Here is a 56,585-nt window from a genome sequence, read left to right as displayed (position 1 = left end):
ATGCCGCAACTGGCCACGACGCAGGGCAGGACAAGAAGGGCGCTAGCGCGTCCCACCGGCATGGGATGCCGCCTGGAGGACGAGCGGCGCGGACAGGGTGCGCTGGCCGGTGGCCGCGTCCAGCGTCAGCTTCTCTCCGCCGCGCACCGGCCGTTGCATGTCGAACAGGAAGCTGCGTGTCGCGCCGGGGAGGATGTAGATCGATTCCTGCCTCGTCGCCAATGGCGTGCCGTCGGCCCGCTTCAGGTCGAGGCGATTGAGGTGGACATGTGCGCTGCCTTCATTGCGTGCGGTCAGCATGAGCTGCCTGTCATTGGTGGCGGTCAGTTGCCACGCCAGGGATGCCTGCGCACCGGGCGCGGTCACGAAGATCGGGATGCTGACACGGAGCAATGTGCGGATCTCGCCCGCGGCGGTCGGGCGATCGGTCGGGATTTCCTCCAGGAAGACGCGATAGCTTTTTTCGGTCGGCGCGGGGGCCGTGCGCAGGCCGAAGCGCGCAATCTGCTGCCCGCCTGGGGCTATTTCGAACAGTGGGGGATTGGCCAGGATGTCGCGTGTTTCCTCGAACAGATCCTGCCCGTTGTCCTGCCGCCATGCCACGACCCGCACCTGCATGCGGGCCGGTGCATCGCCGCTATTTTCGATCGTCATCGTCTCGACCGGGGTCTTGTCGTCAAGCGCGACCAATACCGGATAGATTTTCAGCGTCGCGGCCCAGCCGGAGGCGGGTGGCGTCAGGGCGAGCAGGGCCGCCGCTGCGCATCGTGCGAACATCTTGGGCATGGTCGCCTCGCTCCGGACCGATCAATAGACGACGTTGACGGTGATGGTGTCGCTATAGGAACCGATCGGGACATTCTGGCCGGCCGTGATCCGGCCATAGACGGTCAGGGCATTGGTGCCGACCGGCGCCGTCGCGGCGGCGGTGTCGGTTGCAGGTGTGTTGCCCCAGTTCGTCGTGTGCGCCGAATCCTGGTACAGCGCATAGCTCAACAGATTGCTTCCGCTCGACATCTTGCGCGTGGTCACGGTCGCCCCCGATGCCGTGCCCGCGGTCAGGCCGACCGTATAGGTGGTGCCGACCGTGCAGAGAACCGACAGGGTGGACGTGGCGTCGGTCGGCCCGCTTGCGGTCGGGTCATAATTGCCGAACGCCAGCGCCGTGGCCGACACGACGCAGGCCTTGATCACGGTTGCGGTAACCGGGAAGGTCGTGGTGGTGGTGGCTGCCTGGGCTGTGCCTGCCAGGCCGGAGAGCAGGGTAGCGGCCGCGAAGGATGCGGCCAGTTTGAAACGAAACATGTGTCCTCCAACGCCTCACGCTTTGATGGAGGGAGTATCGTCAATATCGGTTAATAACGCGCTTTTGGGCAAAAGACGGCTTTACCAATATTTTGCGTAAATAGCGTTCGCTGCAAGACAAGGGGGAAAGCCTGTCAGAACTCGTAGGACAGGATGTCGCCATGTCGGCCATCATCCATGTTGCTATTGCGAGGGGAAAGGGTTGCTCTGCTATCGACGGATGATTTCGTCACTCGGTAAGGATCTTGTCTGCAATTTCTAACGGCTTCGTCAGTGGAAATGCGGCAGGGCTGCACGACAACCGCGCCGACCAGCAGGGAGCCATGCGCGGCCTGTTGCGCAGGCGCAGCGGTGCCGATGAGCATCGATCCTGCCATCAGGAAGGTGCGGCCGGAATAGCGCAACATGCAAATCACCCTGCTTCGTTGCGCCCTCCTACCGGATCGAAGCGGCGGCAGATAGCGATTCCTGAACGACGGTGAAGGAGAAGCCTGGTCATTAAATATGGAATCTACGCACAGTCTTGAAAGCTGCAGTGTGACGGCTGGTCATGGCGGATTTCTCTGTTCGTCTGGAAGAGGAGAAACGGAGGGGTAACTGTACTGGAACGGACTGGAACGGCCCCCGCCAATTTGGCCTGGCGGGCCGGATCGCACTGTGGAGTGCGCGCTTTCGATCAGTCGTGATCGATTGCGCGCCAGTGCGATCCATGAAGCACTCGATCAGATTGCATCATGCTGTTCCCGTGATAGCCCCGCCTGATCGCGGCGCGCTGCCATCGCCTGCAAGGGGCCAGGACGATCAGAGGAAGAGGTAGATCGTGATGCAGACGCAAAGGATTGCCACGACGAACCAGGCGATCGGCCAGCTTTCGTTCTGACCCTCATGGGCGGAGACGGAGTCGATCGGCGCAGGCGTGGTTTCTGTTCCGTGATGTTTCTCCTCCGTCTGCTTGAGCGCAGGATTGAGGGAGGGGTCGGACCTGTCGTTCTGGGACATATCGCTCTCATTTTCCTGGGGGCGTCAGAAATGTGAACCGCAATCGGATGCGGCGAGACGCCAGTGGATCATCGCGTGCAGGCAAGTCTGTCCGGGATCGCCGCTATCCCGCAGTGCGGACATCAGTGTGGCCCAATCTTCCTCCGACGCCGCGCGGGAGAAATCGGCGACAGCCATGCGGACGAAGCCGGTAGCCGTCAGGCCGGCCGCCGCTGCGGTGGCGCGCACCTGCCCGTGCATTTCAGGGCTTGAGGATTCGAGCCACTTGGCCATGCCGGGCGCGGAGGCTTTTGCCAGCGCCAGAATATCGCCCAGCATCATGCTCAAGTCTCAATCCCACCCACGATGATGCCTTCGACCTGTCCCTGGGAAGCGAGCGTGGCAACATAGCGGGTCGCAGCCATCGACCAGCTGCGGGCTTCGAGCATGTCGGCGATTTTTTCGCGCACGATGTCGAAAGGCAAGTTTTGGCCGGCCAGTCTGCGGTTCAGGCGGACCACATGCCAGCCGAAGCGCGACCGTATCGGCTCCCGCCCGGTTTCGCCGTCCCCCAGCGCTTCGATCGCCCGTTGCACTTCAGGGACGAGTTCGCCCCTGCGAATTTGCCCCAATGATCCATCCTGCTGGGCGGAGGCGCAGGCAGAATGGTGACGGGCGGCCTTGGAAAATGCCTGATGATCATCGTTCACGTCTGCTGCGAGCGACCGGGCGAAGACTTCCGCGGCAGCCCATTGCCCCGGTTCGTCACCTTCCGGCTCGATCAGGATATGGGCCGCATCGAAAAGATCGGGCGTCCGGAACCGCTCGCGATTGCCGTCATAGTAGCGGCGGCATGTCGTTTCGCTAGGCGCCTCAGGAACGATTTCATGCTCCAGCAGCAGCCGGATGAGGGCTTCGTCGTCGGTCTCGTGACGCCCGGCTTCGTCGCAGTCATTTTCCGCCGCGATGCCGAGACGGGTGGCTTCCTGCAGGAGAAGCGCGCGCACCGCGAGCGCGCGCGCGGCCTCGGTCCACGCCGTCTGGGCATCCGCCGCGGGATGATGCTGTATCTCCTGCGCGATCGCTTCGGCGGTGATCTCCACGCCGTTCACGAAGACTTCGCCAAAAGCGGGCGGCGGCGGCGTTCCGGCATCGGAACAGCCGCATCCGCCGCTCTGGCAAGCGCTGGGCATCGACACCTGTTGAAAGGTGGCGACGTCGATGATGTCCGGGCTTCTGTTCATGCGCCCTCCTGTCCGCTTTCGGCCATCTGTCGAAGCACCGTGGGGCCACCATAGCTCGGCGCGCCGCCGGCTTGCCCCTGAGTGCGGGAATAGTCCTGCGCTGCCCTGCGGCCGCGTCTCCGCACGATCTGGAAACCTGGGCGGAAGATATACCAGATCGGCGCACTGAAGACATGGACGAGGCGGGTAAAGGGTGTGATCACGAACAGCGTCAGCCCCAGGACGATGTGCAGCTTGTAAACCAATGGCACGTCGATGAGCAGGTCTGCGGCACCGGGATTGAGCGTTTCGAGCCCCTGCGCCCATCCCATGAACTTCAGCATCTCGTCACCTTCCAGATGCTGGACGGTCCAGAATGTGGTCGAGATTCCGAGCAGAAACTGGCACCAGATCATGACCAGAACGAGGATGTCGCCCCATGAGGAACTGCGGCGGATGCGCGGATCGAACAGACGCCGATGCAGCAGGAGCGAACAACCGATGAAACCCATGATGCCGGCAACACCGCCGACCGACATGGCTGCGATCTGCTTGAAGCTGTGGCTGATGCCGAGCCGATCGATCACGGTCACGGGCGTCAGCAGCCCGACGAAGTGGCCGCCGAGCAGGATCAGCACCCCCATGTGGAAGAGGTTGGAGCCGAGCACCATCTGTTTGCGGCGCAGGAACTGGCTCGATTGCGAGCGCCAACTGAACTGGTCCGCATCGAACCGCAGGATACTGCCCACGACGAGCACCGTTACGGCGAAATAGGGATACCAGCCGAAGGCGAGTTGGTGAATCATCTCCTGCATCACGCTTGCTCCCTGCCAACCGGGCGGTTGGCGGCGCGAATTTTCGCGGTCACGCCGTTTGGTCCGCCCATTTCATGCGCGCCGCCGAAGGTGACGGGCGCTTCTTCCCATTCCTCATCGAGGCGACCGGGATCATCGTCGGGCGCGTTGCGCTGGAGTTCCTCAAGCGCATTGCGGTCGAGGCGCTGGCCGCCCAGTTCGACAAGCGCGGCGAAGATCGCGGCATAGGGGGATGCGCGCTTTTCCAGCCGTTCGGACAGGGCCGCAAAGACATGCCCGGGCTGCGCCAGCCATTCGCGCGCCTCGTGCGGGGGGAGGCATGAGGCAAATTCGAGGAAGACGGGAATGAAGTCGGGCAATTCCCCGCTGTCGAGATAGAAGCCGGCGGCAAGATACTGGCTGCCCAGATCGATCATCGCCTGCCCCCGTTCGCGATTGTCGCCATGGACATGCTCGAACAGATGCAGCGAGAGCGAGCGGGAGCGATCGAAATGCTCGCTATATTCCGCCTGCAAATCCAGCAGATCGCCCGCGCCCAGGCGCAGCAGCAGGCGCTCCATGGCGGCGCGCCGGGGGCTGGAAAGAGCTGCTTCCCCCCGCAGGGCAAAGGCCAGCGCACGTGCCTCCTCCTGCAATTCCTGCGATGGATAGCCCAGCAGCATCGCGGCGATCCGGAGCGTGTTCTGCATGGTGCCAGCCTCCTTCTTCCGGTTCATGTCGGCACATCCATCATCGGCTTGCGCGGGGTGCGTTTTGCCCCCCCGAACAGGTTGAGCTTCGTGGCGCCATTGCTGTCCTCGCGGAAGCCGAAGCCGGATGATCCACGCAGGACATAGGCGTCCTCCTCGAACTCGCGGTGCGCGGTGGGAATGACATAGCGGTCTTCATAGGCAGCAAGCGCCATGATCCGGTACATCTCCTCGACCTGAGCCCGCGACAGGCCGACACGGGCCGGGATCGCCTCGTCGATGCGTCGCTCTATGCTCTTGGCCCGCATGAAGGCGCGCATGGCCAGCATCCGCTCCAGCGCGGCGGCGATTGGCGCCTCGTCGCCGGCGGTGAGCAGATTGGCGAGGTAGCGCAGGGGAATGCGCAGCGACCGGACATCGGGCATGCCGTCCTTCGATGAAATCTTGCCCGCTTCGGCTGCCGACTGGATCGGTGAGAGCGGGGGCACATACCAGACCATCGGCAAGGTGCGATATTCGGGATGCAGCGGGAAGGCGACCTTCCACTCGACCGCCATCTTGTAGACGGGCGACCGGATGGCTGCCTCCAGCCATTGTTCCGGCACGCCCTCGCGCCGGGCGGCCTCCTGCACCGCGACATCGTGAGGATCGAGGAACAGGCCGAGCTGCGCCTGGTAGAGATGGGCAGGATCCTCGACCGAGGCGGCTTCCTCGATCCGGTCGGCATCGTAGAGCACGACACCAAGGTAGCGGATGCGCCCGACGCAGGTTTCCGAACAGACGGTCGGCTGGCCGGTCTCGATCCGGGGATAGCAGAAGATGCACTTCTCCGACTTCCCGGTAGACCAGTTATAGTAGATCTTCTTGTAGGGGCAGCCCGACACGCACATGCGCCAGCCGCGGCATTTTTCCTGATCGATCAGGACGATCCCGTCCTCCGCCCGCTTGTAGATCGCACCCGACGGGCAGGATGCGAGGCAGGCGGGGTTCAGGCAATGCTCGCACAGGCGCGGCAGATACATCATGAAGGTCTTTTCGAACTGGCCGTAGATCTCCTTCTCGACCCCTTCGAAATTATAGTCATGGCTGCGCTTCTCGAATTCGCCGCCCAGCATGTCTTCCCAGTTGCCGCTATTCTCGATCTTGTTGAGCTTTTCGCCGGTCAGCAGGGAGCGCGGCCGGGCGGTGGGTTGTGCCTGCAGTTCGGGGGCGGATTGCAACCACTCATATTCGAACGTGTAGGGTTCGTAGAAATCGTCGATCTCGGGCAGGTGCGGATTGGCGAAAATCTTCGAGAGGATGCGCCATTTGCCGCCTTGCTTGGGCTGGATCGAGCCGTTCTTGCCGCGAACCCATCCCCCCTTCCAGCGTTCCTGATTTTCCCAATCCTTGGGATAGCCGATGCCGGGCTTGGTCTCGACATTGTTGAACCAGGCGTATTCCACGCCCTCGCGGTTGGTCCAGACATTCTTGCAGGTGATCGAACAGGTATGGCAGCCGATGCACTTGTCCAGATTGAGCACCATGGCGATCTGCGCGCGGACCTTCATCGTGCGGACTCCTTCGTTTGCGTTCCCCATCCGGCGTCGTCGGCGCTGGCGACATCGTCGGCCGCCTTGTCGAACCAGTTGATCTCGCTCATCTTGCGCACGATCACGAACTCGTCGCGGTTGGCACCCACGGTGCCATAATAGTTGAAGCCATAGGCAAGCTGCGCATAGCCGCCGATCATGTGGGTGGGCTTCATGTTGATGCGGGTGATCGAATTGTGGACGCCGCCGCGTTGGCCGGTGATCTCGGAGCCGACCGTGTTCACCAGCTTTTCCTGGGCATGATACATCAGCGCGGAGCCGGGCATGATGCGCTGAGAAACGATGGCGCGGGCCGTGACCGCGCCATTGAGGTTGAACAGTTCGATCCAGTCATTGTCGACGATGCCGGCGGCCTTGGCGTCATCCTCGCTGATCCACACCGTCGGCCCGCCGCGATTGAGGCTGAGCAGCAGCAGATTCTCGGTATAGGTCGAGTGGATGCCCCATTTCTGGTGCGGCGTCAGGATGTTGAGCATGATCTCCTTCTGGCCGTTGGGCAGCTTGCCGGAGACTTCACGGACGGTGCGGGTATCGATGGGCGGGCGCCAGGTGACGAAGCCTTCGCCGAAGGCACGCATCCAGTGATGATCCTGGTAGAGCGACTGTCGTCCGGTCAGCGTGCGCCAGGGGATGAGTTCGTGCACGTTGGTGTAGCCGGCATTGTAGCAGACATGTTCGCTCTCCAGTCCCGACCAGATCGGCGAGGAGATGATCTTGCGCGGTTGGGCGACCACGTCGCGGAATCGGATCTTCTCCTCCTCCTTGCCCTCGGCCAGATGCGCATGCTCGCGACCGGTGAAGACGCCGAGCGATTGCCAGGCCTTGATAGCGACTTCGCCGTTGGTTTCCGGCGCGAGCATGAGGATCGTCTCGCAGGCATCGATATCGCTGTCGATCCGGGGACGTCCGGCCGTGGGGCCGTCGGGCACGCGACCATTGAGGTCGCCGAGCATCGAGACTTCCCGTTCGGCATTCCAGATCATGCCCTTCGCGCCATTGCCAAGCTGTTCGAGCAACGGCCCCATCGAGGTGAAGCGGGCGAACGTTTCGGGATAGTTGCGCTCAACCAATGTTACCAGGGGCATCGTCTTGCCGGGCACGGGATCGCACTCGCCCTTCATCCAGTCCTTGGGTTCATAGGGCTGTGCCAGTTCGCCCGGCGTGTCGTGCTGGATCGGTGTGAGGACCACATCATGTTCGACGCCGAGCACCTCGGGGCACACATCCGAGAATTTCTTGGCGATCTCGCGGAAGATGTTCCAGTCGCTCTTGGCTTCCCATGCCGGATCCACCGCCGCGGAGAGCGGATGGATGAAGGGATGCATGTCCGACGTGTTGAGGTCGTGCTTTTCATACCAGGTGGCGGTGGGCAGCACGATGTCGGAATAGATGCTGGTCGTCGACATGCGGAAATCGATATTGACCATCAGGTCCAGCTTGCCGACCGGAGCCTCGTCATACCAGATCACGTCCTTGGGGCGCTGGATGTCGGGATTCTGGTCAGTGCCGACGACGCCGTGCATCGATCCCACCAGATGCTTGAGGAAATATTCATGCCCCTTGCCGCTGGCGCCCAGCACGTTGGATCGCCAGAAGAACATGTTGCGCGGCCAGTTGCGCGGGTTGTCGGGGTCGCGCCCGGCCGGCCGGATCGCCCCGCTGCGCATTCCATCCGCGATCACTCTGCCAGCGTCGGCCTCGGTCTCGTGGAAATGCCGGCCAAGTTCCAGAGGATTGGCTTCGAATTGCGGAGCGGACGGAAGCCAGCCCATTCGTTCGGCCTTTGCATTGAAGTCGATCATCGCGCCCGACCAATCCCCGTCCGGGGCCAGCGGGGACAGTAGTTCCGACACTTTCAGCGTCTCGTACCGCCACTGGTCGGAATGGGCGTAGAAGAAGCTCGTCCCGTTCATCTGGCGCGGTGGGCGCGACCAGTCGAGCCCGAAGGCGAGGGGGAGCCAGCCGGTTTGCGGCCGCAACTTTTCCTGCCCGACATAATGCGACCAGCCCCCGCCGGACTTGCCGATGCATCCGCACATCACCAGCAGGGCAATGATGCCGCGATAGCTCATATCCATATGATACCAATGGTTCAGGCCGGCGCCGAGGATCACCATTGAACGCCCTTCGGTCTGCTCCGCGTTGGCGGCGAACTCGCGTGCCACCTGGATGATCGCCTGGCGTGGGACGCCGGTCACCTTTTCCGCCCAGGCGGGGGAGAAAGGCACGTCGGCATCATAATCGGCGGCGACATTGTCTCCGCCAAAGCCGCGATCCACGCCATAGTTCGCGCAGAACAGGTCGAAGACCATGGCGACCGGGCCTGACGTGCCATCCGCGAATGCAAGGGTCTTGACCGGGACATGGCGCAGCAGGATCTGGTCATGGTCGGTCGCGACGAAGCCGTTGGCCGCTTCCGATCCGAAATAGGGGAAGGCGACCGGGACGACGGAATCCTCGATCCCGGCCAGGCTGGTGCGCAGCTTGACCGGATCGCCGGAGGCTTCCTTCTCCTCCAGGTTCCACTTGCCCTCTTCGCCCCAGCGGAAACCAACCGATCCCAGCGGGGCGACCAGCCGGCCGCTCGCCTCGTCGATCGCCACGACCTTCCACTCGGGATTGTTGGTTTCGCCCAGCGCGCCGGGCAGGTCGGCGGCCCGCAGCATATGGCCGGGCACCAGCTTTCCGTCCCGTTCCTCCAGTCGCACCAGCAACGGGAAGTCCGAATATTTGCGCGTATAATCGTCGAAATAGGGGACTTTGCGGTCGATATGGAATTCGCGCAGCACGACATGGCCGAGCGCCAGGGCGAGGGCGGCATCGGTGCCCTGCTTGGGATGGAGCCACAGGTCGGAGAATTTGGCCGCCTCATTATAGTCCGGCGCGATCACCACGCTCTTGGCACCGCGATAGCGGACCTCGGAATAGAAATGCGCGTCCGGAGCGCGGGTCATGGGAATGTTCGAGCCCCAGACCAGCAGGAAACCCGAATTATACCAATCCGCGCTTTCGGGCACGTCGGTCTGCTCGCCCCAAGTCTGCGGGCTGGATGGCGGCAGGTCGCAATACCAGTCGTAGAAGCTCAGGAGATTGGCGCCGATCAGCGAAAGATAGCGCGATCCGGCCGCATAGGAGATCATCGACATGGCCGGGATCGGCGAAAAGCCGGCGATCCGGTCCGGGCCATATTCCTTGATGGTATAGGCATTGGCGGCCGCGATGATCTCACTCGCCTCGTCCCAGCCGACGCGCACGAAACCGCCCCGTCCACGCCGGGTGACCCAGTCGCTGCGCTTGGCCTCATCCGCCACGATCGCGCGCCAGGCCGCTACCGGGGGCAGACTGCGCCGCGCCTCGCGCCAGTGACGGACCAGCCGTTCACGCACCAGCGGATATTTCACCCGGGTGCCGGAATAGAGATACCAGCTGTAGCTGGCGCCGCGTGGACATCCCCGCGGTTCATGATTGGGCAGGTCGGGACGCGTGCGCGGATAATCCGTCTGCTGGGTTTCCCAGGTTACGATCCCGCCCTTGACGTAGATTTTCCAGGAACAGGAACCGGTGCAGTTCACGCCATGCGTCGACCGCACGATCTTGTCCGCTGCCCAGCGCTTGCGATAGGCGTCCTCCCAGGCCCGCGTCTCGTCGGTGGTAATGCCGTGGCCGTCCGCGAACTTGTCCTGCTGGCGGCGAAAAAAGGTGAGACGGTCGAGGAGGTGGCTCATGCGGTTTGTCCCTGCCTTGCAATGGGGGATCGACCGCGCAGGGCGCGATCACGAAGGATGCCATGGGGACCGGAATAGGCGATCCAGGTCACGGCGGCACAACTGAGGAAAAACAGCAGGAAGGCGACCAGGGCCGGTCCCGCGCCGCCGGTGGCGGCGATCGACGATCCATAGGCCTTGGGGATGTAGAAGGCGCCAAAGGCCGCAATGGCGGAAATGAAGCCGGTGACGGCGGCGGATTCGCGCTCGGCCTGGTGGAGACGCGCCTGCTCATCGACGTTCGGCATGGCGCGCGCCACTTCCCAGCGCATGATCGCAGGCACCATCTGAAAGGTCGATGCGTTGCCGATCCCGCTGATCAGGAACAGCAGCAGCACGGTTGCGAAGAAGCCCCAGAAATTGTGGGCATTGAGGAACCAGATCATGCCGGCGGTGGCGAAGGCCTGGCAGATGAAGACCCAGAATGTCACCCGCGCGCCGCCGACACGGTCTGCGACCCAACCGCTGCCAGCGCGCGCCAAAGCACCGATGAGCGGGCCGAGAAAGGCCAACCGCAGGGCGTCAACTTCGGGGAATACGAGTTTCGCCAGCAGCGGAAAGCCGGCGGACATGCCGATGAAGGTGCCGAATGTGCCGGTGTAGAGCCAGCACATCACCCAGGTATGGCGGCGTCCGAAGATCGTCGCCTGATCGGCGAAGGAGGCCCTGGCGCTGGCGATGTCGTTCATCCCGAACCAGGCTGCGGCCATGCCGATCAGGACAGGTGGTACCCAGACGAAGCCGGCATTCTGCATCCAGATCGCCGTACCATCCGATGCGGTTTGCGGACCGCCGCCCAGCGTGCCGAACAGGCCCATGGTGACGACCAGCGGCACCAGCGCCTGCATCACGCTGACCCCCAGATTTCCGAGCCCGGAATTGATGGCCAGCGCGTTGCCCTTTTCCGCCTTGGGGAAAAAGTAGCTGATGTTCGCGACCGATGAGGCGAAATTGCCGCCGCCAAAACCGCAGAGCAGCGCCAGGGTGAGGAAGATGAGGAAGGGTGTCTGCGGATCCTGCACGGCGTAGCCGATGCCGAAGGCCGGGATCAGGAGCGTCGCGGTCGACAGGGTGGTCCATAGCCGTCCGCCGAAGATCGGCACGAGAAAGGCATAGAAAATGCGAAAGATCGCACCTGAAATGCCCGGGATCGCCGCCAGCCAGAATAATTGCGAGGTGGTGAAGGCAAAGCCGATTGCCGGCAGGCGCGAAACCACCACGCTCCATACCATCCACACCGCGAAGGATAGCAGCAGGCAGTAGGTCGATATCCACAGGTTCCGGCGCGCAATCGGCCTGCCCGTCGCCTGCCAGAAGGCCGGGTCTTCCGGTCGCCAGTCGACGAGGGTGGCGGTGCGGGCCGGCGCGGGGGGCAGGCCAGGTTCGCCAAAACCCTGAAGTTCGGGCAGTTCGGGCACTGCCGTTGCATTCGTCGCCCCTCGTTCCATCGCCCTTATGGCGAAATGCATCCATATGAGTGCGGTGCTTGCCAGCAGGAAGAGCAGGGCGAAGCAACTTGTCCAGATGCCGGTAAGGTCGGCGAGCAGGCCGAAGGCGAAGGGCAGCAGGAAGCCACCCAGTCCGCCGACCATGCCCACGATGCCGCTGACCACGCCCACATGATTGGGATAATAAAGGGGGATATGCTTGAAGACCGCGGCCTTGCCGAGGCTCATCACGAAGCCCAGCACGAATAGGGTCACGACAAAGGGGACCAGTGCCATCTCGGTATGGAAGCGGATGAGGCCGCGGGTGCCGGTGATCGCATAGTCGGTGGGTGGATAGGAAAGCAGGAAGGTGCAGGCCACCGAAATGCCGAAGGTGGCATAGAGCACCGCGCGCGCGCCTATCCGGTCCGACAGATAGCCGCCATAGATGCGGAACAGGCTGGCGGGGATCGAATAGCAGGCGGCCAGAATGCCAGCGGTGACAAGGTCGAGCCCATAGACGTCCATCAGATAATGGGGCAGCCACAATGTCAGGGCGACGAAGGCGCCGAACACGAAAAAATAATAGAGCGAGAAACGCCATATCTGCGGGTTTAGAAAGAGTGCGAGGTCGACGGCTTTCGCACCTCGATCCGCCCGCCGATCGCGCGATTTCGGATCCTCGCGGGTGAACAGCAGGAAGAGAAGGGCGGCTGCCAGCAGAACGGCTGCCCAGACCTGGGCGACGCCCTTCCAGCCCAGGGCGATCATGACCATGGGCGCGAGCAATTTGGTCACCGCCGCCCCGACATTGCCGGCGCCGAAGATGCCGAGCGCCATGCCCTGTCGTTCCGGCGGATAAAAGGCCGAAACGAACGAAACCCCGACCGAGAAGGCGCCACCGGCCAGGCCGACGCCCAGCGCGCCGAGCAGGAGAAGGACATAATTGTTGGCAAGCGACATGAGGAAGGTCGCGCATGCTGCGCAGATCATGACGCCGGCAAATATCCTTCGGCCGCCGAACCGATCGGCCCAGGCGCCGAGAAATACCCGCGAAATCGATCCGCTGAGTATCGGCGTGCCCGCCAGCAGCCCGAATTGGGTGTCGCTCAGTTGCAGGTCCTGCTGAATACCCAGGCCGATGATCGAGAAGATGGTCCAGACCGCGAAGCATATGGTGAACGCGCCAGTGCTGAGCGCCAGGATGCCATGTGCGCCGGTTTCGGAGGCGGTTCTCGGGCTCACGTAAGGACGGTCCTTGCGGTAACTCCGTGTCGTGCCAGTTCGAAAAAATATGTCGCTAAAAGAGAATCCATACGGCTTCGACCTCGCGAAGATGCGTATAATCGGGCGCGACATTCATAAGAATGCGCGAAGATTTTCTTTAATTTCCATAGTTTGCGGCAATGTGCCGATGCGATCCGGATTTTTGCAGCAAATCGAATCGCGATCAAGTAGGGGTTAACCCGATGCTTCTATTGTTTCTGTGCGGATGGCTGTAGCGGATCGGCGGCCTGGCATCTGAACGATAGGGGTGCTGACCTTTTTACAGGTGGCTGCTCGTCTCTGAAAAAAAAACCTGCTATTGCGCCGCCTGCGCGGACGCTGTCGCTGGCCGGGCCGGGGTTACACCTGGCCGGGACGCAGATCGGCCATCAACCGCTGCGCATTGCCCGACGGGGAGCGCGATCGCCCGATCCCTTGCTTGCTGCAATTCTGCCTGCGCTTTTTCCATGTCGGCCGGCCATTGGTCAGCACCGCGTTGCGCAACGCCGGATAACAGCCCTGCACATCATCGCGTCGGATCAGATTCGCGGGCGGCAGGATCGAGCGGATCGCCGCGTCCATGGCTTGGGATGCGCGCTGGATTCGTCGCACCTGGTGCGGGCGTTGAGTAGCGTGACCATGGGCAGATGACGAGGACCATGGCCTTCTGCTTGTCGTTTTAGGCGTGGTTCCACTTCCAAAGCTTCGACCGGCTGGGCTTCATCAAAAAGGAGAGTCCATGGCTGTCGGTCAACTCGAATGCCTTGTGGCGCGGCTTGATTGTGCGGATTTTCGGGTGCTCAACATCGTCATCTCCGAGACCACGAATCAGAACGACGCCATGAGTGCAGGCGTGCGGACGACTGTGGCCAGTCCGACCCGCCAAGTGTCAGTTTTCTGAAGAAAATGGTCACTCGGAGTAGATGTTTGTCGCCCTCTGTGGAGGGGTAATGGCGGGCCACGCCCGATGAAGATGGGCATTATTCCTACGCTGTAGTGCTACGATAGCCAACGACCAGCTCACGCCGTTCGCCTATCGTGTTTTGAACGGCTGTTCCCGCCAAAACCGGCCATTCGCCCAGCGCGGAGCCGTCAGGCAGAAATGCAAAGGGCGGCGGGCCTGGCCTAAGACTCCGCGAAAGCCGCGATCGGCGTCAGAGCCTCGCTGGGGACGCACGGATCAGCAGCTATTCGAAACTCTGCTCGTCTTCCCGATCGCGCTTGCTCTCATATTCGATCCAGCGTTCGAGTTCGGGCAGCATGTCGGTGACCCATTGCCGAACCTCGCCTCCAACATTGTCACCCAGCGTTGTGATAGCCGCGCGACGCCGAACCAGGATATCGGCGAGCGAGCCACTCCAGCTGCGCGGATGCAGCCGCGACCAGATATCACCGAGGAACGCCCGCTTGTCTGGCGCGTGGCCCAATATTTCCAGGAAAAGCGTGGAGACACCATTCTCCTCTTCGCCCTGCTGCCGCTTGAACATGGGGATGCTTTTGCCAAGCAGCGGATAGCGCCGATCCGGATCGATATTCGCCCACTGAACAAGGGTCTCGGCGCCGACATCTTCTACCGGTGTGCCAGACCCGAAGTCCCCCTCAAACAGCCCCCGATTTCTCGGCCTGAGTTCGGGGAGCAGGAATTCGTCGAGTGCGATCAGGGGATGGGTCTCGAAGAGCGCCTTCAGGACATAACCAAGATCGTAGGACGAGAGATAGACGGTCTCCAGTCCGGCCCGGACGCGAGCGCAGATTTCCCGCAATGTCGCCTCTCCATCGGGTCCGGCGCAGCAGACCCGAATAACGGTATGCAGCCCAAAATCGCGCAACGACTGCTTCTTTCCGAAGTCAGCGCGCAGTAGCAGCTCACGGCCAACAGCGATCAAGGATGGCGCACGTTGGCGGCCTTCTTCCCGATCGCGGTAGAAGTGCATGTGCAATATATCGAGCGCGATCTCGACGCCGTCGGCCAGATCGCCGATGTCGGTGAGCAGCGGGCCAAGCGCGTCGGGTGGAGACTCCCCGACACTGCCATTGGCGATGCTTTGAAAATTCCGCGCCGAAAGGACGCCACGTTCGATCGCACGCCGAAGTCGCGCTATGCCTTGGGCATCGATAGCAACACGCGCCTGAAGATACGGCAGACTCGCGGCGAGATCGGGATTCTGGATCACATCCTCTAGCGTAGCGTTGGCAAAGGCCGAATCCTTGGCGTGCGCGCCATGGATAAACCCGCCCAGCACCGTCGCATTCCGGCTGTCCGCCTCGGCGGCGGAGAAGAGGTCCAGCAGTTCCCGCCACATCGCATCAAGATCGGCGGCACCATCCGACAGGCCAATGCCGCATTCATAGGCGCGCTGCGGATTTTGTTCGACGAGCAGTTCGGCGATGAAGGCAGCGCGCGTCTCCGGGTCATGCGCGAGTGCGGTGCCGATCTCTTTCGCCAGCTGGGAGGCGCGCTCATAGGGTTTCATGACGTCGCCGTCATCCGCGTCGCCATCAGCCACATCCCAACCGAAACTGCTGCGCCCCAGTACGACCGCACGGGCCTGATGGAGAAGATCGGTGGGTTTCAGGCGTTCGATGAGCGCGACGAGACGGGCGCGCACCTCATCCGGCATCGCGTCGCCCTCGAAGCGCAGCGCTGTGCGGAAGCCGATCCACCCCTCGATCCAAGGTCGCTCGGAAGAAAAGTGGGCCGCCGCCCGTTCGAGCGCATCGTGGCAGGCGCCGAAGTGCCACAGCTCTCTTACGCTGTGGGCAAGGTGGTCCCTGGCGTTTTCGATGATTGGCGAGAGCTCGACCGCCAGGTCGACCGCGCCGTTGTACCAGGCCCAGATGTCACCATAGGTCGGCGGGTGCCAGCCATAGTCCCGTGACCGGGCGCCGAAGTCGAAGTCGCTGGATGAACTGAAATGGTGCGCCTTCAGCAGCGCATCGAGGGCGACGCCGGCGCAGCGCACCAATGCCGGATCACCCGATTGCGCGAACCGGCGTACGAGCGCTCGCCGCTGATCTGGTAAAGCCTTGGTGCCGGACAGGTGCAGGTGAAACAGCTCGGCGAACATGTCCGATGCCGAGTTGTTGTGGTGGTCGGGCGATTCAGCGGAAAGGAACCGCGCAAGCAAGGTTGCCGCGCGGTCAAACAGCGGCGGATCGTACGCGAGGAGCTTGATCAACCGTATCCATTGCCACCGGTTGCTCGACTGCGGATCGAGTATCTCGCCGCCATTTGGACCGGCAATATCTCGCTCGATCTTCGCGAGCACGGCATCGGGCGCGACCGGGGCGATGTTGGCGATGATCTGAAGGCCGTCTTCTCCCAATGCCGCAAGATCGCCGAGAGGCCCGTCGGCACGGAGCCAGCGCTCGACCGCGGCCCGCGCCTCGGCGCTGTCGTGCAGATAGCCGAGGCGGCGCGAAAGGGACTTCTGCATCCGCGTTGTAAGCGACGCGCAGAAGCGATCGAAATCGGCGGACGGCATGCGTTCAAGGGCGAAGCCGGCGAGCGGGTTGGCGATCGCATGCGGCAGGATAGCGCGCCACCGTCCCCGCAGCTGCGCGATCCCCCGCTGTCGAAGCGTGTTCAGCGCCGCATATATCGTCGCCACGGGAACACCGCGAATAGCCGCGACCCGCGCAAGTTCACCGCCTTCCGAAGTGTCCTCGCCATCGATCGAATAGAGCAGGGCAAGGTCTTCGGCAGCGGAAAGCAGATCCCGGTCAGGCTCGTTGCGCTGATGAAAAATCCGCTCGAAGAGGTCGCGGCTCTTGAGCTTTCCCAAGGTTTCGCCTTTTCCGAGCGTGTCGGCGAGAGCGCGCGCCACGCGGAAGTTGCCGTCGCTGAACTCCGATATGGTTCGCCGGTCGACCTGCGTCACATTGGGGAAGGTCTTTTCCAGCCACAGCTCCACCATTTCGGGCGATGCTGATTGCAGGCGAAAGACCTCGGTACGCTCGGGCTCGTCGTCGCGAACATCATATTCGACAGTTAAGAGACTGACTTGGCTCCCCGCTTCCGAACAGATGCGGGCCAGTTCGCTGTGCGTCGCCGGGTTGCAGTTGTCGACGATCAGGATCGCGCGTTGCCGTGCGATCACCAGCTGGCGCGCCATGTCCCGTGCGGTCGGGTCAGTCTCCGCCGAATAGTCGGTATAGACGGCGAGCCCGGGATCGAGCGGCACCTCGCCCACACCATCCTCGAACAGTGCCTGCACGAGACGAGTCTTTCCGAGACCGGACAAGCCGATCAACCGGATACATTGGCGAGCTTTGGTCAGAGAGACGCGAAGCCGGGCGATACCCTCGCCGATGGTGAGTTGCTCGCGGTCGCTCGTTCGCTCATCGGTTAGGCAGGCCTTGTCGTTGAAGAGATAGGGCGTCTCCTCGCTCACGCCGACGCCGCACCAATCGCCGATGCTGCTCCAGCCCGACATACCGATGCCGAGCCGCGTGCGGACCCAGGCGACAATTCCGGGATAGTGATTGACCCATGTCGCCAGCCGGTCGCGATCGTAGAAGTCGCTATGCAACTGCCCGGCCTCAGGCAGATCGTCGAGCTGCGCCCGGATCGCATCGCGACGATCGCTCAGCGGCTTGTCTGCGACCGACCCTTGCGCGCTGACGATGATGTAGGCGCCCGAGCGAGCGGCGAGTTCGGCGATGACCGGCCGTAGTACGCCGCCAGGACGCATCTCATCGCGGATTGCGCTCGCCGGCATGTCGGGCTTTTTCACCTGAAACCCTGTGTGCTGGCGCGGCACGAAATCCGGCATCGGCAGTGCGGACGGGCACTCGACCCGGACATCAAGCCCGCCATCGGCCGCATCCTGATTGCCGCCAGCGGTTACCGACGAACTGGGGCAACCCTGCGCCCGCAATTCTGCCAAGGCGAGACGTGCGACGAGTGTCCGCAGATCGGCGTCATTGAGGTCGGCGACTTGTGCGCCAGTAATTTCGAACATCGTCCCCCAACCCCCTTTCATCAAATATAGGAGAGCATGCGGGAGAACAAAGAGCGGTCAAGCGATAGTTGGTCCGCCACGGCCGCGACCGAATTGCCAGTTGATCCGTCGCCACGCATGATGCCGGCGGCTAGCTTGCCGAGCTGGCGCTCCAGCGCCGGTCGCCACGGCACGAGCGTGAACTCGCGCGATCCGGCGGAGAGGCTGTTGGGCCGCCATCCGCGCGATTTCTGCTAGGTGCGGAGCACCTGAATCGTCTCGAGATGCTTGAGCGCCGCGCTATCCAGGCCGTTCGTGAAGAAAAAGCGTTTGCCCTTCACGTCGCCGAAGAACTTCTTGAACCGATTGACGGTGGCGTCGGCATCGGCGCCGCCGGTTATCACGGTTATATCGGGTCGCTCGCCCTCGGTGAGCTGAACGCGCTTCAGGAGATGTTTGAACTCAAAGTCGGCCGCGGGCATCGAATAGCCGATGAACACCCAGTCGGCGGTTCCTTTGAGATACTGCTCCGCTGTCCGCCAGCTTGCAGAGTGCATCGGAAAATCGAGCGCCTTGCGATAGCTGAAGGTCGCGAAGCGCGTGCCGAGGCTTTTGGTCTTGCAATGGGGGCAGCCGGGACTTCGGATTGCAGGCATCTTGGCGGTTTTGGGCGCAGGCAGGGCCGCCCAGTCCTGTCGGCGAAAGAGGGTCTGTGCCACCATTTCGGTATCGCTCGGTGGAACCCAGAACGTCTCGCGGCAGGCGTCGCAATAGAGCCAGTTCACGGAGCCGTGCGGCTTCAGGATATGGAGCGTTTCGCCGCTGAGCGGGCGATTGACGAGACCTTTGTCATCAAACGTCACTGCCCGCGCATGACAGCCGTAATCAACGCGGCGGATCGTCTGCGCACGCGCCATGCCGCGCTCGAACACCGTGTCCCAGTTCATGCTGAGAACCGCGCTGATGTCGGCGCGAAATCCACCAAAGAAGCTCTCCAGTGCTCGCCATCCGGCGTCGGGCTTGCGCTGCTTGCGAGCATAGGCTTGCGACAACATGCGGATCATCCGGACGATGATCGCGCGGCGCACAATGCGAAGGTCGGCAGCAGAGAAATGCGGGCCTAGATGGTGGCCGGTGTTCGCCGAAAGGTCGACAAGCGTGAAGATGTCCTCCAAGTCGGGCCACTCATCGGCCGTGCGCGGCGCGCCTTCGCCGAAGACCCGATCGGCAAAACTCTTGATGTAGGAAATCTGTCGGGCGCTCGGGCCATCGACCGCCACCCGCCCGAGGTTGAGGAGTTGCTTGGTAAAGCTGCCCGCAAGGGGAAGGCCGGCATTCAGCGAGAAGCCTGCGCCGACGATAACGAGATTTCCGGGATTGAATTCCTTAGCCACGTCGCTCCCCCAAGCCGTATCGTATCACCAATCGCGATAAGACGATGGTTCAGTCGCGCGGTGGCGCCCTTGCCCCGCCGCTATGCTTCCTTACATCAGGCACGGGTTTGGTTCGGCGTCAAAGTCGTTTTCCAAGTTCCTGGTAGCCGTCACGGTGTGGATCGCGTCGCTGCTGAGCATCACTCTGTTTCAAGTCGACCTCGGCTTCGGCCTTCAACTCGCAATGGAGATCAGCATGGACAAACTCTTCGACCTTTCGGGCGTGGTGAAGCATACGGTGTTGTGGTGCCTTGGCGGCGCGCCGATCCATGCAGTGACAGACCGGGAATAGCGGAGCGCGATCAGCCGTTTTCACCGTAGGGGAGGTTCAACTCCTCCCCACCACACCATCGCACCGAGCCCGCTGAGGCGTCGAATGCGTCGTCAGACCAACTAGATCGAAGGGCTTTCATCAGCACCCGTTTGACCGCCAGTCGTATCCTCCGCTGGAGCGACCCGCGAGCGTGCGGCACCCGACTGCAGCGCTTCGATCAGGTGCTGGGCGAAGTAGCCGCGCGAGAACAGCACCATGTCGGGCACGATCGGCGGCGGGAAGCCGATCTGCTGGCTCAGCGTCACGCAGAAATCATCGCAGATCGTGATCGTTCGATAGACGAGCATTTGCAGCGCCGGGAGCAGTGGTACGAGATCGTTCGGCTGGCGCTCTTCGTCTGCCCACAGATCCATGTTGGGGAAGGGTCTGAAGCGTGACGAGATCAGGAATGCGCCGTCACCCTCGAAGATGTGCTGCATCGGCGATCCGTGATGAACGATATTGTCGCGAAACCGGCGTAACGCGATGAACGTCTCGCTCGCCCGCTCGTAGCACCGGGCTAATTCCAGCGGGATGCCAAACCGCTCGGCGATCTCCTCGGCCGTGAGCACGGTATTGCCGCTCATGATAGTCCGCGCAAAACTCTCTTTCAGCGGCTTCTTTTTTGCCGTCGCGTCGATGAGTTGGACGCGATCCCAGATCTTGAACAGCATCTCCTGAAACAGGTCGAACAGGCTCCGGCACACCAGTACGATGTATTCGACCTCGGTGGCCGCCATTCGCGATAGGCCGTGCGCAATCTGACTCTTCGCGGATTGCAGATGGACGATCTTGGCTAGCGAAGCCGACAAATTCAGTACGTCGTCGTGGACAGCGCTGAATGGCTTTTGCAGTTCGGCAAAGCACGCAATGCGTCCCATGAAGTCGATAAATGGCAGGTAGACATCGTTCGGCTCGGCGGCTTCTCGTGCGAAATAGAACGCCTCCGCCGGCCACGCCTTCATCTTCATGAGCTTGGTATCGCCAGCTTCGCCTGCCAGCACCCAGAAGTGCCAGTCTTCATCGTAGAAGGTCAGACAGCTGAGAAAACGTCCCGGCACCGTCGCGTGGTCGAGATAGGGGATGTCGGCAAGCATCTCGGTCGTAATCATGCTCATGCAGCGAAATTGATCCAACCAGACGCGACGTCAACGCTCTTCATAAGTCGCGCTGCGGGCAAACATCCTATGGTCATCGCCGGTAAGCGGAAGGCTGCCGGAGGGGAAGGCGTGGCGAAGCGGCGGCGACCAACTGAACAGATAGAGCATGACGTTCTCGTCGCTTGCCGCCGGCGGTGCTGCCTATGCTATTTCCTCGAGAATGATCGGCGGCCTCGAAAGGGCCAGCTTGAACGAACGTCCGTTCAGCACGATTTGCGGCTCAGAAGCTGCCAGTCTGGTTGCGGCCCAGTTTTTGCCTTTTCCCGTAGGTCGCCTTGGTGATCGCCGAATGTCAGCTGTTGGCATAACCTTGCCGTTCGGCACATTGCTGATGAGCGGCAGGTAAGTCCCAACAGCCGCCCTTAGAGATTGGGCGGCGTAGCCGCGGCGGCTTAGATGTTGGAGGCTGCGGCAAACGGCGGCGCATGGCGGTATGGCGGGCCACGCCCGATGATGATGAGTACTATACCTACGCTGTAGCGCTACTCTAGTGCCGCCGCGAGCTGCACGGGACCGCTGTGCATCTAGGGGCACGTCGTTTGAGATCTTGCAGCCTCCTAGTCGGTGCTTCCCAGCACGCGCCCTTCGACCAGCGAGGGCACAGGCAAGAGAAACCAAGGCGATCGGTCCGGGAAAATGAGTGACGCCAACAGGGAAGCCATGGATGTGGCCGCACACGCAGGACTGGGAAATGCCGGCCAAGCAGCTTCGAGATCAGCCACGCTCCAGGAATCATGTCCGACATGAAATACGGCGTTCACGCCATCGGCGATATGCTCGTCGCCGAACTGCCGATAGTCGGCAGGCAGAAAAGCGTTGAGCGCCAGGTGATCGAGTTCAGCGAGTGCGAAGTCAAACTCGTCGGTAAGGTCGGCTAACCGGGACAAGCGCAGAAGCGCAAGCACGAGTTCGGTGGGCTGCGCGATCACGTCGAGACCGAGGTTTATTGGCGGACTGCTTCGCGCTACCAGATAGGAGAGAACCTTAGAGGGATCGAGGTCGGTACGCGCGATCTTGCCACCGCAGCTCACAACTGACGCGAAATAATGTCCCAGCAATCTCTCGGCATCTTCAATGAGATCGACGCGGCAGCACGCCGTTATCGCGGCAACGAGAAATGGCGCCTGGCGGTCGCTCATCGCCACAAGCGAAAGCGAATAGATTTCGAATATCTTCGCTAGGAGGCCCGAGAGTACGGTCTTGGCCGGCTCGGGGTCGCCGCCGGTCAATAGCCGCACGTGGATCGCAAAACCGCTCCACCCAAGCAGTTTCGAGATACGGATAGGCAGATAGTAGAGATCGCCCAGGCCTCCGGTAACCAGTGCATATTGATATGCTTCGATGGCGGCGATCACCTCCTGCACGGCGGCCTCAACCTGCAGGCCGAGTTCGACGCATTGCCGGGCAAGATGGTCGGCCACGGCGGGCTGAGACGAATATGGGAGCAACGCGACAGTACAGGCTGCTTGAACCTCGATCACACGAAACCGATCTCGCGCCTCTCGAGCCTGAGCTGCGCATGCCTCTGAAACACGTTCGCTCAGGTTCAGGAGCACGGTCGGATCGTCTTGCAACTGATCGAGCAGCGGCGAAAGCCGATCGACAAATTCCCTCGGCTCCCACCGCCGAGACAAGGCGACGTAAGGTTCCCAGAGGCGTGGTAAGCTCGATCGGATTGCCGCGGCGCTCTTGGCGTCGGGCCATCCGGCCAGCACGCTTCTGAGCGGTGCATTTCCGGTCCCCACATGGGGATTCTTGCTGAAGCTTGACGGACCGTAGAGATTGAGTCCCCAGACCACCGGCGTCTGCTCGCCCGCCGCGCTGAGGCGCTGCGAAACCGCGCGCCCGATTTCGACAAGGTCGAGCGCCGGATTGCTGTCCTGGAGAAAGATCTCGCCGTGAATGCATTGGAGTAGCGCCGCCGTGCCGATGCCGTGCCCGCCGATCTCCACGGCCGACTCGTTCGATGCCGCCGTCGCAAGCAAGGTGACGCCGGGTGTCCCAAGCTCGCCCATCACTTCCGATTTCAGGATCACATTGAGGTCCGCGATCAACCCGCCGGATTGGCAGGCGTCAATAATGAGATAGGTCTGCTTTGGTCCCGCCTCGGCGATCATCCGAAAGAGGTCCGCCAGCGACAGCGCAGTCGCGGACAAGGCCTGGCCTCGTGAATCTCGCAACGCCATGTAAAAGCTGCCGCCGCTAAGGGCGCCATGCCCGGCGAAGGCGATGGTCAGTGTGTCCAAGGTCTCACCGGAGAACAGGATCGCGGTTAGGGCGTCACGCACCTCCTGCAGGGAGGGAGACCGCAAGATGCATGATCGCGAGGCATCATAGTCACCGATCTGAGGTTGAATGAGCGCATCGTAGATACCGGCGGCATCGGCTTCCGCGCCGGTCAATGGATTCAGATGTTCATAGCCGTTGCACCCGATGGCGATCAGCGCACGTCCGCTCATCCGTCCGCCCGCTTAAACTTAGCCTTCCGCTCAATCTCTCGGTCCAGTGCCAGCTGGATTTTCTCCGCTTTGACCCGTTCGATCTCTGCGGAGATCTCGGGCGGTACGTCCAGCATCTCGCTAACAATGCGCTCGTACATTCCCGGCCCGACATGTATCTGAGGCATCGAGACATTTCCGTCACGATCCACGCCAAGCTCGATCTTCCGAAACATCTCCAGCATCGAAAGCGCGAACGACCCGGCCTCCTTGGCATTGACGACGTTGCCGACCTTCTCCGCTGCCGCACCGACCACGCCGTATATATTCTGGGCGAACTGGCGCTCCATCTCTTCATTGATCGGGAGGATGGTTTGGGCGACCAGATTCAGATCATTGTCCGCGATCCCAGCGAAAGGGATCGTCCATTCCGCAGAAATGCTGTGCATCGTTGTGTCGGGCTCGGCGTCACGCGCCGAATGGACCCAGTTTGCGCCATGGTTCATGCGAAGAACATTATGCTCGTGGATGAACATCTGGCGCGACTGCTCCTGCATCCTTCCCATCAGGGCAGTCACCGAGGCCTCAAACGCGCGATCATCTTCATCTCGCTCGAAGCAAAAGATGCGTGGATCAGACTTCTCTGTTTGTTCGACGTTTTCGGCCATCCAGTTTTCTACCATGGTCCACGCTGAGGTCTATCGAGGGGTTGCGATCGTTCCGAGGACATCCGGTTTTGGATTGCCGCTGGTCGAAGCCGCCATCATCTAAAGATCAGGCTTCTCGACGCCAAAAAATCTCCAAGGATCGCCGGAGCCGACAAGCAGCGCTATATTTTCGCCGGCGGGCGCCGCCGAGTCTTCCCAGCCACCCGGTGAGAGCGCTTCAATGGCGCCGATGCCCGGGCCGGTGAGATAGATTTCGGATTCGGCCTGTCCCGACTCGCCTTTCATGAACATCGCGAGGCTTTCAGGCCCGCCGCTGGCCACCATGAGATTACCGAAATGATCCTGCAACGCCGCCCATTCCGCGAGCGGCAGCGACTTAGTGCGCCACACCATATCCGTCCTCCTTATGCGAATGCCATGGGCTGCAATCATGCCTCGCCTGCTGCAAATTAACTAGGCGTTCGCTACCTACAAGCGATGACAATGCTACTCGCTGACTCGAACGCGCTAGGTAATCCCCAGCTCAAGACGTATCTCGCCGCGTCCCGCGATCATCACATCGCGCTATCCGACCTCACCCTAGTTGAGATGCGGAAGGAACACGCCATCACCAATTCCCGCATGTCGCTGCGCATCGCTTCGCAATTCCCGTCGCAAGTGTTCGTGCTGAAGCGCACGCACGAAATTTTAGAGCTGAACATGGCGGCCAATTCCGACGTGAATGCCCTTTTCGACTACATGGCATGCGCAGAGCTGAACCAAGATATGCTGGACCTTTCGACAGTCCCGGTGCCTGAACGCCTGAAGGTTCGCATGGCGGCACTCGAACCGGAGGCGGCCAACGTCATCGCGGAACTGGGCAAGCAGATGCAAGACCTTCAAGAGGCGCTTGTGGACATTACTAAGGAATTCAAACCCGATCAGGTGAAGCAATTGCGGACCGGGCGCGACGTCGCGGAGGACACGCGGCAAACCCTATTCCGGCTGCTGAAGGAGACGACCGCGCGATTCTTCATCGACAACCAACAGTCCCTGAACCGGAAGGGCATTTTGCTCACCGAAGCGCGCGGCATGTGACGTGACCCCCGTTTCTTCATCCACCTGGACCTAGAGACCGGCCCCTTGATGGGACGGACAGATGAAGCGGAAGCAGTTCACGGAAGAGCAGATTATCGGCATCCTGAAGGAAGCCGAGGCGGGTGCCGTGGTGACGGAGCTGTGCCGCAAGCATGGCATGTCGAGCGCGACCTACTATGCCTGGAAGGGCAAGTATGGCGGCCTGGAGGTGTCCGACGCGAAGCGGCTGCGGGCTCTGGAAGACGAGAACGGTAAGCTCAAGCGGCTGCTGGCGGACGCCATGCTGGACAATGCGGGGTTGAAAGACCTGCTGTCAAAAAAGTGGTGACCGCCGCAGCCCAGCGCGAAGCCGTCATGCATTTGCAGGCAGCGTTCGGGATGAGCGAGCGGCGGGCGTGCCGGGTGATCTCGGCGGACCGGAAGAGCATGCGGTATCGCTCGTGCCGGGCAGATGATGGCGACCTGCGGTCGCGGCTATGCGAGCTGGCGCAGCAGCGCCGGCGGTTTGGCTATCGGCGACTGCATATCCTGCTCCGTCGGGACGGCGTCGCGATCAACCGCAAGAAGACCCAGCGGCTCTACCGCGAGGAGGGCCTCACCGTCAGGCGCCGGAAGGGACGAAGGCGCGCCGTCGGCGCGCGGGCGCCTGCGCCGGTGCTGGCGCTTCCCAACCAGCGCTGGAGCCTGGACTTCGTCCACGACCAGTTCGTCACCGGGCGGCGGTTCCGCGTGCTCAACATCGTCGACGACGTGACGCGCGAGTGCATCGGAGCGGTGGTCGACACATCGATCTCGGGCCGGCGGGTCGTGCGCGAGCTGGCCGATCTGATCGCCAGGCGCGGCAGGCCGAAGATGATCGTCAGCGACAACGTCCTGGGTCACGAAGGAAAGCGAGATTTGGTCAACAGATCTCTATGCGCCGGCATTGAGCGGCGAGGCATGCATTCTGAGCCAGATGGCTTCCACCGTCAACGGGATCGCTCCCTGCCATAGCAAACACAGGATCCAGCGGCGCCGAAGCGGCCGTGGTCCTCACCGTCCTTAGAACGAGATACGCACCCAGGTGGAAGGCCCGAACATTATCTACAGGGTCGCTTTCGCGCCCTCACGGCACTTGCAGAGAGGGGTCCTTCCACCTGGCATCCGACCGTTCAAGGAACGGTCGGTACTCTGTCCCCGTCTTGATGACGGCATGGGCAACGCGCGCCATCTTGGCGGTGAGCGCCGTCATCGCCTTGCGGCGACGATCGGCATCATCCGCGTGCCCGGCAGTGTATCGTCCGAGCTTGTCGCGGAAACTGTTGTTGCGCTGACGTGCGGCGACCTGGGCAGCCATCCAAAAGGTCCGCCGCAATCGCGCATTACCGTACTTGGACAGCATCGTGCGGCCTCGGAATGTACCGGACTGCCGGGTCGCAAGATCAAGACCGCAGAACTTCAGGAACTGACGGTGATGGCTGAAGCGGCGTAGATCGCCTGCCTCGGCGAGAATGGTCAACGCATTGATGGGCCCAATGCCGGGGATCATGCGCAGAAGCTGATAATCGCGGTTTTCGGCCAGCATGGCATGCGCCGTTCGCTCGATCTCGTCGCGCTGCCGGATCAGGTTGCGTGCTTGGGCGATCACCATGCGGAACATAGCGATCGAGACGGAATCCTCGTCGACAGGTAGCGCCACGGAGGCGCAGGCGGTCTCGTAGATATCGTTGATCAGCCGGGCTTTGGACACTTTGCGGCCGACCAAGTCCCATGCTTCGCGGGAGAAAGTCTCCTGGCCGAGCACAGTCATGCTGGCTGGAGTCGGGAATCGTTCGAGCAGAGCAAGGAACCAGTCGGATCGGCTGTTGCCAGCGAAGCGTTCAATCTCCGGGAAATAGAGCGGCAGGTAGTGGGTCAGGATGCGATGCCATGTCTGCGTCTTAGCCTTGGAGATCGCCTCGTGCGTTTTCGACATCTCCTGCAGGTCGTTGATCCCGGCGGCGAGCGGATCGACGTATCGCTGGGTGGCGCCAATCCGCAGCATGTGCAGGATCACTTGCGCATCCTTGGAATCGTTCTTGTCCCAGCCATTGTGCAGAGCCTCGCGCGTTCGAGCCAAGGCAACGGACGAGATCAAGCGCAACTCGAAGCCGGCGGACAGCAGGCGATGCGCCAGCGTGCGATGGTAGTTACCAGTAGCCTCGAAGCCGACGATGATCGGACGCCCGATGTCGCTAAGATCCGTGGCCAGGCGATCATAATCTGCCTTTGTCGCCATCACCGTCATGCGACGTCGGGGTCCGCCTTCTGGACGTTCGATCAGGACCTCCTGGCGGTGTTTGGACATATCGATGGCTACCAGCACGGCGTCGGTGGGATTAGAGCTACGCTTGGTCATGGTCGGTCTGTCTCCAAAGGGTTGAGTCGACAACTTCACTTTAGAGACCTGCGGGCCGATCATGACCGCCTTGATGAAGCCTGCGGGCGCTACGCGCCCTTGCCTTCATCAAGGCAGTGCGCCCCTTCGAGGGGCCGCTTCCCAATGTGCTACGGGACCGAGCTGACCTCGAACGCGGTGCTCGCCTGGTCCGGCGACGCCGGCATCGAGTGGCATTACATCGCGCCGGGCAAGCCGACCCAGAACGGGTTCGTGGAGAGCTTCAACGGTCGCATGCGCGACGAACTGCTCAACGAGACGCTGTTCTTCACGATCGGTCAGGCCCGGTCGATCCTCGCCCGCTGGGTCGCCGACTACAACACCGAGCGGCCACACTCCTCGCTCGGATACGCCACACCGGCAGCGTTCGCCGCCGAACTTGAACAGCAACGGTCGGGGTTAAACCCGACCGTTGCTTCACCCGCGCTCCTGCGCGACAACACCGGTCGGTCTCTGGTTGCCACCGGATGAAAGGCGGGGGTCACGTCACATGTTCGCGTTCCGATACTCGCTGTGCATGATGATCTATTACATTCTGTGGGTGCAGAATGGGCGGCAGATAGGACGCGCCGAGCATCTGCGCGTGAACGATGTGATAGATATGCAACTCGCCACCATGGGCACCTATTTCAACGGTGTGCTGAGCACCGACAAGCTGGTTTGGAGTACATCACGCGCCGTTCGTGCGGTTCTCCGGCAGTTTGGCGCCTTCGTTGGCGAGGATTGGGTTCTCCCAGAGTCCCTGGCGTCGCGCTAAGGAAGTTCCTGCGGATACTTAATCTCGAAGATCGGCTTGCCCGATTTTGCTTCACGGCAGATTGCGTGCATCAAGCTGCTGGCAGGCTGCGACTCGATGAAGTTCTGCACGAAATTCTGCGTCATCTCGGTCGCCATCTTCCGGGTGACCTTGGTGCCGGGCATGTTGATGTTCGTGCGCCCTTGCTTTGGCTCACTGCCATCGTCGTCAACATAGGTGTAGTCGATCCTGAGCACGATTATCGCTCCTGACTTTGTGGCCTCCGCAAAGTGCCGTGGTCCAAGCTCCTCCGCGAACATCGGCGCGGAATATTCCTCTGACAGATAGAAGCAGATCATGGAGCATAGCCATGATAGGTCGCGGGCCTCATCCTGCTTGTCTGGACTCCACGCCCCAGACTTCCGCCGGTTGCTATGGAAGTAATGGCCCCGGCGCTCGATCAGGTGGTCGGCGATCTCTTCCGGCGTCGGCAACCCGCGCAAGAAGGTGCCAGTCGGAGTGGTAGGCCGTGTCCGATCTTCCCGAAAGTCAGCCGTTGCCGATTTGATCGCGTCCATCAGCGCCCCGTGGCGCTTGAACGCCTTTTCAAGGCCGGCCTTCTTGAATTGCCCGTCGCTGAAAAAAGCATCGAGGATCAGGAAGTAGTAGCGGAAGGCGTCAATGTAGCGGGCTTCCTTCGATGCCTCGCGGGCGTAGCCGGTCAACGTGGCAAAGAGTCGGTATTTTTCGTCGTACGGCTTTTCAGCGGCCATCATGGCCCTGGTGAAGTAGTCGTAAGTCAGCGCGAGCGGACGGTCATCCGCCTCGCCATAGCTGAAATGGTTTATCGCAATGGCGTCGTTCTCTTCCGGCGTTTCGCCTTCGAATTCGGCATCCGTCCGATCGAAAGCGACTTGAATGTGAAATAGCGCCTGAAGGAAGCTGAAGCCGTTTCGAACCTGCTGACGAAGTATCGTTTGCAGCGAATCGTTGATCGTAATTTTAGGAGGCTGCCCCGGCTTGCCCGGGTCGGTCAAAGCAGGTGCAAGGGTCGTGGGCTGCCCGGTGAAGGTGAACTTCAATGCGCTCACCATGTCGCCGTCTGCTACCAACGTCATACGGGCGCCCAGCACATCAATGGGCCAATGGTCCAGCATGCGAATAGGCTGCTTCAAGTGGACTGTATAGCGCGCGATCATCCTGGAAAACTACGGCGCAACCGTCCGAACGCAACCCTTGAACGTCGCGGACATGGTGCAAAATCGGTGACCCTCCAACGGCCGGGCTAGGGAACTAGGTCACTCCGCCGAACGGCCGATATCGGGGCGCAGAGCTGCCGACTTGTCATAGCGTGCACCATGTTGGTGTAGCCATTGCGGACGTAGAGTAGGAAGGGGCGGCGCACGGCGGTCAGCGGCGGTATGGCGGGCCACGCCCGATGAAGATGGGCACTACACCTACGCTGTGGCGCTACGATAGCGAATGGCAGTTCGCGACCCAATGCCCGTCGTTCCGGTGGCTGGCGCCTCCTCCCGAAACCGGCCGGTCGTGCACGGCTTCACCAGTCCCGTTTCTCCGTCTTCAGCGACCAGTTTCGGGAAAACGCAATCGGGAACAGGTTTCGGGAAAGCGGCCCCGCCGGACGCTTCAGAAAGACGGATGTTGCCCGGGCCATCCCGTTCAAACTTCGTTTCCGGGAAGGGCTGTTGCATCGACACCGATGCGACGCTTCCCATCGACCGGTGGGGCCGCCTGCGGTCGCCTATCTGCATCACCCTCGACTAGGCCATTCCCGGTTTGTCATAGTCGTGCGACTGGACCGGACGTGCGGGACAGCATCCCCCGACTGGCGATCAACGCTGAGGCTGGACGATGTACCTCACGCTAGGGTCGTCGTTCCAGACTTGCGCCACATCATTCAATGGTACGCTGGTGAATGCTGGCTTGAAACCCGCGCCATGAGCCGCTGCGAGCAGCTCCGCCGCTCCGGCCAGCAGCTCCTTGACTGCGACGCTGCCGATGCCACTGCCGAGCAATTCCAATCCGGAGCTGCGAAGCATGTCGGCGCGAAGCGTTATGTCGACGCCGGCCGAATTGCCGATCTGCACATATCTCAGGCGCGGTTCGCCGGTCCGGGCTCCCCGATTGGTAGCGGCTGCCTTCAAAACGGCCATAGCAGGCTCGCCCCAGATGAAGTCGAGCACGACATCGACGCCTTGGTCGAACTCGTCCCGCAGCGTGGCATCCACATTGTCATCAAGCGCGATGCGGACATCGGCATCCAGCTCGCCCAGCCGCTCGCGGTTGCGCCCCACCGCGATGACCTTCGCGGCTCCCAGATGACGAGCAACCTGCACCGCCATGCTCCCGGCTGCCCCGGTTGCACCATTCACCAACACCGTCTCCCCGCCGGCTAGTCGGGCCCGCCGTGTCAGCGCGACCCAGGACGCGAGCCCGGCGGTGGAGATGGCTGCGGCCAGATCGTCGGCGAGCGCGTCAGGCACCGGCACCAGCATGTCGCTGGCGGCCAGCGATCGCTCCGCCATCGATCCGAACGGAGGCTTCGGGAAGAGAAAATAGACGCGACGCCCCTGCGGATCGACGCCGACGCCGTCCACACCCGGAACGAAGCCGGCCGTGGTACCACCCGAATAGTGCGCGCCGGCAGCTAGCGCCTTGACGATCGGGCTGAGGGGAGCGGCCGACACAGCGATAACGGTTTCACCGCTGCCCGCTTCCGGCTCGCGAAACTCAGTAACATGCGGCGGTACGCCGAATGTGTGCACGACTGCTGCTTTCATGGCGCGATTCCTTGTCGGTGTGATGCCGCCTTGTGGCTTGATCCACGCATACGATCTATGCTTGATAATCCGCCGTTTTTACGTGATCGTCTGGAATAGCAATGGATCCTCTCTCGCAACTGCTGTCGCTGCTCAAGCCGATCAGCTACATCACCGCCGGGTTCGATGCCGGCGGCGCTTGGTCGCTTGTTCTTGATGACCTCGCCGGCAGGATCAAATGCTACGCGGTCGTAAGGGGCGAATGCTGGCTGTCGCTCGACGGTGACGCCGCGCCGGTTCGTCTGAGCGAAGGCGACTGCTTCGTCCTCCCGACCGGGCGTTCTGCGACAATCGGGAGCGATTCCCAGCTGGTGCCGCAGCGGGCGAGCGAGGTGCTCGACCCGAACCGCAGTGGCGATGTCGTCACCTATAACGGAGGTGGCGACACATATCTCGTCGGAAGCCGTTTCGAGGTCAGCGGTCGCCACGCCGACTTGTTACTCAGTCGCCTGCCCCCGATGATCCGGATCGAAGGTGCCGGGGGGCAGACCCGGCTACGGTGGTGCATCGACCTGATGATGGAGGAGATGCGGGAGAAGTGCCCGGGCTTCGAACTGCTCGCGCAGCAACTGGCACAGATGATCCTCATCCAGGCGCTGCGCCTGTATCTTGCGACCCAGACCGAGACGGATACTGGATGGCTTGCAGGCCTTGCCGACCCACGGATCGCCACTGCCTTGGCCGCGATCCACATGGAACCAGCCTTTTCGTGGACGGTAGAGGAACTCGCCAGGCGCTCGGCCATGTCGCGGTCAACCTTCTCACACCTGTTTGCCGCCAAGGTCGGTGAAACACCGATCGCATATCTTACGCGTTGGCGGATGATGCTGGCGGCCGAGCGCCTGATCGGAAGTGGCGAAACGATCGCGGGTGTTGCGCAGTCAGTCGGCTATGTCTCCGAGCACGCCTTCAATCACGCTTTCCGTAGAACGATGGGGACATCGCCACGACGCTATGCGCGTGAGAGCAGGCGGGCGTAGATATGCCCGCTTTCCCGCTTCACCATCGTTTTCGGGACAGCTGACGGCATCATGCGCGACAGCTATCTGTCTCGGGGCTCCCAATAGCTGCCGGGCAGGAAAGTCCTACATTCAGCCGTTCGCGCACTGAGCGTAGCGACGGCGGGTTGAGAGCGGGCGGCGTCGGCGGACGACGGCGCATGGCAGGATGGCGGGCCGCGACCGACGATGATGAGGACTATGTCTACGCTATAGCGCTACGATAGCCGACGGGGCGCCAAGCGACGTGGTCGATTGGCGCTCAGCCTGCCTGAGTCATCCATTCCTCGGCATCCTTGCCAGCTGCAATCCTAAAAGGTGCCGTTGGGTCGGTAGCCGCTTGCCAGACCGCATTTGCAACGTCGGCCGCGTGCGTCACCGGGCGATCGCTCATTCGGAACTGCGCCATCATGCTTTCGATCAGCGGCGCATAGTCGGGATTATCAAGGCCACGCAGGTGCGGCATCGCATTGACCGCAAAGCTCGTCTCAGGTGAAGCTCCGGGCAGTATGATGTGCACCCGCACACCGAACGGCTCGACTTCGATCGCTAAGGATTCGGTGAGCGCGTTAACGGCTGCCTTGCTAGCCCGGTAAATGCCCACGAGCGGCAAGATTCTTAGCGTTACCGACGAGGTGATGTTGATGATGATGCCCGCCCGGCGTTCACGAAACTGCGGCAGCACCGCCTGGAGCATCGCCAACGTGCCGAGCGTGTTGGTTTCGAACAAGGTGCGAGCCGTTTCGGGGTTGATCAATTCGATCGGCGCCACGGTTCCGAACCCGGCATTGTTGACGAGGACATCGATCGATCCGGCAGCATCGACGGCACTAATGATGCTCGCGCTGTCAGTGACGTCGAGGGGCAGTATCTGCAGATTGTCGGAGGCCGGGAGCAGGTCGGCATTCGGGTTTCTCATCGTCGCCACCACCTTCCAGCCTCGATCGAGAAACAGGCGGGCAGTTTCGAGGCCGAAGCCCGAGGAGCAGCCGGTGATCAGAATTGTGGGCATGATAATGTCTCGGATTATGTTGATGGTACGGCGGAGATGGATGTGCTGGGCAGGGTTTTATTTTGGCGAGAGTATCGAATTCTTCCTGCGAAAGTCCGTGCACGACGGTTGATCCGGTCGCAAAATCGCGACACTTCCTCGCATCACCTGCCGCTGATACTCAGATGGCCCTTCCGACCAGATGCTCTGAAATCTCCCACAGTTGTTCGGCAATCTCGACGTCCAGCGCCTGCGGAGGAATCTTGGACGCGGCCGGATAGCCCCGCATTTCCCCAAGCCTGTCCGGACCGTAGTAAGCGCCGCCACGCGCCTGCTGTGACGTCGCAGCAAAGAGCGTGGGCAGCGCGCCTTGTGCCGCGGGCTGGAACATGAACCAGAGCAATGATCGTGCGATCCCTACGCCGCTCCAGCGACCGGGCGCATTGTGCAGGAGGTCGGTTCGCGAAATGCCCGGATGCGCAGCGATGCTGGTGATGCCCCAACCGCCCGCTTCGCTTCGCCGCTGCAACGAGAAGGCGAACATGAGGCAAGCAAGCTTCGACTGGCCGTAAGATCGCATGGGGTTGTAACTGTGGCGCGCATTCAGATCATCGAAGTCGATCGCCCCCTGCCGGGCGGCAACGCTCGACAGCGAAACGATACGCGCGTTCTTCCCGTTGCGCAGCAGCGGCATCAGGCCAGCCGTCAACGCGAAGTGACCAAGATAATTGGTGGCAAGCTGTAGCTCGAACCCGTCCACGGTCTCCTGGCGTTGCGGCGGCACCATCACGGCGGCGTTGTTGATGAGCAGATCGAGGCTGTCGCGCTGGCCCCGCAGCCGGTCACAAAAATCCGCCACCGACCGGAGGTTTGCAAGGTCGACCTGCTCGAAGCGGGCGGCCGCCGAGGGAACTTCGGCGCGGATGCGTTTCACCGCCTCCGCGCCCTTTCCGGGGTTGCGGCCGGCGATGATGACCTCTGCTCCCGCCCGCGCCAGAGCCAGGGCATCTTCAAGCCCAAGCCCGCCGGTCCCCGTCACGATGGCCGCACGCCCCTTTTGGGAGGGTATGTCCGATGCTGTCCATTTTGCCATATCGCTCTCCTCAGAACCGATACGACAGCGCGATACCGCCTGCCGGCTGCCAACGACGGCCCTCGTCGGTGACTGGGCTGGCGGCGGCATCGCCGACAAGATAGCTCGCGCCCGCACGGGCGATCACGCCGAAGCGGCGGCTGAACCAATAGCCTGCGGTCAGGCCCGCGCCCACGTCCTTGAAGCCCGAGCCAGTCCGATAGGCCGGCAACCCACTGGCGACCGCGGCGGTATCGTCGATGCCGAAATAAGTGCGCGTATAGTCCGCGTTCGCCCAGGTCGTTTGTGCGTCGAGCGAGAGGAAAAAGTCGGGCGTGCGTACCGCCGCGTAGCTTGCGCTCGCGGTGGCGAGCAGGCCGTCATGCGTATTCGAAACGTCATGGACCAGCGACAGCTCCATCTGAATCGAGCCTTGGCCATACTGGTCGCCGCCCAGCCGATATCCGATGAACCCGCCTGCCTCGATGGCCGTGTCGATTTCGGGCAGCAGACCGACCGCGCCGTCTGCGTCATTGCGCGGCAGGCGCGCGCCGATCACAGGGCCAATCGCGAACCGTGGGTCGGCAGCGAGATCGACCCGCAAACCCTGGCCGCGCAACTGAACCGTGGCTCGACCTATGCTCACCTCTCCCGTGACAAAGGGAAGCACGCGGACATCGTCGGCACCGTCAAATTCGGGAACGACACCTACGCCGACGGCAACCATGCCATGGGAGGATCCGTCTGCAGGCGCTTGCTGCGCATATGCTGACGTGCATGGCAAGATCATTCCGCAGGCAATTGTGATCGGGAGAAGAATACGCATCTTGGTTCCTTTCTTTGGATATCTGCGGCCACCAAAAGCGCCCCGTTACGGGAGACGTCATCCAGTGGCCGCGAGGTCGCCGGGGGCAGAGGGACGGGGGGCTCCCGGACCGACCTCAGTTCGTTCGAATGGATGGTGGCGCGTGCTTCAGAAGAAGCCGCTCGCGAATAGGAGCTTGCCGTTGATCCATTGCCTCGCCGGCACACGGCGCGGCGAAAGCACTGGTGAAGTCTTCCGGCCCGCCGATCCGTCCATAGGGCGTCATCCGCGGGGCCTGCCGACGAAGCGGCGCGGGAAGATGTTCCAGCATCAGGCCGTCCGACCAAATGTTACGCCACCAAGCTGCTCAACCGTGCCCCACAGCCTCGCCGCAGTTTTCTGGTCGTCGGCTTTTTCAGGAATCCCGGCCCAGCCGGGCAGGCCGCCCAGCCCCAGAAAGCCATTCGGTCCGTAATAGCCGCCGGCTACCGCTTGCGGCGACGTGGCCGCATACAGGGTCGGCAACGCGCCTTGAGCGGGCGGCTGGAAAAGGAAAGGCATATATCTGTGATTGCGCCCCTCCAGGCTGTCCGGGCCAGGACCGTCCGGGACCAGGTTGGTGCGAGCGATGCCGGGATGGGCTGCTATGGCCGAGATGCCCCAGCCTTCCGCCGCGCTGCGCCTCTGCATCTCGAAGGCGAGCATGAGGTTGGCGAGTTTGCTGTTGTCGTAAGCCGCGCCATAGTCGTAATCCTGAGCCAGTTGCAGGTCGGCGAAGTTGATCGCGCCCATGAGCGCGCGGCTGCTGGAGACCCAGACGATGCGCGGGGAATTGCCTTTGCGCAGCAGCGGCAGCAGTCGGGCGGTCAACGCAAAATGACCAAGCGTGTTCGTGGCAAAGACCCGTTCGAACCCGTCGGCGCTCACCTCGCGGCTTTTCCGTCCCATGACACCGGCGTTGTTGACGAGAATGTCCAGACTTCCTCGGGAAGCCCGCATCCGCTCCGCAAATTCGGCAACGGAAGCGAGGTTCGAAAGATCAAGGGCCTCGAAGCGGATCGAAGCGCCGGGAACGCTGGCCTTGATGCGCCGGACGGCTTCCTCGCCCCGTTCCTGCTTTCGGGATGCAATCGTCACATCCGCACCGGCGCGGGCGAGCTCAAGGGCGTCGTGGAAGCCCAGGCCACTTCGGTCGTCCACGGGATAGCCGTTGCCGCCCGTGACGAGTGCCGAACGCCCGCGCAATGAGGGGATGTCGGTTGCCGTCCAATCGGGGATTGTCGGCAATCCCTGCTGGCGCGGGGATAGTGCTGGCCTGTTCGCCATGGCCGCGATGCCGCCGCCTACAGCCGCGACACCGACGCTCGCCGCGCCATATCGAACAAATGCGCGGCGAGACAATCCCGATGCCTGGACTTTTGGAGCCCTGTTATCTTCCAGCGAGTCTGTCATTTGAAGAAGCCTTCCGAAAAACGCGGTTTGCGCGTTGTCAGCCGATGTCGATGTTGCGGAAGGACGCTGCGATACGCCGGTTGGCGACCAGTATGGCGACGCCCGTCAGGGCGCTCGCGGCCGGGACAGCCAGCATCCCGAGTGCAAGACCATTGGGAATTCCGGTCTCGGTCGCCGCATCGCTGATCATGCCGACGATCAATGGTCCGAATGCCGGGCCGAACAGGCCGGAGCCGATCATGACCAGACTCGTCGCCATCGCTTCCTTGCCCTTGCCGGCCACCAGATGCGCGGCGCCGAACCCCCAGGGCAGCATGAAAGCGAAGGACAGCATGGCCGGCACCAGCAATATGATCGAGAGCCAGGGGACAGGCACGAAAAGCGCGACCGTCGTCGTCACGCTGGCGATCAGGAAAAGAATGCCGGGCGGACCCAGCACTCGCCCGGTGCCCGATCGGGCCGCACGGTCGAACCACCGCCCACCGATCAATGTGCCGAAAATGCCCATCAGGCCCTGCAGCAGACCGAAAGCGAGGCCGGCCTCGCTGGCGCTGTAGCCATGGGTCCGCATGAGAAAAGGAGCGGCGAAGGCATAGAAGGGAGCGGCCGCGAAGCCGCTGATCATCGCGCCGATGAAGAGCCAGCGAAATCCCAGGGAGGAAAGCAACCGAACGCTGGCGTGCAGGAACGGCTCGCCCGAGGTCGTGGCGGTTTTGCGCGGTGGGGTCGGGCCGACGATCACGAAGGCCAGCAAACCGATTATGCCGCCGAGCGCTCCGGCGCCGATCAGTACGGTGCGCCAGCCCAAAGTGTCGCTCATCGCGCCGCCAACGGCGAAACCGACCATAGTGCCGAGCGGGATGCCAAGCGCGAACAGACCGATCGCGAGACCGCGCCGTTCCGGCCTGATCTTGCGGGCGATGATCGCGTGACCGGCCGGGGTTCCTCCCGCCTCACCGAACGCGACGCCGAAGCGTGTGAAGGCCAGGACCATGAAGCTCGCGGCGACACCCCCGAGCGCCGTCATCGCGCTCCAGACCAATGTGCATGAAACTATAACGAGACGGGGTGAGTCCCTGTCGGATACCCGCGCAAGCGGCAAGGAAAGGAGCGTATAGCAGACCGCGAAAGCGATACCGGTAAGCAAGCCTATCTGGGCGTCGCTAAGAGAAAGCTCGGATTTTATCGCTTCCGCCATGATGAATGGCAGCATGCGATCGACTTGAGAGGTAAGACTTACCAGAAACAAAACAGCAAGAATTGCAACAACGCGCGGGCCGTCAATATACTCGCTCTCATCATCATGAATAACGGAGATATGGACTTCCGGCTTGCCGGTTGACGAGGCTGCGATTTCTGTCATGATAAGTGCATTCCTCGCTTGGCTGACGCTCTCAAGCTAGAGGAAGTGACAGATGACCAGAATGCCCGATGCCTCAATAAACTTGCCTATTCCTGCAAGTCTCGATACGCTTCAGCCTGAGGGGCGCGTCTTACGCTGGCCTCGCAACCCATCGGAGGTCCGCGTGTCGTCATCGCTGCGCCAAGCCGTCAGTGCCTACATTGATGCGCAGGGCGGCGGACAGGGTCTCTTTCCGACGCCGATCGACAGCGTCAATGTCCTGCGCTCATTCCAGGCAAGAATGCCGATGCGGCAGATCTACAAGCCCTCGGTCTGCATCGTCCTTCAGGGGGCGAAGGAGATCAATTTCGGCGACGAGATATTCCGGTACGGCGCGATGGAATGCCTTGCCGTCGGAATGGACCTGCCGGCAACCGGTCGGGTCGTCGAAGCCAGCCCGGACGCGCCCTATACCGGCATCACGATCGAGCTGGACATTGCGATGATGCGGGACGTGCTGGAACAGGTCGATACGCCATTTGCGTTGCCGGCTAGCCCCGGCCCCTGCCTGTTCGTCACCCAAGTCGATGAACCGCTGGCGGATTGCATCCTGCGGCTCATCCGGCTGTTCGAGACGCCAAAGGCGATCCCGGTCCTCTACCCATCGCTCATGCGCGAAATCTGCTATTGGCTTCTTTCCAGCCCTCATGGCGGCGAATTGTGCAAGCTGGCCTTGCCTGAGACCAATGCCGCGCGCGTCGCCAGGGCAATCTATGTCATTCACACGGGAATCGCGCAGACCTTGCGTGTGGAACAACTGGCCGAAGCGGCGCGGATGAGCGCTTCGTCCTTCCATCAGCACTTCAAGGCTTTGACGTCGATGACGCCGCTTCAATACCAGAAGCAACTACGACTGATCGAGGCGCGGCGGATGATGGTCATAGAGGATGTCAACGTGGCGGAGGCGGCCTACCAGGTCGGCTATGAAAGCGCGTCCCAGTTCAGCCGGGAATATTCGCGAATGTTCGGCGTTGCCCCCAAACGGGACGTCATGAACCAGCAGCGGCTGTACAACGAGTATGTGAACCGCAGAGTCCAGCCAGCGTAATCCGGTCGGGCGGTGTGGATCAATTCCGCACCGCCTGAGGGGCCACGGCTCACATCAGCTTTTCCTGCGCCGCCTGATGGACGGTCCGCACGACCGGTTGGAAGCCAAGGCCGCGTGCCAGCGAGACATCCATGTGGAGATGCCAGGGATTGGCCAGCGGCTCCGATGACGGGTCCATCGATCCGCCGACAAGGGCGACAAGCTCGTAGATCGAGGTGGGCGCATCATCGCCGATATTGACGATCCGCCCGTCCATGGCGCCAGCCAGCGCCAACTTCATGGCGGTGGCGATGTCGCGGTGATGCACCATGCTCATCCGCTGCGCGGGGTGCATTTTGAAATTGGCGACAAGGCGCGGCAATTCTTCCAGATGGCCGTCTCCGTCTCCATAAACGAAGCCGAACCGTTGGATCGACCAGTTCAGTCCGCTTTCACGCAGGGCATTCTCGGCGGCGAGCTTGCTGGCGGGGTAGGCCTGCTGTGGGTCCACCGCATCCGCCTCCTGTCCGGGGCGAGGACTGTCGGTGCCATAGATGTGGGACGTGCTGGCGAGGATGAAGCGCGCCGCGGGCGCGTGCGCCTGCGCTGCGGCTATGAGATTGCGTGTGCCATCGAGATTGCTTTTCCAGATCAGGTCGGCGTCGGGCGTGCGAAACACGGCAGCAAGATGGATGATCGCCGACACGCCTTCCACGGCCCGTGCGAGTGAAGTGGGGTCGAGAAGGTCGGCCTCCACCGCGCTTGCGCCGGCAGGCGGCGCCTTGCCCTCGCGCATGAGCGCGCGACACGCAAATCCTGCATCGATGAGACGTGGCACGAGGCGGGCACCGACAAGTCCGGTGGCACCGGTCACGAGTATGGTCATGACTTTGTTCCTTTGTGAGCGGTATTTTCGAGCCGCTCCGTTGCGATCCGAAGCACCCTCACCGCTGTTGCGATGTCGGTATCATCGATGCCGTCGAACGCGGCCGAGCGAATGAAGGAGAGGTCAGGCAAGGTGCGCCACAGGGCCTCGCCGGCGGCGGTGATGCGCAGGAGCCTCTGGCGCTGATCGACCCGGTCGGGCTCCTGCGCGACCAGCCCCTTGCGCACGAGTGTCGCGACAAGGCCGGTCATCGTGGCGCGTTCGATTCCGAGCAGCCGCACGAGATCGCGCTGCATCGTCGGCCCGTCATTCACGAGCTGGTGGAGCACATACCATTGCACGGATCCGAGGTCATAAGGGCGCAGGGTGGAATCCATGACCGCCCGGCCGGCAAAGTAACATCGCTTAGCCCATGCTCCGATGATATCGCGACCTGAGCCCTGCAGTTCATCACCCATTGGCGCACCTTTCAATTCGCTAGACACCTAGCAAATATGTAAGGTGCCTAGCGAATGTCAAGACATTACCGTCCGATCGCCAAGGTTAGCCGTGCAGAACAGATCACCGTGGAAAGCCGGGTCTCACCCAATGATGCTCTTGCTTTTCGCTGTCGATGCAGGCCACGTTCTCCACTGAATCGCCCCCGAGAGCCGCTGCGAACCAATCAAGGAAGCGCACCCCGTTGACCTGACGGGTGTAGAAGCGATCCAGGACGTGAGGACGTCCGCGGTTATCCAGAGCGTTCAGCGCTGGTACTGCGTCGTAATATCCTCCGATAATGCCTTCGTCATGTCCCCAACTTGTGTAAGTTCGAAAGTTCGGAACACGTTCGCGGATATAAGCGTGCGCCTCGTCCATGTTCGCCCCCACGTCTGGAGAAGCGACCCCCATGAGATGCAGGAAGAGCCCCTGTATGGCGTCGTGACGCTCGTTATATTGGTGGAACGTGATTTCAGGATGCAGTTCGGCAGCGCGGACGTAGAGGTCTTCCAGTGAGAGGGCCTCGATCTCGATATCCTGAAACCCACTGATCCTTCTGAGGACGTTCGCGGTCCCCCAGGATGCAAACAGCGGCACGAGTTTCTCCCCGGCCCGATAGGCACCTCCGCCATCGGCGAAGTGCCTGATCAGAGCGGCCGGGTAATTCTCCGCCACAATATGCGTGTAGACCGGGGATGCGATCGCCCCAGCGCTCCAGCCGATGACCGCAACGGTCTTCGGGTCCGGGTAAGCACTGAACATCCAATCCAGCGCACAGACCGCATTGTCATAGCCCTTGTGCAGGATGTCGATCTTGCCTGGGGGGCGATCGTCGCTTTCGGGCACATCATAGGTCGTGATGGAATCACCGAGAAACACGTCGCCGTTCGCCGTTGGAAGATAGACCAGAGTATAATCGGCGAGGGGGTTTTCCGGATTTTCGCTGTCGAAGATGCCGCCGAAATCACTTGGGCCGTCGCCAAGTCCCGCAAAGGGTCGGTAAAATGGCCTACCGTGAAGCGCACAGTTCTCACCTGTCCAGCAAGCGCCGCCGCCAGCAAGAATGACAGCCAGTTTGGTGGCATCGCCTTCCCTAACCCAGAAGGAATATGGCGTGCCTTGAGAAGCGCCAGGCGCTCCGGTCGGCAGGACATTCCGCCAGTCGGTTTCAGGCCTTCGATCCGCTAGTCGCCGATTTCCGGAATATGGTGTGTCGCCAGGCATGACAAGTTTCCGCTGAGGAGGTTGCTGTCTACATGCAGGAGGTTCCGAACAAGCGCCAGACGCATCAGATTCACATTATAGTTGCATAAGACGCTATATTAGATCGCGGTGGCAATCTAAGCTGGCCTCATGACCACCATAGACATGAACCTGCTTTCGGCGTTGGACACGCTTCTCGCCGAGGGAAGCGTCACCGGTGCGGCAAAGCGTCTTGGCTTGAGTGCCTCGGCCATGAGCCGCACTCTGGCCCGTCTCCGCGCGGCTACGGGTGATCCGTTGCTTGTCCGGGCGGGCCGTAAACTGGTGCCAACGCCCAGGGCCGCAGAAATACGAGACCAGGTTCACGCCCTCGCTCGCGATGTGCGGGCCGTCCTCAGCCCGAAATCCGCCAACGTCGACATCGCGACGATGGAACGATCATTCACGATCCGCTCAAACGAGGGGTTCATCGAAATGTTTTCCGGCCCCATCGTTGCGGCCCTGACATCACAGGCGCCGCGCGCGCGCATCCGCTTCGCGCCAAAACCGAACAAGAATTCCGCTGCTCTCCGCGAAGGGGAGATTGACCTTGATATTGGTGTGCTTGGGGACTTTGCGCCTGAAATACGCGCACAATCGATTTTCCGCGATCGCTTCGTTGGCGCGGTTCGGACTGGGCATCCTTTGCTGGCCTCGGCAGTGACGCCCGCGCTCTATGCCACTTGCAAACATGTCGTGGCGTCACGCAGGGGAGCGTTCGTCGGACCGGTCGATGATGCGCTTGGCGAACTCGGCCTACGCCGGGAAATCACGGTCGTTGTCCCCGGTTTTTCGGACGCCCTCCGCATCGCTCGTCAATCTGACCTGATCGCGCTCGTACCAGGTTCATGCGCTCGCAGCGCCGATCCCGTCATGGAAGGCTTGAGCGTTTTCGACCTGCCGGTTCCTACGCCCGAGATAGCCATATCGGCGATGTGGCATCCGCGCATGGATGCCGATCCCGGTCATCGTTGGCTACGCGAAACTGTGATGGCTACATGCCGCCTGGCATCGTCCTTGGATCGACACTGTCCTCCCCAGGCGAGGATGCAGGAATAGGCAGAAAGTTTGCGCTATTCGGCATTCTGTAGACGCCAGTCGTCACGTAGCTTTGGGACACAACGCAATCGCCGGGATGATCGCGGACGCATTGCCTCCACAGAAAACGCCGAGCCTTCGGGTCGCACTGAAGCTTAGCGCGCGGCTTCCCGGCCGGTCAGTTGGAGAGGCCCGAAGGAACGCCCTATGCTGGAATTCATCAGGAAACCGTTGCTGGCTGCTGTGCTGATACCGGCAATGACGAGCTTGCCGGTAGGAGTTGCTCTCGCACAAGCCACCTCACCAAGTCAGATCATTGGGATTTGGGAGGCTGAAGACGGCAACGTCAAGTTTGAGATGTTCGATGCGGGAGGGAGTTATGCGGCCCGCTCGATCTATGGCGTGCGCCTCGTCGAAGCGGATGGCAAGACCTTCAAGAAGGATACGCATAATCCCGACCCGAAGCTGAGGGACCGTTCGCTCAAGGGTATCGTCTTCATTACCAATCTCGCGTGGGATGCACGTGACCGGCGCTGGGAAGGCGGCAATATGTACGACCCGTCGTCAGGCCGGTCACTCTCCGCACGCGTTTCCCTGGTCGGCGGTAAGATGGAGCTGCGTGCCTATATGGGCACCCCGATGCTGGGTAGGACTATGGTTCTGCGTCGCGCGCAGTGACCTCGGGCGTCGAGCCGAGCTTGCTGCCGCTCGCCCAAACATGCCTTTCATCAAGAGGCGTGCCATGAACACCGACAGTAACGCGACCGTGATCCGCGTGAGGATGTCGGATGTCGGCAGGAAACTCGAAACAACTCAACATGCCGCGCTGCGCGTGAGTGCCCGACTGCTCATCCTCGCCAGTTGGATCAGCGGCGCCATCTTCGCCGTCTATATCATCGGTTTCTTCGGCGGATCTGTCATGGGCGGTTCCGGCGAGCGATGGAACGAGTCCCTTCCCGACCTCTATGACGAACGAACATGGCTTTCGACAGCCGCTATTGGCGCTCATTTCATGGCGGGGGGCGTGCTGTTGTTGCTTGGCCCGGTCCAGCTGTTCGAGAGTGTGCGGCGCAACTTTCCGGTCTTCCATCGTTGGCTGGGCCGCATCTACGTCCTTTCGGCCGGGTTCGCGGGTCTTGGCGGACTCGGATTCATACTGGGACGAGGCACGGTCGGCGGCCCGCTGATGGATGTCGGCTTCGGCATCTACGGGGCGTTGATGGTACTGTGCGCTCTCATGGCGTACTCTCGCGCCCGGGCGGGCCGCTATCGGGAGCATCGCGCGTGGGCGATCCGGCTCTTCGCACTGACTGTCGGTTCCTGGCTCTATCGAATGGAATATGGCGCCTGGCACGTGGTGACAGGTGGTATCGGCATCGAACGCGGCTTCACCGGATGGTTCGACGCGATCATGATGTTCTTCTTTTACGTTCCCAATCTCCTTGTCGCTGAATCGTTCATCAGGTCGCGGCGGCAGGAGCATGGAACAGTCGCCAGCCTGGGAACAGCGGCAATGCTCTTTGCCGCCAGCGCCTTCATCATCTTCGCGACATGGAACTTCACCGCCCGCAACTGGGGACCAAGAATGATCAGCGGGATTGCGGAAGTGTCGCTGTAGGCGATGTCCAGCCAGCGACCTTCTGCATCGAACGAAATGCAGGAACGGGCAGGTTTCTTGCCGCTTCGGGCATGGCAATTGGTGGCTCCACAGGCTTGGTGAGGATGAAGGCGAAAGGCCGAGCGGGTCCAGGACAATTGTCCCGCGGTGCCTTTGCCACAACCGGAGAACCAAGGGCTATTCATGACGAAATGGACGACTGAGAAGATTCCGCCGCAACAGGGTCGCTCGGCGATCGTCACAGGCACCGGCGGCTTGGCGTATGAAGATGCATTGGCTCTGGCACGCGCTGGCGCCAGTGTCGTGATTGCTGGGCGCAATCCTGAGAAGGGCGCTGATGCCGTTGCAGCGATCAAGGCTGTTATGCCCGAAGCGCAGGTTCGGTTCGCCTTGCTTGACCTAGCCAAGCTCGCCTCGGTCGCCGAGTTCGCAGCGCAGATTGCGCGCGAGCAGGATAGCCTCGATATCCTGATCAACAATGCCGGTGTCATGACCCCGCCGCAGCGCTTCGAAACCAGTGACGGTTTCGAACTACAATTCGGCACGAATTATCTCGGCCATTTCGCGCTGACGGCGCACTTACTGCCCCTGTTGAAAGCCGGCAAGAAACCTCGCGTTGTAACGGTCGGCAGCATTGCCTCCCGCAGGGGTGCGATCAACTTCGACGATCTCCAAGCCGAACGCGGCTACAGGCCAATGCAAGTCTATGCGCAGTCAAAGCTTGCCTGTGAAATGTTCGCCCTTGAACTGGGCCGCCGCAGCGAGGCGGCCGGATGGGGTATCCAAAGCATGGGGGCTCATCCCGGCCTCTCGCGCACCGGACTTCTCTACAACGCGCCGGGCCGTCCCCGTCTTGCCATTTTCGTTCTGCGTCGCCTCTTTCGGCTGATGTTCCAATCCGCGGCTCAAGGCGCGTTGCCCACTCTCTTTGCAGCGACAGATCCGGCGGCACGTAATGGCGCCTATTACGGCCCGGACGGATTTGGCGGTGCGCGCGGTTTTCCCACCGCTGAGAAGTCTCCGGTGCGAGCACTGGACACTGCCGTGGCAGCACGTCTCTGGGAGGAATCGCTGCAACTCGTGAACGTGACCTTCGCATGAGCGGCGAGCCGGCCGACGCCGCAGGGGAGATGCTTGCCTGCGCAAGGTCGCTCAAAGTCAGGAGCGCAGGGTGAGGAAGTGGAGTTGTGAATGCCGGCTTATGCAAGGTGGCGGTAGCGGCGTTCCTGTACCACCTCTTCGCAGATTTCCTCCTCGACTGCATGAAGTAGGGCCGAACGACGCGGCGGCAAGCCAAACCCCGATCGGGTTACGCGCCCGTAGCGCCGAGGGGAACAGCCCATTATACGCTTGAAGGCCGTGCTGAACGCGCTCTCCGATTCATAGCCCAGGGAGATAGCAATCGCCGAAACAGTGTCGTCAGAGTGCTCCAGCCTCTCGCAGGCCAGGAGCATTCGCCACCGTGTTACATATTGCATTGGCGGCTCACCGACCCGCTCCTTGAACCTGAGGGCAAAGGTCGAGCGCGACATACCGGCGACCTCGCCGAGCTGTTGGAGGCACCAGGGATATGCGGGATCGGCATGGATTGCCTTGATCGCAGCGCCTAGATGTTTGTCTGCCAACGTGAAAAACCAACCGACCCGGTTGCCGTCGCTCGAGTCCAGATGCACACGCAGCGCTTGCACCAGCATCAGATGCGCCAGATGCTGCACGGCAAGGCTGTTGCCAGGCTGGTCGTCGCGCAGTTCCCTCATCATCTGCTCGACCAAAGATCGCAGGGCCACCTGCGCAGACTGATCGCGGATGTGAACGATAGGAGGGAGCAGACCGAGCAGCATGTCGGCATGATTGCCTGAAATCCCGAACCGGCTGCCGACCAGGAATAATCCACCGCCGCCGTTGAGCGTGACGACGTCGCCCCTTCGCGCGGTTGGGAATATCTCTCCGGCTCCGATCGCAGGTCCGTCGATATCGCTGCCAAGCCTGAAGGGATGGCCCGAAGGCAGCACGAAGCAATCGCCGGCCTCCAACCGCACGGGATCGCCGACACCCTCGACGGCGAGCCAGCAGCCACCCGACACGATCGCATAGCATTTGATGAGCTTGTGCTGGTCGCCGAACTGGACGGCCCAGTCACCTCCCGCATCGAAGCCCGACGAAACATAGGCGTGTGGCTTCAACAAAGAGAGGATGTCGGATAGCGGGTCCATAGCAAGTCTCGGATGATCGCAAAGGAAATGCAGATTATCGCGCATAGATCGTCCCGGCGCAACCGCCTACATACTCTGCCAGACAGAATGGCGACGACGGGACCACCCCTCCCGCGAGCCAATGGAGCGCGGACATGGCCGCGCCTCGGCCAACATACACCGGAGTTGAGCATGATCGTTGTGACCGCCCCGACCGGCCTTATCGGTCGGCAACTTGTCCAAATCCTCCTTCGGGCGGACGCGCCGATCCGGGTAATCGCGCGCGATCCATCGCATCTGCCCGACGAGGTGCGCAGCCGCGCCGAAGTCATCAACGGCTCTCATGGTGACGCTGGCGTCGTGAGCCGTGCATTCGATGGAGCCGACGCCGTGTTCTGGCTCGTGCCTCCCGATCCGAAGGCGGTTTCGGTCATGGCTGCTTACGTTGATTTCACGCGCCCCGCTGTCGCCGCCCTGGATGAGCATGGTATCAAGCGCGTCGTATCGATCACCGCGCTCGGACGGGGTTCGCCGCTCGCCGGCAGGGCCGGTTATGTCGCTGGCTCGCTGGCGATGGACGACCTGATCGCCGGTACTGGCGTAGCGCTTCGTAGTCTCGCCATGCCGTCCTTCATGGACAATATTGCCCGGCAGGCAGGCACAATCCAGGAGCACGGCAAGTTCTTTCTGCCGATCGCCGGCGATCTCAAGCTACCAAGCGTCGCGACGCGCGACATTGCAGCGGTCGCGACGCGCTGGTTGCTCGACGACAGCTGGACCGGTCAGAGCGAGGTGCCGGTTCTCGGTCCCGAGGATATTTCATTCAATGACATGGCCGAGATCCTTTCCGACGTGCTCGGCAAGCCGGTCATCTATGAGCAGATCCGTCTCGACGCCTATAACGCCCGGTTCGTGCAGTTCGGTATGACCGCCGCCATGGCGAGAGGCATGGCCGATATGGCTTGGGCGAAGGATCAGGGCCTCGATCTGACGGTGCCGAGGACGGTAGAAAATTCCACGCCAACCAGCTTCCGTCAATGGTGCGAGGACACGCTCAAGCCCGCCGTGCTTGGCCAGGTCAACCAACGGATACACCCCTAGCAGGAGGATGACGTCATGCTTTTGACGGATCGCACCATTCTTATAACCGGCGGTACGAGCGGCATCGGCCGGGGTCTCGCCGAGACGTTCCACCAACTTGGCAATCAGGTCATCATCGCGGGCCGCCGCCAACCGCTTATCGACGAGATCACCGCCGCCTGCCCGGGAATGCATGGCGTGCAGGTGAACATGCGGGATCCCGCGGCGATCGCGCACCTTGTCGACGAGGTTGGCGCCCTTTTCCCTGACCTGGACGTGCTCGTGAACAATGCCGGCATTTCCCGGCTCGAAGCCTGGGATGGCGATACGATCGACATCGCCACCTCGCTCTCCATCATCGAGACGAACATCGTCGGAGTCCTGCGGCTGACGGCAGCCCTGTTGCCGACGCTGGGGCGGCAGCCGTCAGCGACTATCATCACCACAACCTCGGGTCTGGCCTTCGTGCCGCGCTCCAATTTTCCTACTTATTGCGCGAGCAAGGCGTTTCTTCACTCGTGGCTGCAATCGCTGCGCCATCAACTCCGGCATATGCCGATCGAAGTCATCGAACTTCCACCGCCTTATGTTCAGACCGAACTCGCGGGTGCCCTGCAGGCGAGCGATCCCGCTGCCATGCCGCTCGCCGACTATCTCGCGGAAGTCTTCGACCTCCTCCAAAAGCCTGCACCGGACAACGGCGAGATCCTGGTCGAGCGGGTCAAGGCACTGCGAATGGCCCTGCAGAACGGATCGTATCCGCAAATCTACGCCAATCTGAATCCTGCCTAGTTGCCGCAGTCACTCGAAGTCCGATCCTCGGCACGACCCCAACCCGATATCTACGAAAGGCCATCGCAATGAGTAGCTCACAAGTGCCGGAAGCTTCGCAGATGCCACCATCGGCCAGTCCCCGCGACACCCGCGACAAGTTCCTCCTCTGGACACTGATCGCCTCCGTCGTGGCCGCGTTTGCTGCCTGGCTCAGCGCCGCGCTGAGCCTTGAAGTATGGGTGATGTTCGCTGGTTTCATCGCGTGGTTTACGCGCCCCACGTCGCTGGCGAACTGCCTGTCGGCAATGCTATGCCTGTGGCTCGGCATCGCAATCGGCGCCGTGTCGCACATCATCACCGGCGCCCTCATGCCGTCCCTGAATCACATGGCCCTACCGGTCGTCGTGTTCCTGGTCGCCATGCTGATCGTCGGCCTCCGCGCCCGTGAAATATTGGGCAACATGCTGGCGTGGTTCCTCGGAATGGTGACCTTCTTTGCTGCCGAATTCGACCTCGCCATCGCATCGTTTGCCCATTTGGCATCGGCGACCGCAATCGGCGGGCTGGCCGGCTATACGTGTCAAACCCTCAATCGACGCTTTGCCGAGTAAGCGTCGCGTCGCTTCTTCGCACGACCCGCCGCATCGCTGTGACGAAGAAGCCCAGCAGCGCGATGAACGCCCGCGGCTGTGGCCTTGGTTACCTACGGAGACTTGCTTGATCCATGCACTCGACACGCGACGTCCCGCTAGTCGGAGGATTGGGCAAGTAAGTCCCGGGTTCAGGCATGGAGCCTGGCGTGCCGAGGCGTATCTTGGCGAAGACACCAGAAAAGCTCTCGAAAGACATATTCATGGCCGGCTGGAACGCTTCCGACATCCCTCCGCAAATCAGGCGCGCGGCCTCGTTCCCCAAACGCAAAACCGTGGATCGCTTGTAATGAATTCATCGACATGCACCGTTCCCTCGCGGTGGAAAGGCCTTTGCCCTGAGACCAGCGGCGACAACCAACGCGGAGGGGCGAGGGACATGTTTCGGTTCCTCATGGAGTGGCTGCGCGATCCAGGAGGAACTGCCGCGATCGCTCCATCCGGCAAAGCACTCGTATCGCTTATCACCCAGCACATCGATAAGTGGACGGGTCCCGTCCTGGAGCTTGGGCCGGGTACCGGCGTGTTCACGCAAGGGCTGGTTACACGCGGGGTCGCCGAACGCGATCTGACATTGGTGGAACTGAACCAGACCTTTGCAGCGATACTGAGGCGGCGCTACCCTTGTGCAACGGTGCTTGGCCTCGATGCGGCCGAGCTATCCTCGGATCAAGACGATCGAACCCGCGAATTTGGCGCTGCGGTCTGCGGGCTAGGTCTCCGGAGCATGAATACCCGGCAGATCGAAGCAATCATGCGCGCCGCGTTCGGCCGCATGAAGCCGGAGGCAGCGCTTTACCTGTTCACCTACGGCCGGCGATGCTCCGTACCCGACGACGTACTCGACCGCCTCGGGCTTGTCGCTGAACGGGTCGGAACGACCCTTCGCAACATACCTCCGGCATCGGTTTATCGCATTTTTGTCTCACAGCCGCGCGCAGATGCTCCCGCTCTCCTGACCTCCGCAACTACCTGCAAGTGCGGCACAGCATCATAGCAAGCACCGGCATCATCCATTTTTCCGTCCGCGCGATTACTTTGTGACACCACAATCGCACGATTGCGCTCTTGCAGAAATAGGCATGTTATCTGAAGGATCCGGCGTTCTCTGCCTTGCCGGATCCGCATACCTTCGGCTGCATGATCAATGCTCCCCAGGCTTAGCCCATGCCATATTCCCTTTCAGTCAACGGCCAGGTCCATAGCATCGACGAGGACGGCCAGACTCCCCTTCTCTGGGTGCTTCGAGATACGCTGAAACTGACGGGTACGAAATACGGCTGCGGCGTTGCGCAGTGCGGCGCCTGCACCGTGCATGTTGATGGTCAGCCGATGCGATCATGCTCCCTTGCGCTGGAGGCCGTAGCCTCAGCGCAGATCGTGACGATCGAAGCCGTGGAGGGTGCGGAGACCAAGGCGATCCAGGACGCCTGGATTGCACGCGACGTGCCGCAATGTGGCTTCTGCCAGTCAGGTCAGGTCATGAGCGCGGTGGCGCTGCTCCGCGCGATTCCAGCGCCGACCGACGACGACGTCGATATCGCCATGAGCGGCAACATCTGCCGCTGCGCCACCTACAACCGCATCCGCGCCGCGATTCATGATGCCGCCGGCGTGCTTGGGTCCGGCCGGTCGTGAGATGGCGACGTTCCTCCGGACTGAGCAGGCGTCGACGCTTCGGCTGCCTACCCATACTGGCGCTGACCGTCGCAGCCATCGTCCTCGTGTCGGCAATCGTCCTGCGTCCCCAGCCGCTGCCGCAGGCACATTCGCTTCCCGCCAGTCATCCGCGGATCGAGATCGCTCACCTGCGCCCTGTCGCCGCGTTCGCGAGCATTGCGGACCCGCAGGCGCGATCGCTCGCGTTATTCGAGGAAGCGGGCCGCGTGATCCAGCACCCGCGCTGCATGAACTGCCATCCGCGGACCGACCGGCCGACGCAAACCGACGCCATGCGTCCGCACACCCCTTGGGTCGCCCGCGGCCCGGATGGCGGCGGTGAGCCAACCTTGCGCTGCTCGACCTGCCATCATGACGAGAACTTCGAGCCATCGGGCGTGCCGGGCAATCCCAAATGGAAACTCGCGCCGATCGGGATGGCCTGGCAGGGCAAGACACTCGGCGAAATCTGTCGGCAGATCCTGGACCCGGCGCGCGCGCATATGGGCCGCGAGGAACTGCTTCATCACCTGGCCGAAGACGAACTGGTCGGTTGGGCCTGGCACCCAGGCGGCGAGCGCACGCCCGCGCCGGGCACACAGGCTGAGTTTGCCGCGCTGATCAAGGCCTGGCTTGATACCGGTGCGAAATGCCCGGCCTGAGCCAGCGACGTCGCAAAAGGAGACCAGCGTGACCGATGTACAAGGCGCGAAGCGTGGCGTTCGCATGACGCGCCGCCGAATGATTCTGGGCGGCTCACTGATCGGCGGCGCGTTGGTCGTCGGTTATACGGCAACGCATCCGATGCAGGTCGGCGGCGCGATCTTGAGCGGCGGTGGCCCCGATCCCGAGCCGAGCGCATTCGGATCGTTCATCCGCATCGCGCCCGATGGGTGGGTGACGATCGTCAACAAGCAGCAGGAACTGGGACAAGGCATCCATGCCGGCATTGCCGCGATCGTCGCCGAAGAGCTCGACGCGGACTGGGACCGGGTGCGTGTCATCGATTCCCGGAGCAATTTCCGCACCTATGGCGTTCAGGGCACTGCCGGGTCGAACTCCATCGCGTCGAACTGGGATGCCATGCGCAATGCGGGCGCCGCCGCCCGCGCCATGTTCGTCGATGCGGCAGCGCTCCGCTGGAAGGTCCCGCGTCGGTTAATCGAGGTCCGGGATGGAGTAGTGTCGCATCCGGCCTCGAACCGCTCCGCGAGCTTCGCAGACCTGCTTGCCGATGCTTCGCGCCACACCCCGCCGCAATCGCCGGCCCTCAAGCAAGCCAAGGACTACCGGCTGATCGGCACCGATCGGGTGCGTCGCAAGGACAGTCAGCCGAAAAGCACGGGCGCCCAAGTCTATACGCAGGACATCCAGCGCCCCGGTATGCTGGTCGGGATGGTTGCGCACAGCCCCCGCTTCGGCGGCAAGTTGGCGCGGTACGACGCGTCCGACGCTCGAAAGATCAAGGGAGTGATCGATGCCTTCGCGATCGAAACCGGGGTAGCGGTAGTAGCGGAATCGACCTTCGCGGCGAAGCTGGGGCGCGACGCACTTCGCATCGAATGGGACGATAGCGAGGCGGAGAAGCGCTCGACGCCCGAACTCCTCCGCTATTATCACGACATCGCCACGGGACGCGGCGATGTCGATCCGAGCGACTTTGGGACCAAGGGTGAAAACCCAGAAGCTCCGTTCACGGGCGAGGTGGTCGAATTCGCGTTCAACTTTCCCTATCTTGCCCATGCACCGATGGAGACGCTCGACTGCGTGGCCAAGGTAGATGGTTGGAATGTCTCGATCACATCGGGCGCTCATCTCCCCATCGTCGATCAGGTCCAGGCGGCGCGGGTCGCCCTGACGATCCCCGGAAAGGTCGATATCGAAGTGGTGCCGGCGGGAGGATCATTCGGCCGTCGCGGCCTCATGGCGTCGGATTATGTCATCGAGAGCGTGCGGATTGCGAAGCGGACAGAAGGCCGCCCCGTCAAGCTGATCTGGACTCGGGAAGATGAAATGATGTCCGGCTACTTTCGGCCCATGTCGCATCACCGTGCCTGGATCCAACTTGGCGCCGATGGTTTCCCGGCGCGTTGGCGCATTCATGCCGTTTGCCAGCCGCTGATGCCGATTGGTGGAAATCCGCAGGCGACCGAGGGCATTACGGACTCGCCCTATTTCTCGACCGCGTCGACCGTCGATGGCAAGGCCTTCAGCCCGCGTTTTCCGGTGCCGGTCTCATTCTGGCGCTCTGTCGGCCACTCTCACACCGGCATGGTAATGGAACATATCGTCGATCAACTCGCTCGGCGTGCCGGCCGCGATCCGGCAGCGTACCGGCGCTCACTGTATCAGAAGGCAGGCGCAACTCGGCGGATAGCGGTGCTCGACATGCTGTGTAGCAAAGCGGGTTGGGGCAAGCCGCTCGAAACCGGTTGGGCGCGAGGTCTCGCCGTACATGAGGCATTCGGCACCATTGTCGGTCAGATCGCCGAAGTGCGAATGAGCGAGGGACGACCCATTGTGCGACGCGTCTTCGCGGTCGTCGACTGCGGCATAGCCATCTCGCCTGATCTGATCGCCGCACAGATGGAAGGGGGGATCGGCTTCGGCCTCTCGGCCGCGCTCTACGGCGCCGTCACGCTCAAGGATGGCATCGTCCAGGAAACCAACTTCGATTCCTACCCAGTCCTGCGCATGAACGAGATGCCTGCAGTCGAGACGTACATCATTCCATCCACCAACCGGCCGTCCGGCATGGGCGAACCCGGCGTGCCGCCGATCGCGCCCGCGGTTGCGAACGCCATACTCACCTTGACCGGTTCTCCCACGCGAAGCTTGCCGTTCGTGCACGGGGGCGCAGCGAACGCGGGTTTCTCCAATGCGGGATCGGCAATCTTTGGGAGGTAACAAAGGAACGTGCCGTTTGATATCCGCCAACTTCGCTATGCCGTTGCGGCAGCGGATCATGGAAGCTTCTACCGGGCGGCCCGCGCCCTCGACATCGAGCAATCGACGCTCAGCAGGAATATCCTGAAGCTAGAGCGGGCGGTCGGGACGCCGATTTTCGAACGCTCGCGCTCGGGAGTCACCCCGACGTTGGCGGGTAAAGTATTCCTTCGCGGCATTCGACCGATGATCGCCAGCGCTGACCACCTCGTGGCGATGATGCGGGCCGCTGGCCAAGGTCGGGCCGGTGGTCTGAGGCTCGGTCATAATAGCTCGGTCTCAGCTGGCAATCTCCGAGCGACGATGATGGGTTGGCGTGCGACCCATCCAGAGGTCGAGGTCGACTGCGTGGAAGCCGATCGCGCTGTGCTTCTCGCAGGCCTCAGCGCGGGTGAGATCGATATGACCATCCTGATGGGCGCGATGGGACATAATGGCTTTCGTTGCCAACCGCTGTGGAGCGAGCGGATGTTGGTTGCACTCCCGGCCTCACATCCGTTCGCCGAACGCAACGTAGTTCACTGGACCGACCTCCGAGGCGAGCGCTTCCTGTTGCCCGCCGCCGATCCCGGCCCGGAGATGCGCGACATCCTGCTAGGGCGATTGTCGGTGTCGAGCGCAAGTCCGGACATTCGGATGCGACAATCCAGCCGCGAAACCATCCTAAGTATTCTTGGCGGTGGATGCGGAGTGAGTATCGTTTGCGAGGGTTCGACGGGCGCTCACTATCCCGACGTAATCTATCGACCGATCCACGGCGAGCAAGGACCAGCGCTGGTCGGCTATTCGGGCTACTGGCGAGAGGACAACGGCAATCCAGCCCTGCGACGGTTTCTTGGATTCATCACGAAACGCCATGCGCTGCCTTTTGATTTCCTGCCGTGATTCCAGTAAATTAGATGTCCAATTCTTGGAGCTGCCGCATGCCCCAAAGCAAGACAATCATCATCGTGCTCGTAACTTTGCTCGTCGGCTTCGCGGGTGGATTTGTCCTGCGGCCGGCGATCGCGCCGACGCAGCAGACAGCGCCCGTCGTCATCCCTTCGCCCATCGCTGCGGCGCCCAGCGAGGCGCGCGGCACGCAGTATTTCATCGCGCATATCGACGAAGCGCGGCAAGTCGTCGCCGGATGTCGTGATGGCTCGGTGCGGGGCGGCGAATGCGCCACCGCCGAAGAAGCGATCATCAAGGTCGACGCGCAGGAACGCCGCAAGCGGTTCTTGGGAAACTGACGGCAACGCGCCGGCTCAGTCCTTTGCGGCGCCCCGACGTCGTGAAAACCCTCGATCGCTCGCCATGAACTTCGCCAGCATCGGCGCGACGAGTTTCTCGGGAGCTACGGCTTCCCCGCCTGTTTCGGTCGCGAGCGCGGCGGCATAGGCGACAAGATCGCGGTGAACAGTCGCGGGCAGTTCAACCGTCAGCTTGACGGGTCGGTCGTCGGCCAGCGGCCCCAGCTTCAACTTCGTCATCGCGTTGCTCCGATCGGTTCGAGCACGAGGTCGCGCGTCAGGAGCACGCGCAGTGGATGCCCCGGCCGGATGGTGAGCGTTGGCTGCACATTGAGCTGCCGCCGCACGATCTGCTGGCCGGTCTGGTTGATGGTATCTTGCGAGCCTCGCCGGAGGGCACGGGTCAGGTCGTCCTCGCTGTCCGCACCCAGCTCGGCGCCTACGCCGAGAAGCGTCGAGACGGCCGCCGCCCTGAGGAGATTGCCCCAGTGCTGGTTCACGCGGTCCTGTAGGCCGGCGAACCCCGTTCCGTCCGCGCCGGGCTGGCGCTCGAGAACGATCGAGCGGCCGTCCGGCATGATGAGCCGGTCCCAGGCGAGCAGCACGCGGGTCTGCCCGGCGGCGATCTCGCTGTCATACTCGCCGATCAGCCGCGCGCCCTGTGGGATGAGCAGGATGCGACCCGTGGGGCTGTCATAGACATTGGCTGTCACCTGTGCGGTGATCTGGCCGGGGAGGTCCGAACGGACGCCGGTGATGAGCGCGGCCGGGATGATGCTTCCGGCCTGCACGATGTTTGGCGACGTCGGCACCGTCAGCCGCTCGACGCTGACCGTGCGCTGGTTGGACGCCTGCGCCATGAAGGCGCGCTTGGCGGCCTGGTCGCTTTGCGCCGCTGCATCGGCCGTCACCGGAGGCGCCTGGTTCGGCGCTGCGAGACCGGGGGAAGCCGGGGCCGCTGATGACGCCGAACCCCCGCTGCTGCCGAGGAAGACCGAGCTGGTGCGCGCCGCGTCGCGCTCTTGCTGCGCACGCTGGCGGGCGGTCTCGGCGGCCTGAACGCTGGGATCGGGTTGACCTGGTTGCGTGCCGACCGGAGGCACTGGCACATTCTCGCCGCGCTGCTGCGCCGCCACGATCGGTCCGCCGAGGTCGCCGGGCAGCGGCGGGCCGAGCCGGGGCGCCTGCGCGTAGTCGCGCGGCCCGGACGTGATGGTCTCGGCGGTGGCGCGGCTGTCGGTGTTATAAAGTTCCTGCGCGGCTTTCTCGCTGGGCGGGCGCAGCGCATAGATCAGTGAGCCGCCGATCCCAAGGCCGGCGGCGACACCCACGACTGCGAGCGCCTTACGCGACAGGCGCATCACGCGCGGCGGATCTCCGCGAAGCTGGAAGGCTTGAGGATCGGAATGCAGCGCGGCGGGCGCGGTGGCCGGAGTGTCTACGGGCTCGCTCACGGCCGCCCCCGCCGTCCATCGACGCGCACGATGCGAACGCGCTGCTCGCTGCGCCGATCGCCCAGGCGCAGCTCGGCGGCGGCAAACAGGCGATCGACCACCATGTAGCGGCCATGCACGCGATAATTGACCAACTCGGCGTCACCGGCCGCGCCGGTCACGAACAGCGGCGGCATCTCGCCCTGCGAGATCCCGGCCGGAAACTCCACGAACACCTGCCGGCCATCGTCGAACACGCGAACGGGCTTCCACGCCGCGCGGTCGCCTTCGACCCGGTAGCGGAAATTGAGCGCGGACACGTCCACGCCGGTCGCGGCTGGCGCAGCGGCGGCCGCGGCCGCGTTGCGACCCTGCAAGGCAATGAGCTGGTCTTGCGGATAGGTCCAAGAGACCGATGCCATGTAAGTCGCCGGGGTCGCACGTAATTCGAGGTGATAGGTGCGACGGTCGGTGTTGATGACCATGTTGGTGGCGAGGTCGGGCCGGGTTGGTTTGGCGAGGATA

The 56,585-nt window shown here is 62.2% G+C and carries 55 protein-coding genes and 3 pseudogenes (2 of these 58 only partly in view); 22 read left to right on the top strand and 36 right to left on the bottom strand.

Features of this window, described 5'->3' with window-relative positions; translation table 11 throughout:
- The 13 genes from GGQ90_RS17315 to GGQ90_RS17255 all read right to left on the bottom strand — a co-directional run.
- Positions 1–62, bottom strand: the start of a protein-coding gene (locus GGQ90_RS17315; protein WP_246428285.1) for a fimbria/pilus outer membrane usher protein. The gene continues 2,257 nt to the left of window position 1, outside the view; the window shows 62 of its 2,319 coding nt (coding positions 1–62); its start codon is at positions 60–62; the stop codon falls past the left edge of the window.
- A complete protein-coding gene (locus GGQ90_RS17310) occupies positions 43–786 on the bottom strand; it encodes a fimbrial biogenesis chaperone (RefSeq protein WP_188083230.1) in 744 nt (247 codons plus the stop codon). The genes GGQ90_RS17315 and GGQ90_RS17310 overlap by 20 nt, the downstream gene beginning before the upstream one ends.
- Before the next feature lie 21 nt (positions 787–807).
- A complete protein-coding gene (locus tag GGQ90_RS17305) occupies positions 808–1,305 on the bottom strand; it encodes a Csu type fimbrial protein (protein WP_188083229.1) in 498 nt (165 codons plus the stop codon).
- A gap of 134 nt (positions 1,306–1,439) precedes the next feature.
- Positions 1,440–1,712: a hypothetical protein gene (locus GGQ90_RS17300; RefSeq protein WP_188083228.1), complete on the bottom strand. Its 273-nt coding sequence runs from the start codon at positions 1,710–1,712 to the stop codon at positions 1,440–1,442.
- 394 nt (positions 1,713–2,106) lie between these two features.
- Positions 2,107–2,304 (bottom strand): hypothetical protein, encoded by a 198-nt coding sequence (locus GGQ90_RS17295; RefSeq protein ID WP_188083227.1) that lies wholly within the window; start codon positions 2,302–2,304, stop codon positions 2,107–2,109.
- A gap of 24 nt (positions 2,305–2,328) precedes the next feature.
- Positions 2,329–2,631, bottom strand: a complete 303-nt coding sequence (locus tag GGQ90_RS17290) for a hypothetical protein (RefSeq protein ID WP_188083226.1) — start codon at positions 2,629–2,631, stop codon at positions 2,329–2,331.
- Positions 2,628–3,386: a peptidylprolyl isomerase gene (locus GGQ90_RS17285; RefSeq protein WP_188083225.1), complete on the bottom strand. Its 759-nt coding sequence runs from the start codon at positions 3,384–3,386 to the stop codon at positions 2,628–2,630. Before GGQ90_RS17285 ends, GGQ90_RS17290 begins: the two co-directional genes overlap by 4 nt.
- A gap of 137 nt (positions 3,387–3,523) precedes the next feature.
- Positions 3,524–4,321, bottom strand: a complete 798-nt coding sequence (gene narI / locus GGQ90_RS17280) for a respiratory nitrate reductase subunit gamma (RefSeq protein WP_188083224.1) — start codon at positions 4,319–4,321, stop codon at positions 3,524–3,526.
- Positions 4,321–5,010, bottom strand: coding sequence for a nitrate reductase molybdenum cofactor assembly chaperone (gene narJ, locus GGQ90_RS17275; protein ID WP_188083223.1), 690 nt, complete (start codon positions 5,008–5,010; stop codon positions 4,321–4,323). The genes narI and narJ overlap by 1 nt, the downstream gene beginning before the upstream one ends.
- Before the next feature lie 23 nt (positions 5,011–5,033).
- Positions 5,034–6,560, bottom strand: coding sequence for a nitrate reductase subunit beta (gene narH, locus GGQ90_RS17270; protein WP_188083222.1), 1,527 nt, complete (start codon positions 6,558–6,560; stop codon positions 5,034–5,036).
- Positions 6,557–10,327: a nitrate reductase subunit alpha gene (locus tag GGQ90_RS17265; protein ID WP_188083221.1), complete on the bottom strand. Its 3,771-nt coding sequence runs from the start codon at positions 10,325–10,327 to the stop codon at positions 6,557–6,559. Before GGQ90_RS17265 ends, narH begins: the two co-directional genes overlap by 4 nt.
- Positions 10,324–13,038, bottom strand: coding sequence for a nitrate/nitrite transporter (locus GGQ90_RS17260; protein ID WP_223178311.1), 2,715 nt, complete (start codon positions 13,036–13,038; stop codon positions 10,324–10,326). Before GGQ90_RS17260 ends, GGQ90_RS17265 begins: the two co-directional genes overlap by 4 nt.
- Positions 13,039–13,419: 381 nt before the next feature.
- On the bottom strand, positions 13,420–13,641 hold the full coding sequence (locus tag GGQ90_RS17255; protein ID WP_188083219.1) for a hypothetical protein: 222 nt from the start codon (positions 13,639–13,641) through the stop codon (positions 13,420–13,422).
- A gap of 157 nt (positions 13,642–13,798) precedes the next feature.
- Between GGQ90_RS17255 and GGQ90_RS17250 the strand changes: the two genes are divergently transcribed.
- Positions 13,799–13,960, top strand: a complete 162-nt coding sequence (locus tag GGQ90_RS17250; protein WP_188083218.1) for a hypothetical protein — start codon at positions 13,799–13,801, stop codon at positions 13,958–13,960.
- Positions 13,961–14,246: 286 nt separating this feature from the next.
- On the opposite strand, the gene GGQ90_RS17245 is transcribed toward GGQ90_RS17250, so the two are convergent.
- Genes GGQ90_RS17245 through GGQ90_RS17235 form a run of 3 tightly spaced genes read right to left on the bottom strand, consistent with a single transcriptional unit; the run spans position 14,247 to position 19,396 of the window.
- Positions 14,247–18,023, bottom strand: coding sequence for a hypothetical protein (locus GGQ90_RS17245; RefSeq protein ID WP_188083217.1), 3,777 nt, complete (start codon positions 18,021–18,023; stop codon positions 14,247–14,249).
- Between the two features lie 20 nt (positions 18,024–18,043).
- On the bottom strand, positions 18,044–18,196 hold the full coding sequence (locus GGQ90_RS17240) for a hypothetical protein (protein WP_343053863.1): 153 nt from the start codon (positions 18,194–18,196) through the stop codon (positions 18,044–18,046).
- 60 nt (positions 18,197–18,256) lie between these two features.
- A complete protein-coding gene (locus GGQ90_RS17235; RefSeq protein WP_188083216.1) occupies positions 18,257–19,396 on the bottom strand; it encodes a hypothetical protein in 1,140 nt (379 codons plus the stop codon).
- Positions 19,397–19,478: 82 nt separating this feature from the next.
- Between GGQ90_RS17235 and GGQ90_RS29055 the strand changes: the two genes are divergently transcribed.
- Positions 19,479–19,727 (top strand): hypothetical protein, encoded by a 249-nt coding sequence (locus GGQ90_RS29055; protein WP_223178310.1) that lies wholly within the window; start codon positions 19,479–19,481, stop codon positions 19,725–19,727.
- Between the two features lie 101 nt (positions 19,728–19,828).
- Here GGQ90_RS29055 and GGQ90_RS17230 read toward each other — a convergent pair whose 3' ends face one another.
- Positions 19,829–20,866, bottom strand: a complete 1,038-nt coding sequence (locus tag GGQ90_RS17230; RefSeq protein WP_188083215.1) for a hypothetical protein — start codon at positions 20,864–20,866, stop codon at positions 19,829–19,831.
- Between the two features lie 148 nt (positions 20,867–21,014).
- On the opposite strand from GGQ90_RS17230, the gene GGQ90_RS17225 reads away from it, so the two are divergent.
- A complete protein-coding gene (locus tag GGQ90_RS17225; protein WP_188083214.1) occupies positions 21,015–21,254 on the top strand; it encodes a hypothetical protein in 240 nt (79 codons plus the stop codon).
- Positions 21,255–21,465: 211 nt separating this feature from the next.
- On the opposite strand, the gene GGQ90_RS17220 is transcribed toward GGQ90_RS17225, so the two are convergent.
- From GGQ90_RS17220 to GGQ90_RS17210, 3 genes are all read right to left on the bottom strand, one after another.
- Entirely contained in the window at positions 21,466–23,367 is a 1,902-nt protein-coding gene (locus GGQ90_RS17220; protein WP_188083213.1) for a caspase family protein, read from the bottom strand.
- On the bottom strand, positions 23,364–24,014 hold the full coding sequence (locus GGQ90_RS17215) for a hypothetical protein (RefSeq protein WP_188083212.1): 651 nt from the start codon (positions 24,012–24,014) through the stop codon (positions 23,364–23,366). The genes GGQ90_RS17220 and GGQ90_RS17215 overlap by 4 nt, the downstream gene beginning before the upstream one ends.
- A gap of 99 nt (positions 24,015–24,113) precedes the next feature.
- Positions 24,114–24,407, bottom strand: a complete 294-nt coding sequence (locus GGQ90_RS17210) for a hypothetical protein (protein ID WP_223178309.1) — start codon at positions 24,405–24,407, stop codon at positions 24,114–24,116.
- A 90-nt stretch (positions 24,408–24,497) separates the two neighbouring features.
- Between GGQ90_RS17210 and GGQ90_RS17205 the strand changes: the two genes are divergently transcribed.
- Together GGQ90_RS17205 and GGQ90_RS17200 are read left to right on the top strand one after the other, a co-directional pair.
- Positions 24,498–25,091 carry a hypothetical protein gene (locus tag GGQ90_RS17205; RefSeq protein ID WP_188083210.1) on the top strand — a complete coding sequence of 198 codons (594 nt, stop codon included), beginning with the start codon at positions 24,498–24,500 and terminating at the stop codon, positions 25,089–25,091.
- 61 nt (positions 25,092–25,152) lie between these two features.
- Positions 25,153–25,961: pseudogene (locus GGQ90_RS17200) on the top strand (IS3 family transposase); the annotation flags it as partial.
- Between the two features lie 213 nt (positions 25,962–26,174).
- Here the strand turns inward: GGQ90_RS17200 and GGQ90_RS17195 are convergent.
- Positions 26,175–27,468: pseudogene (locus GGQ90_RS17195) on the bottom strand (IS110 family RNA-guided transposase).
- 153 nt (positions 27,469–27,621) lie between these two features.
- Between GGQ90_RS17195 and GGQ90_RS17190 the strand changes: the two are divergent.
- Positions 27,622–27,978: pseudogene (locus tag GGQ90_RS17190) on the top strand (integrase core domain-containing protein); the annotation flags it as partial.
- A 46-nt stretch (positions 27,979–28,024) separates the two neighbouring features.
- Positions 28,025–28,264: a hypothetical protein gene (locus tag GGQ90_RS17185; RefSeq protein ID WP_246428284.1), complete on the top strand. Its 240-nt coding sequence runs from the start codon at positions 28,025–28,027 to the stop codon at positions 28,262–28,264.
- Here the strand turns inward: GGQ90_RS17185 and GGQ90_RS17180 are convergent.
- Both GGQ90_RS17180 and GGQ90_RS17175 read right to left on the bottom strand, forming a co-directional pair.
- On the bottom strand, positions 28,261–29,400 hold the full coding sequence (locus GGQ90_RS17180; protein ID WP_188083209.1) for a hypothetical protein: 1,140 nt from the start codon (positions 29,398–29,400) through the stop codon (positions 28,261–28,263). The two genes, GGQ90_RS17185 and GGQ90_RS17180, sit on opposite strands and share 4 nt — an antisense overlap.
- Before the next feature lie 696 nt (positions 29,401–30,096).
- Positions 30,097–31,044: a quinone oxidoreductase family protein gene (locus tag GGQ90_RS17175; RefSeq protein ID WP_188083208.1), complete on the bottom strand. Its 948-nt coding sequence runs from the start codon at positions 31,042–31,044 to the stop codon at positions 30,097–30,099.
- Between the two features lie 101 nt (positions 31,045–31,145).
- Between GGQ90_RS17175 and GGQ90_RS17170 the strand changes: the two genes are divergently transcribed.
- Complete coding sequence (locus tag GGQ90_RS17170; protein WP_188083207.1) at positions 31,146–32,063, top strand: AraC family transcriptional regulator; 918 nt, start codon at positions 31,146–31,148, stop codon at positions 32,061–32,063.
- A gap of 280 nt (positions 32,064–32,343) precedes the next feature.
- On the opposite strand, the gene GGQ90_RS17165 is transcribed toward GGQ90_RS17170, so the two are convergent.
- From GGQ90_RS17165 to GGQ90_RS17140, 6 genes are all read right to left on the bottom strand, one after another.
- Positions 32,344–33,093 (bottom strand): SDR family oxidoreductase, encoded by a 750-nt coding sequence (locus GGQ90_RS17165; protein WP_188083206.1) that lies wholly within the window; start codon positions 33,091–33,093, stop codon positions 32,344–32,346.
- Between the two features lie 160 nt (positions 33,094–33,253).
- Complete coding sequence (locus GGQ90_RS17160) at positions 33,254–34,165, bottom strand: SDR family oxidoreductase (protein WP_188083205.1); 912 nt, start codon at positions 34,163–34,165, stop codon at positions 33,254–33,256.
- Positions 34,166–34,175: 10 nt separating this feature from the next.
- Positions 34,176–34,970 (bottom strand): MipA/OmpV family protein, encoded by a 795-nt coding sequence (locus GGQ90_RS17155; RefSeq protein ID WP_188083204.1) that lies wholly within the window; start codon positions 34,968–34,970, stop codon positions 34,176–34,178.
- A gap of 115 nt (positions 34,971–35,085) precedes the next feature.
- Complete coding sequence (locus tag GGQ90_RS17150) at positions 35,086–35,280, bottom strand: hypothetical protein (protein ID WP_133494685.1); 195 nt, start codon at positions 35,278–35,280, stop codon at positions 35,086–35,088.
- Positions 35,280–36,401, bottom strand: a complete 1,122-nt coding sequence (locus tag GGQ90_RS17145; protein WP_133494684.1) for an SDR family oxidoreductase — start codon at positions 36,399–36,401, stop codon at positions 35,280–35,282. Before GGQ90_RS17145 ends, GGQ90_RS17150 begins: the two co-directional genes overlap by 1 nt.
- A 37-nt stretch (positions 36,402–36,438) precedes the next feature.
- Positions 36,439–37,764 (bottom strand): MFS transporter, encoded by a 1,326-nt coding sequence (locus tag GGQ90_RS17140; protein ID WP_188083203.1) that lies wholly within the window; start codon positions 37,762–37,764, stop codon positions 36,439–36,441.
- Between the two features lie 52 nt (positions 37,765–37,816).
- On the opposite strand from GGQ90_RS17140, the gene GGQ90_RS17135 reads away from it, so the two are divergent.
- Entirely contained in the window at positions 37,817–38,851 is a 1,035-nt protein-coding gene (locus tag GGQ90_RS17135) for an AraC family transcriptional regulator (protein ID WP_236727356.1), read from the top strand.
- A 49-nt stretch (positions 38,852–38,900) separates the two neighbouring features.
- Here the strand turns inward: GGQ90_RS17135 and GGQ90_RS17130 are convergent, their stop codons facing one another.
- The 3 genes from GGQ90_RS17130 to GGQ90_RS17120 form a co-directional block, all read right to left on the bottom strand.
- On the bottom strand, positions 38,901–39,716 hold the full coding sequence (locus tag GGQ90_RS17130) for an NAD-dependent epimerase/dehydratase family protein (RefSeq protein ID WP_188083202.1): 816 nt from the start codon (positions 39,714–39,716) through the stop codon (positions 38,901–38,903).
- Positions 39,713–40,174: a MarR family winged helix-turn-helix transcriptional regulator gene (locus GGQ90_RS17125; RefSeq protein ID WP_051586849.1), complete on the bottom strand. Its 462-nt coding sequence runs from the start codon at positions 40,172–40,174 to the stop codon at positions 39,713–39,715. The genes GGQ90_RS17130 and GGQ90_RS17125 overlap by 4 nt, the downstream gene beginning before the upstream one ends.
- Positions 40,175–40,277: 103 nt before the next feature.
- Positions 40,278–41,420, bottom strand: coding sequence for a hypothetical protein (locus GGQ90_RS17120; RefSeq protein WP_188083201.1), 1,143 nt, complete (start codon positions 41,418–41,420; stop codon positions 40,278–40,280).
- Between the two features lie 129 nt (positions 41,421–41,549).
- Between GGQ90_RS17120 and GGQ90_RS17115 the strand changes: the two genes are divergently transcribed.
- The 4 genes from GGQ90_RS17115 to GGQ90_RS17100 all read left to right on the top strand — a co-directional run bounded on the left by GGQ90_RS17115 (position 41,550) and on the right by GGQ90_RS17100 (position 45,195).
- A complete protein-coding gene (locus tag GGQ90_RS17115) occupies positions 41,550–42,497 on the top strand; it encodes a LysR family transcriptional regulator (RefSeq protein WP_188083200.1) in 948 nt (315 codons plus the stop codon).
- 186 nt (positions 42,498–42,683) lie between these two features.
- Complete coding sequence (locus GGQ90_RS17110) at positions 42,684–43,154, top strand: DUF2147 domain-containing protein (RefSeq protein WP_036526109.1); 471 nt, start codon at positions 42,684–42,686, stop codon at positions 43,152–43,154.
- A gap of 64 nt (positions 43,155–43,218) precedes the next feature.
- A complete protein-coding gene (locus GGQ90_RS17105; RefSeq protein WP_036526220.1) occupies positions 43,219–44,094 on the top strand; it encodes a DUF2306 domain-containing protein in 876 nt (291 codons plus the stop codon).
- A 183-nt stretch (positions 44,095–44,277) separates the two neighbouring features.
- Complete coding sequence (locus tag GGQ90_RS17100; protein WP_188083199.1) at positions 44,278–45,195, top strand: SDR family oxidoreductase; 918 nt, start codon at positions 44,278–44,280, stop codon at positions 45,193–45,195.
- 98 nt (positions 45,196–45,293) lie between these two features.
- Here the strand turns inward: GGQ90_RS17100 and GGQ90_RS17095 are convergent, their stop codons facing one another.
- Positions 45,294–46,352: an AraC family transcriptional regulator gene (locus GGQ90_RS17095; protein WP_246428283.1), complete on the bottom strand. Its 1,059-nt coding sequence runs from the start codon at positions 46,350–46,352 to the stop codon at positions 45,294–45,296.
- A 126-nt stretch (positions 46,353–46,478) separates the two neighbouring features.
- Between GGQ90_RS17095 and GGQ90_RS17090 the strand changes: the two genes are divergently transcribed.
- The 9 genes from GGQ90_RS17090 (at position 46,479) to GGQ90_RS17050 (ending at position 54,627) form a co-directional block, all read left to right on the top strand.
- Positions 46,479–47,387, top strand: coding sequence for an NAD(P)H-binding protein (locus tag GGQ90_RS17090; protein ID WP_188083198.1), 909 nt, complete (start codon positions 46,479–46,481; stop codon positions 47,385–47,387).
- 15 nt (positions 47,388–47,402) lie between these two features.
- Entirely contained in the window at positions 47,403–48,158 is a 756-nt protein-coding gene (locus GGQ90_RS17085) for an SDR family oxidoreductase (protein WP_188083197.1), read from the top strand.
- A 68-nt stretch (positions 48,159–48,226) separates the two neighbouring features.
- Positions 48,227–48,751, top strand: a complete 525-nt coding sequence (locus tag GGQ90_RS17080; protein WP_051586846.1) for a DUF1097 domain-containing protein — start codon at positions 48,227–48,229, stop codon at positions 48,749–48,751.
- Between the two features lie 418 nt (positions 48,752–49,169).
- Positions 49,170–49,787 carry a class I SAM-dependent methyltransferase gene (locus tag GGQ90_RS17075; RefSeq protein ID WP_188083196.1) on the top strand — a complete coding sequence of 206 codons (618 nt, stop codon included), beginning with the start codon at positions 49,170–49,172 and terminating at the stop codon, positions 49,785–49,787.
- Between the two features lie 170 nt (positions 49,788–49,957).
- On the top strand, positions 49,958–50,428 hold the full coding sequence (locus GGQ90_RS17070) for a (2Fe-2S)-binding protein (RefSeq protein WP_036526094.1): 471 nt from the start codon (positions 49,958–49,960) through the stop codon (positions 50,426–50,428).
- An 86-nt stretch (positions 50,429–50,514) separates the two neighbouring features.
- Entirely contained in the window at positions 50,515–51,111 is a 597-nt protein-coding gene (locus GGQ90_RS17065; RefSeq protein WP_223178308.1) for an Isoquinoline 1-oxidoreductase subunit, read from the top strand.
- Positions 51,112–51,139: 28 nt separating this feature from the next.
- On the top strand, positions 51,140–53,356 hold the full coding sequence (locus GGQ90_RS17060) for a xanthine dehydrogenase family protein molybdopterin-binding subunit (RefSeq protein ID WP_343053856.1): 2,217 nt from the start codon (positions 51,140–51,142) through the stop codon (positions 53,354–53,356).
- 9 nt (positions 53,357–53,365) lie between these two features.
- Positions 53,366–54,280: a LysR substrate-binding domain-containing protein gene (locus GGQ90_RS17055; protein ID WP_188083195.1), complete on the top strand. Its 915-nt coding sequence runs from the start codon at positions 53,366–53,368 to the stop codon at positions 54,278–54,280.
- Between the two features lie 38 nt (positions 54,281–54,318).
- Positions 54,319–54,627, top strand: coding sequence for a hypothetical protein (locus GGQ90_RS17050; protein ID WP_133494671.1), 309 nt, complete (start codon positions 54,319–54,321; stop codon positions 54,625–54,627).
- 15 nt (positions 54,628–54,642) lie between these two features.
- Here the strand turns inward: GGQ90_RS17050 and GGQ90_RS17045 are convergent, their stop codons facing one another.
- The 3 genes in view from GGQ90_RS17045 to trbG are tightly spaced (each overlapping or abutting the next) and all read right to left on the bottom strand, a layout consistent with a single transcriptional unit that may run on beyond the window.
- Positions 54,643–54,867, bottom strand: a complete 225-nt coding sequence (locus GGQ90_RS17045) for a DUF2274 domain-containing protein (RefSeq protein ID WP_133494670.1) — start codon at positions 54,865–54,867, stop codon at positions 54,643–54,645.
- Entirely contained in the window at positions 54,864–56,081 is a 1,218-nt protein-coding gene (locus tag GGQ90_RS17040; RefSeq protein ID WP_343053855.1) for a TraB/TrbI/VirB10 family type IV secretion system protein, read from the bottom strand. The genes GGQ90_RS17045 and GGQ90_RS17040 overlap by 4 nt, the downstream gene beginning before the upstream one ends.
- Positions 56,078–56,585, bottom strand: partial view of a P-type conjugative transfer protein TrbG gene (gene trbG / locus GGQ90_RS17035; protein ID WP_188083194.1) — the 3' portion only. Its footprint extends 509 nt past the window's final position; 508 of the gene's 1,017 nt are visible here — the last part of the coding sequence; the start codon falls outside the window, past its right edge — the gene reads right to left on this strand; its stop codon occupies positions 56,078–56,080. The genes GGQ90_RS17040 and trbG overlap by 4 nt, the downstream gene beginning before the upstream one ends.

The organism is Sphingobium scionense (assembly GCF_014197035.1).
GTDB classification, from domain to species: domain Bacteria; phylum Pseudomonadota; class Alphaproteobacteria; order Sphingomonadales; family Sphingomonadaceae; genus Sphingobium; species Sphingobium scionense.
The sequence above is the reverse complement of the archived record's forward strand: the minus strand, read 5'-3'. Positions and strand labels throughout refer to the sequence as shown.

Coding starts and splice junctions, on each gene's coding strand:
- GGQ90_RS17125 (WP_051586849.1), bottom strand. CDS start 40,174: ATGGGTGATGAACTGCAGGGCTCAGGTCGCGATATCATCGGAGCATGG.
- GGQ90_RS17130 (WP_188083202.1), bottom strand. CDS start 39,716: ATGACCATACTCGTGACCGGTGCCACCGGACTTGTCGGTGCCCGCCTC.
- GGQ90_RS17135 (WP_236727356.1), top strand. CDS start 37,817: ATGACCAGAATGCCCGATGCCTCAATAAACTTGCCTATTCCTGCAAGT.
- GGQ90_RS17170 (WP_188083207.1), top strand. CDS start 31,146: ATGGATCCTCTCTCGCAACTGCTGTCGCTGCTCAAGCCGATCAGCTAC.
- narH (WP_188083222.1), bottom strand. CDS start 6,560: ATGAAGGTCCGCGCGCAGATCGCCATGGTGCTCAATCTGGACAAGTGC.
- GGQ90_RS17250 (WP_188083218.1), top strand. CDS start 13,799: ATGGCTGTCGGTCAACTCGAATGCCTTGTGGCGCGGCTTGATTGTGCG.
- GGQ90_RS17295 (WP_188083227.1), bottom strand. CDS start 2,304: ATGTCCCAGAACGACAGGTCCGACCCCTCCCTCAATCCTGCGCTCAAG.
- GGQ90_RS17310 (WP_188083230.1), bottom strand. CDS start 786: ATGCCCAAGATGTTCGCACGATGCGCAGCGGCGGCCCTGCTCGCCCTG.
- GGQ90_RS17305 (WP_188083229.1), bottom strand. CDS start 1,305: ATGTTTCGTTTCAAACTGGCCGCATCCTTCGCGGCCGCTACCCTGCTC.
- GGQ90_RS17150 (WP_133494685.1), bottom strand. CDS start 35,280: ATGCTGGAACATCTTCCCGCGCCGCTTCGTCGGCAGGCCCCGCGGATG.
- GGQ90_RS17085 (WP_188083197.1), top strand. CDS start 47,403: ATGCTTTTGACGGATCGCACCATTCTTATAACCGGCGGTACGAGCGGC.
- GGQ90_RS17105 (WP_036526220.1), top strand. CDS start 43,219: ATGAACACCGACAGTAACGCGACCGTGATCCGCGTGAGGATGTCGGAT.
- GGQ90_RS17205 (WP_188083210.1), top strand. CDS start 24,498: ATGCTACTCGCTGACTCGAACGCGCTAGGTAATCCCCAGCTCAAGACG.
- GGQ90_RS17075 (WP_188083196.1), top strand. CDS start 49,170: ATGTTTCGGTTCCTCATGGAGTGGCTGCGCGATCCAGGAGGAACTGCC.
- GGQ90_RS17110 (WP_036526109.1), top strand. CDS start 42,684: ATGCTGGAATTCATCAGGAAACCGTTGCTGGCTGCTGTGCTGATACCG.
- GGQ90_RS17165 (WP_188083206.1), bottom strand. CDS start 33,093: ATGCCCACAATTCTGATCACCGGCTGCTCCTCGGGCTTCGGCCTCGAA.
- GGQ90_RS17180 (WP_188083209.1), bottom strand. CDS start 29,400: ATGCTGGACCATTGGCCCATTGATGTGCTGGGCGCCCGTATGACGTTG.
- GGQ90_RS17210 (WP_223178309.1), bottom strand. CDS start 24,407: ATGGTGTGGCGCACTAAGTCGCTGCCGCTCGCGGAATGGGCGGCGTTG.
- GGQ90_RS17245 (WP_188083217.1), bottom strand. CDS start 18,023: ATGTTCGAAATTACTGGCGCACAAGTCGCCGACCTCAATGACGCCGAT.
- GGQ90_RS17120 (WP_188083201.1), bottom strand. CDS start 41,420: ATGCCTGGCGACACACCATATTCCGGAAATCGGCGACTAGCGGATCGA.
- GGQ90_RS17140 (WP_188083203.1), bottom strand. CDS start 37,764: ATGACAGAAATCGCAGCCTCGTCAACCGGCAAGCCGGAAGTCCATATC.
- GGQ90_RS29055 (WP_223178310.1), top strand. CDS start 19,479: ATGCTTCCTTACATCAGGCACGGGTTTGGTTCGGCGTCAAAGTCGTTT.
- GGQ90_RS17070 (WP_036526094.1), top strand. CDS start 49,958: ATGCCATATTCCCTTTCAGTCAACGGCCAGGTCCATAGCATCGACGAG.
- GGQ90_RS17090 (WP_188083198.1), top strand. CDS start 46,479: ATGATCGTTGTGACCGCCCCGACCGGCCTTATCGGTCGGCAACTTGTC.
- narI (WP_188083224.1), bottom strand. CDS start 4,321: ATGCAGGAGATGATTCACCAACTCGCCTTCGGCTGGTATCCCTATTTC.
- GGQ90_RS17155 (WP_188083204.1), bottom strand. CDS start 34,970: ATGCGTATTCTTCTCCCGATCACAATTGCCTGCGGAATGATCTTGCCA.
- GGQ90_RS17265 (WP_188083221.1), bottom strand. CDS start 10,327: ATGAGCCACCTCCTCGACCGTCTCACCTTTTTTCGCCGCCAGCAGGAC.
- GGQ90_RS17115 (WP_188083200.1), top strand. CDS start 41,550: ATGACCACCATAGACATGAACCTGCTTTCGGCGTTGGACACGCTTCTC.
- GGQ90_RS17175 (WP_188083208.1), bottom strand. CDS start 31,044: ATGAAAGCAGCAGTCGTGCACACATTCGGCGTACCGCCGCATGTTACT.
- GGQ90_RS17050 (WP_133494671.1), top strand. CDS start 54,319: ATGCCCCAAAGCAAGACAATCATCATCGTGCTCGTAACTTTGCTCGTC.
- GGQ90_RS17185 (WP_246428284.1), top strand. CDS start 28,025: ATGATGATCTATTACATTCTGTGGGTGCAGAATGGGCGGCAGATAGGA.
- GGQ90_RS17100 (WP_188083199.1), top strand. CDS start 44,278: ATGACGAAATGGACGACTGAGAAGATTCCGCCGCAACAGGGTCGCTCG.
- GGQ90_RS17255 (WP_188083219.1), bottom strand. CDS start 13,641: ATGGACGCGGCGATCCGCTCGATCCTGCCGCCCGCGAATCTGATCCGA.
- GGQ90_RS17215 (WP_188083212.1), bottom strand. CDS start 24,014: ATGGCCGAAAACGTCGAACAAACAGAGAAGTCTGATCCACGCATCTTT.
- GGQ90_RS17300 (WP_188083228.1), bottom strand. CDS start 1,712: ATGTTGCGCTATTCCGGCCGCACCTTCCTGATGGCAGGATCGATGCTC.
- GGQ90_RS17080 (WP_051586846.1), top strand. CDS start 48,227: ATGAGTAGCTCACAAGTGCCGGAAGCTTCGCAGATGCCACCATCGGCC.
- GGQ90_RS17160 (WP_188083205.1), bottom strand. CDS start 34,165: ATGGCAAAATGGACAGCATCGGACATACCCTCCCAAAAGGGGCGTGCG.
- GGQ90_RS17145 (WP_133494684.1), bottom strand. CDS start 36,401: ATGACAGACTCGCTGGAAGATAACAGGGCTCCAAAAGTCCAGGCATCG.
- GGQ90_RS17230 (WP_188083215.1), bottom strand. CDS start 20,866: ATGAGCATGATTACGACCGAGATGCTTGCCGACATCCCCTATCTCGAC.
- narJ (WP_188083223.1), bottom strand. CDS start 5,010: ATGCAGAACACGCTCCGGATCGCCGCGATGCTGCTGGGCTATCCATCG.
- GGQ90_RS17095 (WP_246428283.1), bottom strand. CDS start 46,352: ATGCGCGATAATCTGCATTTCCTTTGCGATCATCCGAGACTTGCTATG.
- GGQ90_RS17045 (WP_133494670.1), bottom strand. CDS start 54,867: ATGACGAAGTTGAAGCTGGGGCCGCTGGCCGACGACCGACCCGTCAAG.
- GGQ90_RS17220 (WP_188083213.1), bottom strand. CDS start 23,367: ATGAGCGGACGTGCGCTGATCGCCATCGGGTGCAACGGCTATGAACAT.
- GGQ90_RS17225 (WP_188083214.1), top strand. CDS start 21,015: ATGACGTTCTCGTCGCTTGCCGCCGGCGGTGCTGCCTATGCTATTTCC.